Origin of the sequence: Agrococcus versicolor, from assembly GCF_039531815.1 — a bacterium.
In the GTDB taxonomy this organism is placed as follows: domain Bacteria; phylum Actinomycetota; class Actinomycetes; order Actinomycetales; family Microbacteriaceae; genus Agrococcus; species Agrococcus versicolor.
In genome coordinates this window covers 3,890-60,115 of record NZ_BAAAQT010000008.1, presented here as the reverse complement: position 1 = coordinate 60,115, position 56,226 = coordinate 3,890, and the positions used below count along the sequence as shown (strand labels likewise).

The 56,226-nt window shown below is 73.5% G+C and carries 53 protein-coding genes and 3 tRNA genes (1 of these 56 running past the window's edge); 42 read left to right on the top strand and 14 right to left on the bottom strand.

Annotated elements, in window-relative coordinates:
- Window positions 1-763 carry the 5' portion of a GlxA family transcriptional regulator gene (locus tag ABD249_RS12760; protein ID WP_344344154.1) on the bottom strand. The gene continues 245 nt to the left of window position 1, outside the view, so the window shows 763 of its 1,008 coding nt (coding positions 1-763); the start codon lies at window positions 761-763; its stop codon lies off the left edge, out of view.
- Window positions 764-816: 53 nt separating this feature from the next.
- Here ABD249_RS12760 and ABD249_RS12755 point away from each other — a divergent pair, with 53 nt between their 5' ends.
- Window positions 817-1,095, top strand: a complete 279-nt coding sequence (locus tag ABD249_RS12755; RefSeq protein ID WP_344344152.1) for a hypothetical protein — start codon at window positions 817-819, stop codon at window positions 1,093-1,095.
- Between the two features lie 86 nt (window positions 1,096-1,181).
- Window positions 1,182-2,168 carry an EamA family transporter gene (locus ABD249_RS12750; protein WP_344344150.1) on the top strand — a complete coding sequence of 329 codons (987 nt, stop codon included), beginning with the start codon at window positions 1,182-1,184 and terminating at the stop codon, window positions 2,166-2,168.
- Window positions 2,169-2,184: 16 nt separating this feature from the next.
- Here the strand turns inward: ABD249_RS12750 and ABD249_RS12745 are convergent, their stop codons facing one another.
- Complete coding sequence (locus ABD249_RS12745; protein WP_344344148.1) at window positions 2,185-3,540, bottom strand: outer membrane protein assembly factor BamB family protein; 1,356 nt, start codon at window positions 3,538-3,540, stop codon at window positions 2,185-2,187.
- 96 nt (window positions 3,541-3,636) lie between these two features.
- Between ABD249_RS12745 and ABD249_RS12740 the strand changes: the two genes are divergently transcribed.
- Window positions 3,637-5,052, top strand: coding sequence for an amidohydrolase (locus ABD249_RS12740; protein ID WP_344344146.1), 1,416 nt, complete (start codon window positions 3,637-3,639; stop codon window positions 5,050-5,052).
- Between the two features lie 10 nt (window positions 5,053-5,062).
- Here the strand turns inward: ABD249_RS12740 and ABD249_RS12735 are convergent, their stop codons facing one another.
- Window positions 5,063-5,503: a hypothetical protein gene (locus tag ABD249_RS12735; RefSeq protein ID WP_344344144.1), complete on the bottom strand. Its 441-nt coding sequence runs from the start codon at window positions 5,501-5,503 to the stop codon at window positions 5,063-5,065.
- A 375-nt stretch (window positions 5,504-5,878) separates the two neighbouring features.
- Between ABD249_RS12735 and ABD249_RS12730 the strand changes: the two genes are divergently transcribed.
- From ABD249_RS12730 to ABD249_RS12715, 4 genes are all read left to right on the top strand, one after another.
- On the top strand, window positions 5,879-7,966 hold the full coding sequence (locus ABD249_RS12730; RefSeq protein ID WP_344344142.1) for an acyl-CoA dehydrogenase family protein: 2,088 nt from the start codon (window positions 5,879-5,881) through the stop codon (window positions 7,964-7,966).
- A gap of 112 nt (window positions 7,967-8,078) precedes the next feature.
- Window positions 8,079-8,672: a cyclodeaminase/cyclohydrolase family protein gene (locus tag ABD249_RS12725; RefSeq protein WP_344344140.1), complete on the top strand. Its 594-nt coding sequence runs from the start codon at window positions 8,079-8,081 to the stop codon at window positions 8,670-8,672.
- Window positions 8,673-8,685: 13 nt separating this feature from the next.
- Window positions 8,686-9,600, top strand: coding sequence for a bifunctional methylenetetrahydrofolate dehydrogenase/methenyltetrahydrofolate cyclohydrolase (locus ABD249_RS12720; protein ID WP_344344138.1), 915 nt, complete (start codon window positions 8,686-8,688; stop codon window positions 9,598-9,600).
- Between the two features lie 38 nt (window positions 9,601-9,638).
- The gene (locus tag ABD249_RS12715; RefSeq protein ID WP_344344136.1) at window positions 9,639-10,175 is read left to right on the top strand and encodes a hypothetical protein; all 537 of its coding nucleotides are present in this window, start codon (window positions 9,639-9,641) and stop codon (window positions 10,173-10,175) included.
- 7 nt (window positions 10,176-10,182) lie between these two features.
- Here the strand turns inward: ABD249_RS12715 and ABD249_RS12710 are convergent, their stop codons facing one another.
- Complete coding sequence (locus tag ABD249_RS12710) at window positions 10,183-10,548, bottom strand: hypothetical protein (protein ID WP_344344134.1); 366 nt, start codon at window positions 10,546-10,548, stop codon at window positions 10,183-10,185.
- A 41-nt stretch (window positions 10,549-10,589) separates the two neighbouring features.
- Window positions 10,590-11,603, bottom strand: a complete 1,014-nt coding sequence (locus ABD249_RS12705) for an isopenicillin N synthase family dioxygenase (RefSeq protein WP_344344132.1) — start codon at window positions 11,601-11,603, stop codon at window positions 10,590-10,592.
- Window positions 11,604-12,230: 627 nt separating this feature from the next.
- On the opposite strand from ABD249_RS12705, the gene ABD249_RS12700 reads away from it, so the two are divergent.
- The 3 genes from ABD249_RS12700 (at window position 12,231) to ABD249_RS12690 (ending at window position 14,512) form a co-directional block, all read left to right on the top strand.
- Window positions 12,231-13,403, top strand: a complete 1,173-nt coding sequence (locus ABD249_RS12700) for a sensor histidine kinase (RefSeq protein ID WP_344344130.1) — start codon at window positions 12,231-12,233, stop codon at window positions 13,401-13,403.
- Window positions 13,400-14,065, top strand: a complete 666-nt coding sequence (locus ABD249_RS12695; protein ID WP_344344128.1) for a response regulator — start codon at window positions 13,400-13,402, stop codon at window positions 14,063-14,065. The genes ABD249_RS12700 and ABD249_RS12695 overlap by 4 nt, the downstream gene beginning before the upstream one ends.
- A gap of 132 nt (window positions 14,066-14,197) precedes the next feature.
- The gene (locus tag ABD249_RS12690; protein ID WP_344344126.1) at window positions 14,198-14,512 is read left to right on the top strand and encodes an SHOCT domain-containing protein; all 315 of its coding nucleotides are present in this window, start codon (window positions 14,198-14,200) and stop codon (window positions 14,510-14,512) included.
- Here ABD249_RS12690 and ABD249_RS12685 read toward each other — a convergent pair.
- Window positions 14,509-14,964: a hypothetical protein gene (locus ABD249_RS12685; RefSeq protein WP_344344124.1), complete on the bottom strand. Its 456-nt coding sequence runs from the start codon at window positions 14,962-14,964 to the stop codon at window positions 14,509-14,511. The two genes, ABD249_RS12690 and ABD249_RS12685, sit on opposite strands and share 4 nt — an antisense overlap.
- Before the next feature lie 109 nt (window positions 14,965-15,073).
- Between ABD249_RS12685 and ABD249_RS12680 the strand changes: the two genes are divergently transcribed.
- Complete coding sequence (locus ABD249_RS12680; RefSeq protein ID WP_344344122.1) at window positions 15,074-15,673, top strand: 1-acyl-sn-glycerol-3-phosphate acyltransferase; 600 nt, start codon at window positions 15,074-15,076, stop codon at window positions 15,671-15,673.
- 4 nt (window positions 15,674-15,677) lie between these two features.
- Here ABD249_RS12680 and ABD249_RS12675 read toward each other — a convergent pair whose 3' ends face one another.
- The 4 genes from ABD249_RS12675 to ABD249_RS12660 all read right to left on the bottom strand — a co-directional run bounded on the left by ABD249_RS12675 (window position 15,678) and on the right by ABD249_RS12660 (window position 16,324).
- Window positions 15,678-15,899, bottom strand: coding sequence for a DUF1653 domain-containing protein (locus ABD249_RS12675; protein WP_344344120.1), 222 nt, complete (start codon window positions 15,897-15,899; stop codon window positions 15,678-15,680).
- A gap of 120 nt (window positions 15,900-16,019) precedes the next feature.
- Window positions 16,020-16,092 (bottom strand) — tRNA-Phe (locus tag ABD249_RS12670).
- Between the two features lie 66 nt (window positions 16,093-16,158).
- Window positions 16,159-16,233 (bottom strand) — tRNA-Asp (locus ABD249_RS12665).
- Window positions 16,234-16,251: 18 nt separating this feature from the next.
- Window positions 16,252-16,324: transfer RNA gene (locus ABD249_RS12660), tRNA-Glu, on the bottom strand.
- A gap of 207 nt (window positions 16,325-16,531) precedes the next feature.
- On the opposite strand from ABD249_RS12660, the gene ABD249_RS12655 reads away from it, so the two are divergent.
- A complete protein-coding gene (locus ABD249_RS12655; RefSeq protein ID WP_344344118.1) occupies window positions 16,532-17,932 on the top strand; it encodes a peptidoglycan DD-metalloendopeptidase family protein in 1,401 nt (466 codons plus the stop codon).
- Window positions 17,933-18,005: 73 nt separating this feature from the next.
- Here the strand turns inward: ABD249_RS12655 and ABD249_RS12650 are convergent, their stop codons facing one another.
- Window positions 18,006-18,545, bottom strand: a complete 540-nt coding sequence (locus tag ABD249_RS12650; protein ID WP_344344116.1) for an inorganic diphosphatase — start codon at window positions 18,543-18,545, stop codon at window positions 18,006-18,008.
- 45 nt (window positions 18,546-18,590) lie between these two features.
- Between ABD249_RS12650 and tilS the strand changes: the two genes are divergently transcribed.
- The 23 genes from tilS (at window position 18,591) to ABD249_RS12535 (ending at window position 40,681) form a co-directional block, all read left to right on the top strand.
- Window positions 18,591-19,586: a tRNA lysidine(34) synthetase TilS gene (gene tilS / locus ABD249_RS12645; RefSeq protein WP_344344114.1), complete on the top strand. Its 996-nt coding sequence runs from the start codon at window positions 18,591-18,593 to the stop codon at window positions 19,584-19,586.
- Between the two features lie 215 nt (window positions 19,587-19,801).
- Complete coding sequence (locus ABD249_RS12640; RefSeq protein ID WP_344344112.1) at window positions 19,802-20,527, top strand: hypothetical protein; 726 nt, start codon at window positions 19,802-19,804, stop codon at window positions 20,525-20,527.
- Window positions 20,528-20,577: 50 nt separating this feature from the next.
- Window positions 20,578-21,300 carry a hypothetical protein gene (locus tag ABD249_RS12635; RefSeq protein ID WP_344344110.1) on the top strand — a complete coding sequence of 241 codons (723 nt, stop codon included), beginning with the start codon at window positions 20,578-20,580 and terminating at the stop codon, window positions 21,298-21,300.
- A gap of 23 nt (window positions 21,301-21,323) precedes the next feature.
- Window positions 21,324-22,070 carry a hypothetical protein gene (locus ABD249_RS12630; protein ID WP_344344108.1) on the top strand — a complete coding sequence of 249 codons (747 nt, stop codon included), beginning with the start codon at window positions 21,324-21,326 and terminating at the stop codon, window positions 22,068-22,070.
- A 52-nt stretch (window positions 22,071-22,122) separates the two neighbouring features.
- A complete protein-coding gene (locus tag ABD249_RS12625) occupies window positions 22,123-22,317 on the top strand; it encodes a hypothetical protein (RefSeq protein WP_344344106.1) in 195 nt (64 codons plus the stop codon).
- 43 nt (window positions 22,318-22,360) lie between these two features.
- Complete coding sequence (gene hpt / locus ABD249_RS12620; protein WP_344344104.1) at window positions 22,361-22,924, top strand: hypoxanthine phosphoribosyltransferase; 564 nt, start codon at window positions 22,361-22,363, stop codon at window positions 22,922-22,924.
- A gap of 60 nt (window positions 22,925-22,984) precedes the next feature.
- Entirely contained in the window at window positions 22,985-23,518 is a 534-nt protein-coding gene (locus ABD249_RS12615) for a hypothetical protein (RefSeq protein ID WP_344344102.1), read from the top strand.
- A 99-nt stretch (window positions 23,519-23,617) separates the two neighbouring features.
- A complete protein-coding gene (gene ftsH, locus ABD249_RS12610) occupies window positions 23,618-25,591 on the top strand; it encodes an ATP-dependent zinc metalloprotease FtsH (RefSeq protein WP_344344100.1) in 1,974 nt (657 codons plus the stop codon).
- A 2-nt stretch (window positions 25,592-25,593) separates the two neighbouring features.
- Window positions 25,594-26,163, top strand: a complete 570-nt coding sequence (folE, locus tag ABD249_RS12605) for a GTP cyclohydrolase I FolE (RefSeq protein ID WP_344344097.1) — start codon at window positions 25,594-25,596, stop codon at window positions 26,161-26,163.
- Window positions 26,160-27,347 carry a dihydropteroate synthase gene (folP, locus tag ABD249_RS12600; RefSeq protein ID WP_344344095.1) on the top strand — a complete coding sequence of 396 codons (1,188 nt, stop codon included), beginning with the start codon at window positions 26,160-26,162 and terminating at the stop codon, window positions 27,345-27,347. Before folE ends, folP begins: the two co-directional genes overlap by 4 nt.
- Window positions 27,347-27,853: a 2-amino-4-hydroxy-6-hydroxymethyldihydropteridine diphosphokinase gene (gene folK, locus ABD249_RS12595; protein ID WP_344344093.1), complete on the top strand. Its 507-nt coding sequence runs from the start codon at window positions 27,347-27,349 to the stop codon at window positions 27,851-27,853. The genes folP and folK overlap by 1 nt, the downstream gene beginning before the upstream one ends.
- Complete coding sequence (locus tag ABD249_RS12590) at window positions 27,850-28,302, top strand: DUF3180 domain-containing protein (protein WP_344344091.1); 453 nt, start codon at window positions 27,850-27,852, stop codon at window positions 28,300-28,302. The genes folK and ABD249_RS12590 overlap by 4 nt, the downstream gene beginning before the upstream one ends.
- A 79-nt stretch (window positions 28,303-28,381) precedes the next feature.
- Window positions 28,382-28,870 carry a PH domain-containing protein gene (locus ABD249_RS12585; protein ID WP_344344089.1) on the top strand — a complete coding sequence of 163 codons (489 nt, stop codon included), beginning with the start codon at window positions 28,382-28,384 and terminating at the stop codon, window positions 28,868-28,870.
- Entirely contained in the window at window positions 28,867-31,254 is a 2,388-nt protein-coding gene (locus tag ABD249_RS12580) for a PH domain-containing protein (protein WP_344344087.1), read from the top strand. The genes ABD249_RS12585 and ABD249_RS12580 overlap by 4 nt, the downstream gene beginning before the upstream one ends.
- Entirely contained in the window at window positions 31,251-31,973 is a 723-nt protein-coding gene (locus ABD249_RS12575; protein WP_344344085.1) for a DUF2520 domain-containing protein, read from the top strand. The genes ABD249_RS12580 and ABD249_RS12575 overlap by 4 nt, the downstream gene beginning before the upstream one ends.
- Window positions 31,961-32,809 carry a pantoate--beta-alanine ligase gene (gene panC, locus ABD249_RS12570; RefSeq protein WP_425546338.1) on the top strand — a complete coding sequence of 283 codons (849 nt, stop codon included), beginning with the start codon at window positions 31,961-31,963 and terminating at the stop codon, window positions 32,807-32,809. Before ABD249_RS12575 ends, panC begins: the two co-directional genes overlap by 13 nt.
- A 103-nt stretch (window positions 32,810-32,912) precedes the next feature.
- Window positions 32,913-33,497 (top strand): RNA polymerase sigma factor, encoded by a 585-nt coding sequence (locus ABD249_RS12565; protein WP_344344083.1) that lies wholly within the window; start codon window positions 32,913-32,915, stop codon window positions 33,495-33,497.
- On the top strand, window positions 33,494-34,357 hold the full coding sequence (locus ABD249_RS12560) for a hypothetical protein (RefSeq protein ID WP_344344081.1): 864 nt from the start codon (window positions 33,494-33,496) through the stop codon (window positions 34,355-34,357). The genes ABD249_RS12565 and ABD249_RS12560 overlap by 4 nt, the downstream gene beginning before the upstream one ends.
- Before the next feature lie 161 nt (window positions 34,358-34,518).
- A complete protein-coding gene (locus ABD249_RS12555; RefSeq protein WP_344344079.1) occupies window positions 34,519-36,081 on the top strand; it encodes an SGNH/GDSL hydrolase family protein in 1,563 nt (520 codons plus the stop codon).
- Entirely contained in the window at window positions 36,081-36,869 is a 789-nt protein-coding gene (locus ABD249_RS12550; protein ID WP_344344077.1) for a hypothetical protein, read from the top strand. The genes ABD249_RS12555 and ABD249_RS12550 overlap by 1 nt, the downstream gene beginning before the upstream one ends.
- A 153-nt stretch (window positions 36,870-37,022) precedes the next feature.
- Entirely contained in the window at window positions 37,023-38,243 is a 1,221-nt protein-coding gene (locus ABD249_RS12545; protein WP_344344075.1) for a hypothetical protein, read from the top strand.
- Window positions 38,244-38,296: 53 nt separating this feature from the next.
- Complete coding sequence (locus tag ABD249_RS12540) at window positions 38,297-40,027, top strand: lysine--tRNA ligase (RefSeq protein ID WP_344344073.1); 1,731 nt, start codon at window positions 38,297-38,299, stop codon at window positions 40,025-40,027.
- Window positions 40,028-40,504: 477 nt separating this feature from the next.
- Window positions 40,505-40,681: a hypothetical protein gene (locus tag ABD249_RS12535; protein WP_344344071.1), complete on the top strand. Its 177-nt coding sequence runs from the start codon at window positions 40,505-40,507 to the stop codon at window positions 40,679-40,681.
- A gap of 37 nt (window positions 40,682-40,718) precedes the next feature.
- Here ABD249_RS12535 and ABD249_RS12530 read toward each other — a convergent pair whose 3' ends face one another.
- Window positions 40,719-42,473 carry a CPBP family glutamic-type intramembrane protease gene (locus tag ABD249_RS12530; protein ID WP_344344069.1) on the bottom strand — a complete coding sequence of 585 codons (1,755 nt, stop codon included), beginning with the start codon at window positions 42,471-42,473 and terminating at the stop codon, window positions 40,719-40,721.
- Between the two features lie 134 nt (window positions 42,474-42,607).
- Between ABD249_RS12530 and ABD249_RS12525 the strand changes: the two genes are divergently transcribed.
- Complete coding sequence (locus ABD249_RS12525; RefSeq protein WP_344344067.1) at window positions 42,608-45,091, top strand: ATP-dependent Clp protease ATP-binding subunit; 2,484 nt, start codon at window positions 42,608-42,610, stop codon at window positions 45,089-45,091.
- Between the two features lie 81 nt (window positions 45,092-45,172).
- On the opposite strand, the gene ABD249_RS12520 is transcribed toward ABD249_RS12525, so the two are convergent.
- Both ABD249_RS12520 and eccCa read right to left on the bottom strand, forming a co-directional pair.
- Window positions 45,173-46,423 carry a S8 family serine peptidase gene (locus ABD249_RS12520; RefSeq protein ID WP_344344065.1) on the bottom strand — a complete coding sequence of 417 codons (1,251 nt, stop codon included), beginning with the start codon at window positions 46,421-46,423 and terminating at the stop codon, window positions 45,173-45,175.
- Entirely contained in the window at window positions 46,420-50,400 is a 3,981-nt protein-coding gene (gene eccCa / locus ABD249_RS12515) for a type VII secretion protein EccCa (RefSeq protein ID WP_344344063.1), read from the bottom strand. The genes ABD249_RS12520 and eccCa overlap by 4 nt, the downstream gene beginning before the upstream one ends.
- A 334-nt stretch (window positions 50,401-50,734) precedes the next feature.
- Here eccCa and eccD point away from each other — a divergent pair, with 334 nt between their 5' ends.
- The 6 genes from eccD to ABD249_RS12485 all read left to right on the top strand — a co-directional run.
- Window positions 50,735-52,177, top strand: coding sequence for a type VII secretion integral membrane protein EccD (gene eccD, locus ABD249_RS12510; RefSeq protein WP_344344061.1), 1,443 nt, complete (start codon window positions 50,735-50,737; stop codon window positions 52,175-52,177).
- Window positions 52,178-52,232: 55 nt separating this feature from the next.
- Window positions 52,233-53,507, top strand: a complete 1,275-nt coding sequence (gene eccB / locus ABD249_RS12505; RefSeq protein ID WP_344344059.1) for a type VII secretion protein EccB — start codon at window positions 52,233-52,235, stop codon at window positions 53,505-53,507.
- Window positions 53,508-53,596: 89 nt separating this feature from the next.
- Window positions 53,597-53,890 carry a hypothetical protein gene (locus tag ABD249_RS12500; protein ID WP_344344057.1) on the top strand — a complete coding sequence of 98 codons (294 nt, stop codon included), beginning with the start codon at window positions 53,597-53,599 and terminating at the stop codon, window positions 53,888-53,890.
- A 25-nt stretch (window positions 53,891-53,915) separates the two neighbouring features.
- Complete coding sequence (locus ABD249_RS12495) at window positions 53,916-54,200, top strand: hypothetical protein (protein WP_344344055.1); 285 nt, start codon at window positions 53,916-53,918, stop codon at window positions 54,198-54,200.
- A gap of 59 nt (window positions 54,201-54,259) precedes the next feature.
- Window positions 54,260-54,604, top strand: coding sequence for a hypothetical protein (locus tag ABD249_RS12490; protein WP_344344053.1), 345 nt, complete (start codon window positions 54,260-54,262; stop codon window positions 54,602-54,604).
- A 42-nt stretch (window positions 54,605-54,646) separates the two neighbouring features.
- Window positions 54,647-56,226: hypothetical protein (locus ABD249_RS12485; RefSeq protein ID WP_344344051.1), on the top strand; the 1,580-nt coding region annotated here is incomplete at its 3' end.

The following is a 56,226-nucleotide window of genomic DNA, read 5'->3' as shown; positions in this document are numbered from 1 at the left end:
AGGTGCGCTCGGACATGTGGGCGCGTGCGGCGAGCGATCCGACGGTGTGCTGCACGTCGAGGTGGCCGGCCATCCACTCGACGAGCGGCGCGAGCGTCTCGGCGTGCCGCTCGACGACGGGGCCCGTGGCGTACTGGCTCTGGCCGCCGTCGCGCTGCGGCGGCATGACCATGGCGCGGGCGATGGTGGCCGCGGCCTGCGCGCCAGCGACGAGCGTCACGAGGTGCAGCGCGGCGTCGATCGCGCCGGCGGTGCCCGCGCTCGTGATGACGCGTCCGTGCTGCACGTACAGCGCGTCGCACGCGACCTCGAGGGTGGGGAACTCCTCCTGCATGCGGTCGGCGTGGCGCCAGTGCGTCGTGGCGCGGCCGCCGTCGAGCACGCCGGCGCGGGCGGCGACGAACGCACCCGTGCAGAGCGTGAGCACCCAGGCGCCGCGGCGATGCGCGCGACGGATGGCGTCGAGCACCTCGACGCCGCAGGCCTCCTCGCCGCAGTCGCGGAAGGCGGGGACGATGACGACGTCGGCCTCGTCGGCGAAGGCGAGGTCGTGCTCGACGTGCAGGGCGAAGCCGCCCGCGGAGTCGACCGTGACGCGGCCGGGCGTCGGCGCCACGAGGCGGAAGTCGAAGCGGGGCACGCCGCGATCCGTGCGGTCGTCGCCGAACACCTCGCTCGCGACGCCGATCTCGAACGGGCTGACGCCGTCGTCGACGATGCACGCGACCGAGAGCGTCGGCACGGTGGCGGGATCTTGCTGCATGCCGTCCATCCTGCCACTGGTGGCAGGATCTGACAAGGAGTGCAATTGCTGCCATGAGCACCTTCCTCGTCCTCCTGTCCCTCCTCGCCCTCGCCGCCGTCGTCGGCACGATCCGCGACCTCCGCACCGACGGCCTGCGCGCCCGCGCCGTCGATCCCGAGCTGCGCAGCCGGCTGCTCGATCCCGAGGCGATGCGCCGCGCCGCAGCCGACGCTCGTGCGGCGCTCGCGGCCGCTCGCACGGCGCCCGTGCCACCGCGCCTCGCCGAGTACCGCTCGGCCGCTGCCGCCGCGCCCAGGCCGGCGCTCCGCGTGCAGCGCAGCCTGCGGTGAGCGGGCTCGGCGCGGCCGTCGCCGTCGCTCCACGAGTCGGCCACTGGCCGGCGGTGGAGCGGGCCGCGACCGGCGAGGATGGACGCATGCCTCCCCGCCACGTCGCCCTCGCCCTGCTCGTGGTGCTGCTGTGGGGCTCGAACTTCGTGGTCATCGACATCGGCCTCGAGGAGCTGCCGCCCTTCCTGCTGCTCGCGCTGCGGTTCACCGTCGTGCTGGTGCCGGCCATCTTCCTCGTGCCGAAGCCCGACCTGCCCTGGTCGACGATCCTCGCCGTGGGAGCGACGATGTCGCTCGGCCAGTTCGCCCTCCTCTACCTGGGGCTGTCGCTCGGGATGCCGCCCGGGCTCGCCTCGCTCGTGCTGCAGGTGCAGGTGATCGTGACGATCGCGGCGTCGGCGCTCGTGCTCGGCGAGCGACCGGGCCGCGTGCAGCTGCTCGGCATCGGGATCGCCGTCGTCGGCGTCGCGATCGTCGCGCTCGGCCGATCGGGCGACGTGCCGCTCATCGCCCTCGCGCTCGTCATCGTGTCCGCCGCGACGTGGGCGGTCGGCAACGTGATCACGCGCAAGGCGGGCGCCGCGAGCGGACTCGGCCTCACGGTGTGGTCGGCGATCGTGGTGCCCGTGCCCATGGCCGCGCTCTCGTTCGCCGTCGACGGCCCCGAGCGCATCGTCGACGCGCTCGCGAACGTCAGCCCGCTCGGCATCGGCTCCATCGTCTACACCGCGGTCGTCGCGAGCCTCGTCGGCTACGGCATCTGGAACTCGCTGCTCGCGCGCCATCCCGCATCGAGCGTCGTGCCGTTCGCCATGCTCGTGCCGGTCATCGGCATCGCGACGAGCGTGCTCGTGCGCGGCGAGCGCCCGGCGCCGGCCGAGCTCGTCGGCGGCGCGGTGCTGCTCGTCGGCATCGCCATCGCCAACGGCGTCGCGGCACGCATCGCCGACGTCGCCCGCGGCCGTCGCCGCGCACCCGATCCCGTGACGGCCCCCATCACGATCGCGAGCGTCGTCGAGGATCCGCCGGCCGAGCGCGACGTCGACCCCGCCGCGCGCCCGGGCACCGCCTGATCCGCGACCGCTCGCGTCAGGCGACCTCGTAGAGGTCGAAGCCGACGGAGGACTCGACGAGCAGTCGCCCCGCGCCGATGCCGCGCATGGTGCCGAGCACGCGCTCGGACCGCGCGGCGCCCGACCGGTCGCAGGCGACGACGGCGGTGGAGCCCGCCGAGTGCCACGCGTAGCCGGCGTCGATCCTCGAGAGCAGGAGGATCTCCTGCGAGCGCTCGATGCCGGGGCGAGCCTCGTCGCCCGCCCACGACCACTGCCGCCACGACGGGTCGTCGACGTCGACGTCGAGCATCTCCCTGCCCCAGGCGGCCAGCGGCCCGCCGTCGACGTCGGTGCCGATGCGCACGTCCGTGGTCAGCGCGGCATCGCCGGGTGCGCCCTCCGACACCGTCGCGAGCTCCTCGCCCGTCGTGGAGTCGACGAGCAGCACGCGCCCGGCCTCCTGGTCGCCGATGGCCAGGATGCCCGCGCCGGCCTCGAGGACGCGGAGGCCGGACTCCACCTGCCAGAGCTCCTCGCCCGTGTCGGGGTCGAGCACGACGTCGACGACGACGCCGGCCTCGCGCCGCATCGCGACCACGACGTCGGTCACGCTCGAGACGACGAGCCCCGGGCGCTCCCACAGCACGCTCCCGTCGGCGGCAGCGAGGCCGATGGTGCGTGCCTGCTCCTCGCGCTCGGGAGCCTCGCCCCCCGGCAGCACGACGAGCCCGGCGAGGCCCGCCCGGACGACGACCACGGTCTCGGTGCCGCCGATGGGCTCGACGGCCGAGTCGTTCGCGAGCGTCGAGGCTGGATCGCTGCGGTCGAGCGACGGCACGACGATCGCGTGCCAGCGGATGCCGCCACCCGCCAGGTCGACCGCCACGACCCCGAGCCCCGCGGTGGCCTCGGTCGAGGCGTTCGAGCAGATCGCCGCACCGCCCGGGCACGGGTTCTGATAGGTCGTGGAGAGGAGCACGGCGTCCCCGTCGGCGCCCGCGGTCACGAGCGTCGAGGGTGCGAACGACGTCGCCCCGATGCCGAGCGCCACGACGGCGGGCTCGACGTCGGCGAACGACCATGCCGTCGCGCCGGTCGTCGCGTCGAGCGCGAGCAGCCGTCCCTCGATCGTGTCCGTGTCGTCGTAGACGATGACGCGATCGCCGGCGAGCGCCATGGAGTAGAACGCGGTCGACGGCGTGACCTTCTGGCCGAACAGACGCGTGAGCGTCAGGTCCGGCAGGGCGTCGTCGATCGGGTCGGGCCCGCTGGCCGATGGCGACGGCGACGCCGCCGGGTCGCCGGACGCGCATCCGGCGAGCGTCAGGAGCCCGAGCCCCAGGAGGCCGGCGGAGCCCGTCAGCAGGGTGCGGCGATCGAGGGCGTGCATGGCGGTCACGCTAGGCGCGCCGCCTGGATGCGCGCTGTCGCGGCTCGGCGGTCTCGCGTGCGTCTCGCGGGCGCGCGGCGCGGGTAGCGTGTCGCCGTGAGGATCACGCGCGCTCGCCTGCTCGACGGATCCGTCGTCGACCTCGACGTCCGCGACGGCCGCATCGCCACCATCGCCGCATCGACCCCGGGCACCGGCGCCGGGCATGGCGACGTCGACCTCGACGGCCGCACGCTCCTGCCCGGGCTGTGGGACGAGCATGTGCATCTGTCGACGTGGGCGGCCCATCGACGACGCGTCTCGCTCTCCGACGTCGGCAGCGCGGCCGAGGCCGCCGCGCGCATCCGCGACGCCCTGCGCATGCTTCCCGGCGACGAGCCGCTCGTGGCTGTCGGCATGCGCGAGGGGCTGTGGTCGGATGCGCCCACGCGCGCCCTGCTCGACGCCGTCGCCGGCGACCGCCCCGTGACCGCCATCGGTGCCGACCTGCACGCGACGTGGTCGAGCTCGGCGATGGGGCGCATGCTCGACGTCGACCTGCCGGACGACGGCATGCTGCGCGAGGGTGCGAGCTTCTCGGCGCTCGCGCGGCTCGAGGCCACGGCCGACGACGTCCTGCGTCGCCGGTGGATCGGCGACGCCCTCGCCGACGCGACGCGGCGCGGGGTCGTCGGCATCACGGACCTCGACCTCGACGACGCCGTGGGGGCGTGGGCCGCGCGCACGCCGCCGCCCGTGCGCGTCGAGGTGGGCGTCTACCCGCACGACCTCGACGTGGCCGAGGCGCGCGGCGACCGCACGGGCAGGCGCATCCTCGAGCGCGTGCACGTCGGCCCGCTCAAGGTCATCACCGACGGCTCGCTCGGCACCCGCACCGCCTTCTGCCACGACCCCTACCCCGACGGCGGGCGCGGGGTCATGGAGGTGCCGCCCGCGACGCTCGCCCACGTGCTCGAGCGCGGCAGGCGGATGGGGCTGACGAACGCCGTGCACGCGATCGGCGACGCCGCGCTCGGCGCCGTCCTCGACGTCTTCGAGTCCGTCGGCGTCACGGGCCGCATCGAGCACGCGCAGCTCGCGACCGACGCCGACGTCGTGCGGATGGCGAGCCTCGGCGTCGTCGCGTCGCTGCAGCCCGAGCACATGCTCGACGACCGCGAGCTCGTCGCCCTCTACTGGGCTGGCCGCGAGCGCTTCGCGTACCGCATCCGCTCGCTGCTCGACGCGGGCGTGCGCGTCATCCTCGGCTCCGACGCGCCCGTGACCCCGCTCGATCCGTGGATCGCGATGTCTGCGGCCGTGACGCGCACGCGCGACGGGGATGCGCCGTGGCAGCCGCAGGAGGGCATCGACGTCGCGACCGCGATCGACGCGTCGTCGCGCACGCGCATCGCGGTGGGCGAGCCCGCCGACCTCGTCGCGATCGGCGCGGACCTCGCCCCCGAGGCGCTGCGCACCATGCCCGTCGACCTCACGGTCGTCGGCGGCGAGGTCGTGCACGCGGCGCTGTGATCGAGGGTCGCTAGCGGGGCACGTCCTGCATGACGGTGATGCGCGAGGTCCGCTCGTCGGCGAACCGGAAGAGGACGTAGCCACCCTCGACGCGGTAGCGGTCCCAACGTGGCGCCGAGGCCTCGGGGGCTCCCAGCGCATCACGGACCTCCTGGCGCGTGGCGGTGGCGGAGAGCCCGTCGATCAGGGCGTGCGGTCGGGGATGCGTGCCGTAGCCCTCCTCGGGCTGGGTGCGGATGAGGACCGACGCCAGCGCGCCGTCGATCCATCGCAGCTCGGTGCCGACCGAGCGCAGCACGAGGTAGTCGGCCGTGGTGCCGTCGTCGCGCAGGAAGCCGTCGACCTCACCGGGACGACCCGCGAGCGCGATGGCGTCGAGGACGTCGCCGTGACCCTGAGGGAGCCCGAGGACGCGCAGCATCGCCGCGATCTCGCCGCGGAGGCGGATCACGGCCGGGCCTCGATCGGCGACGCAGGGTGGTCGAGGGGACGCGTCGCGTGCTCGGCGGCCCGACGGGGCATGCGCTCCGGGGGGCGAGCACGGCTGCGCCCGGCGTCCGCGTGGTCGTGCGAGGCGATCGCGGGGGTGGTCGGCATGGTGCGACGGTACCGAGCGCCCACCCTCCGGGCCTGCGCCCGACCGCATCGCTGCGCAGGCTTGTCGGGTCGGCACCACGGATACCCCGATGCGCAGGAGGTATCCCACAATGCGCGTCGGGGCGTGCGGGGTCGGACCTGTCGCCCACGACAACGCTGCCCACGAACCATCGGCGCAGGCGTAGCGTCGCCGACACCAGCATCCGACGAGGGAATCCAGGAGGATCCGGTGGTCGACACCCTGTCCGCATCCGAGCCGCTCGAGGCCGACGAGGCGCACGCGCCCCTCGACCTCGCGCCCACCCCGCGCACCGGCACGATCGACGTCGACTGGCTCGGCCGCGATCTGCTCGGGCAGTGGGCCGATCGTCGCCTCGCCGCGCGTGCGAAGGCTGCGAACCCCGACTACCAGCGCATCGCGAACCTCACGATGGAGGACCACCGCGCCCGCGTCCTCGGGCAGATGCGCCTGCTCGCCGACGACGGCGCCGTGCTCGTCGCCTTCCCCGCCTCCATCGGCGGCGAGGACGACCACGGCGGCAACATCGCGGGCTTCGAGGAGCTCGTGCTCGCCGACCCGTCGCTGCAGATCAAGTCGGGCGTGCAGTACGGCCTGTTCGGCGCCGCGGTGCTGCACCTCGGCACGACGCGGCACCACGAGACCCTGCTGCCGCCCATCATGCGCTTCGACGTGCCGGGCGCCTTCGCCATGACCGAGACGGGGCACGGCTCCGACGTCGCGTCGATCGGCACGACCGCGACGTACGACGAGGCGACGGAGGAGTTCGTCCTCCACACCCCGTTCCGCGGCGCCTGGAAGGACTACCTCGGCAACGCCGCGAACGACGGCCTCGCCGCCGTCGTGTTCGCGAAGCTCGTGACGAAGGGCGTCGACCACGGCGTGCACGCCTTCTACGTCGACATCCGCGACCCGGAGACGGGTGCGTTCCTGCCCGGCATCGGCGGCGAGGACGACGGCTTCAAGGGCGGCCTCAACGGCATCGACAACGGTCGGCTGCACTTCGACGCCGTGCGCGTGCCCCGCCTCAACCTGCTGAACCGCTACGGCGACGTCGCGGCCGACGGCACCTACTCGTCGCCGATCGAGAGCCCGGGACGCCGCTTCTTCACGATGCTCGGCACCCTCGTGCAGGGCCGCGTGTCGCTCGACGGCGCCTCCGTCGTCGCCTCGAAGGCCGCGCTCGCCATCGCGATCCGCTACGGCGCCGAGCGCCGGCAGTTCACGGCATCGAGCGACGTCGAGGAGGAGGTGCTGCTCGACTATCGCAGGCACCAGAAGCGCCTCTTCACGCGCCTCGCCGAGACGTACGCCATGTCCTACGCGCACGACCGCCTGCTCACCGAGTTCGACGGCGTCTTCTCGGGCCGCACCGACACCCCCGAGCACCGCGAGGACCTCGAGACCCTCGCCGCCGGCCTCAAGGCCATGTCGACGTGGGCGGCGCTCGACACGCTGCAGGAGTCCCGCGAGGCGTGCGGCGGCGCCGGCTTCCTCGCCGAGAACCGCATCACGTCGCTGCGTCAGGACCTCGACATCTACGCGACGTTCGAGGGCGACAACACCGTCATGCTGCAGCTCGTCGGCAAGCGCCTCCTCGGCGACTTCGCGAAGCAGTTCAAGGGTGCGTCGGCGACGCAGCTCGCGCAGTTCGCGGCGAAGGAGTTCGCCGGCCGGGCCGCCGCGCAGGTCGGCCTGCACCAGGTGGCGCAGGACGTGCGCGACCTCGGCAAGCCGGCCACGGCATCCCGCGCCCTGCGCCAGACGGCCGTGCAGCGCGAGCTGCTCACCGACCGCGTGGAGACGATGGTCGCCGAGATCGCCGGACGGCTGCGTCACGTGCCGCGCGGCGACCAGGCGAAGTCGTCGAAGGCGTTCAACAACGTGCAGAACGAGCTCATCGAGGCCGCGCAGGCCTGGACCGAGCTGCAGCAGTGGAAGGCGCTGACGGAGGCCGTCGAGCGCATGTCGGGCGAGACCGCACGCGTCATGACGTGGGTGCGCGACCTCTTCGCCCTCACGCTGCTCGAGCGCCACCTCGCCTGGTACCTCGCCAACGGCCGCCTGTCCGGCGCCCGTGCGAAGGTCGTCCGCTCGACGATCGAGCGGCTGCTCGTGAAGATCCGCCCGCACGCGCTCGACCTCGTGGACGCCTTCGGGCTCGGCGACGAGCACCTGCGCGCCGCGATCGCGACGGGCGCCGAGGGCGACCGTCAGGCCGAGGCGCAGGCGTACTACGAGGCGCAGCGGGCCGCAGGCACCCTGCCGACGCCCGAGCGGAGCCCCCGCCGCCGCTGAGCGAGCCGTGCACGACGGGCGGGCGCATCCGACGGATGCGCTCGCCCGCCGCACGTCCGCGGCGGACGCACGGGGCGCGGCGGGTGCGCTCGGCCCGGTATCGTCGCAGCACGTGAGCGAGAGTCTGTGGGATGCGACCGGCGACGAGCTGCTGCGGCGCACGGCGTCCTCCGATCCGACGCCCGGCGGCGGCTCCATCTCCGGCGTCTCCGCGTCGCTCGGCACCGCGCTCGTGCTCATGGCGATCGACGTGACGCTCGCGTCGCCGAGGACCGACGAGGACACGGCCGCGACGCTGCGCGAGGCGCGTGAGCGCGGCGAGGCCATCCTCGGCACGCTGCGCACCGCGGTCGACGCCGACGTCGAGGTCTTCGAGGCGCTCATGGCCGCGTATCGCATGCCGCGCGACGACGACGCGGAGCGCGCGGATCGCTCGGCCGCCATCCGCGTCGAGACGGTCGTCGCGACCGTCGCGCCGCTCGACGTCGCCGATGCCGCGCTCGAGGCCGTCGCGTTCTCGGTCGCGGTCGAGCCGCTCGTGAAGGCCGACGTGCGCAGCGACGTGCTCGCCGGCCGCGACCTGCTGCTGGGTGCCGCGCGCGCCGCCCTGCGCACCGCCGACGTCAACCTCGCGGGCCTCGACGGCGAGCCCGCGCTCCACGAGCGCAGGCAGCGCGCGTGGGACGCGATCCTCACCGCTCTGTGATCCAGGAGACCCCATGACCGCGACCGTCGTCGACCCCACCGAGGTCGCGCGCGCCTACCGCGACGAGGTGCGCGCCTCCGTCTCGGCGCTCGCCGAGCGCGGCCGCTCGCTGCGCATCGTCGGCATCCTCAGCCAGCAGGACGGCCCGGCCGCCACCTACGCCCGCCACGCGTCGCGTGCGTGCGAGGCCGTCGGCATCGCCATGGACGTGCAGCGCGTCGAGCCGAGCGGGGTCGAGGCGGCGATCGCGGCAGCGAACGCCGACGCCTCGGTCGACGGCATCTTCCTCTACTACCCGCTCCTCGGGTCCGCCCAGGACCGCTGGCTGCGCGAGCTCGTCGACCCGCGCAAGGACATCGAGGGCATGCACTCCTTCTGGAGCCGCCTGCTGTACGAGAACCGGCGCTTCGTCGACGACGCCGGCGCGCAGCGGGCGATCCTGCCGTGCACGCCGCTCGCGATCCTCAAGCTGCTGCAGCACGCCGGCATGCGCGGCGAGGGCTCGGAGGCGCCGCTCGAGGGCATCACGGCGTGCGTCGTGAACCGCTCGGACATCGTCGGCAGGCCGCTCGCGGCGATGCTCGCGAACGACGGCGCCCGCGTGCACTCGCTCGACGTGCACGGCTCGCTGCTGCTCGAGCCCGCGATCGGCCGCCACACGCACGACGTGCGCGACTCGACCGCGACGCGCGCCCAGGCGCTCGCCGAGGCGGACGTCGTGGTCTCGGCGGTGCCGTCGGCGTCGTTCGAGCCCATCACGGGCGCCGAGCTGAAGCCGGGCGCGCTGCTCGTCGACGTCGCGGAGCGCCGGAACTTCGACGACTCTGCGCTCGAGGTGGCCTCGGCGTTCGTGCCGCGCGTGGGCCCCCTCACCGTCACGATGGCGACGCGCAACCTCGTGCGGCTCGTCGAGACGCTGCGGGACTGACGCCCGCGCCGCAGGGCGGCACGTCGTACGGTGACCGGATGGACGATGCGCACCCGCAGCCCCCTGCCGCCGACGGAGGGCGACGACGCCCGGATGCGACGCAGCGCGCCGAGGCGCTGAAGGAGCGCATCTACGTCACGTTCACGTCGCTCGCCGTCGTGATCGCCGTCGAGCGGTCCGGCACGCACGCGAGCGTCGGCGGCGCCGCGACGACGCTCGTGCTCACCGTCCTCGGCACGCTGCTGGCCGTGCTCGTCTCGGACCTCCTCGCGCACATGGTGCGGGAGGAGGCGCTGCCCGACCGCGCCGAGATCCGCCACCTGCTGTGGGTGAGCCTCGGCTCGCTGAGCGTCGTGGTCCTGCCGCTCGTGCTGCTCGGCGCCGCGGCCCTCGGCCTCCTCGGGCTCGACGTCGCCCTGCGGACGATCTCGGTGGTGCTCGTCCTGACCCTCGTCCTCGTCACGCTGCTCGCGGTCCGCAGGCTGCGCGTCCGGCTTGGCGTGAAGGTGGGCGCCCTCGTCGGCATCGCCCTGCTCGGCGTCGCGGTGCTCGTCGTCGAGCTCGCGGTGCACTGAGCCCGCGTCAGGCGGGGCTGTCGACCAGTCCGACGAAGCGCACGCCGATGCCGTCGATCTCGGCGCGCACCGTGCCGGCGGCCGGGCGCGGCGCCTCGGACGGGTCGTGGCGGTCGCAGACGACGGCCATGAGCTCGGGCCACCACTTCTTGGGGCGCTCCCACTCGACGAGCCCGCACACGACGCACTCGAGGCGCACCCACACCGGGCGCCCGCCCGCGGGCCGGTTGGCGCGCGACTGCACGAGCCACGCGGGCGGATCCGTCTCGAGCGCTGCGACGGCATCCTCGGCGATGGAGGAGGGGATGCCGTGCCGCTGCGCCATCTCGAGCGGGATGTCGAGCCGGATGGCGGCCTGGCGTCGCGTGAGCATCCCTCCAGCGTAGGCGGGTGGGCAGCCGAGTCGCGCCCTGGCTAGGCGGCCGCCGCGGCTCGTGCCGCGACGAGGTCGGGGTGGTGGATCGCGGCGACGTCGGGGTGCGCGCGCAGCCGCGACTTGAGGGCGTTCTCGCCGTAGGTGGCGTGGATGCGGTTGCCCGGGTCGTCGGAGACGCCGCGCGCATCGGCGGCGAGCTCGGGCGGCAGCTCGAGCACGGGGATGCGCGCGTCGAGGGCCGGGTTCAGGAAGAAGGGGATCGAGATGCGGTCGCTGCCGGAGCGCGGCGAGACGACCCTGTGCCGCGTCGCGTGCAGGTAGCCGCCCGTCGCGTGCTCGAGCAGCTCGCCGACGTTCACGACGAACGCGCCCTCGATGGGCGGCGCATCCACCCACTCGCCGTCGATCTCGACCTGCAGGCCGTCCTTGCCGGGCTCGACCCACAGCAGCGTGAGCACGCCGGAGTCCTTGTGGGCGCCGACGCCGTGGCCCTTCCTGCTGGCGGAGGTGCCGGGGTATCGCACGATCTTGATGAGCGTCGAGGGCTCGGCGAACGCGGCGTCGAACACGTCGGCGGGTGCGCCGAGCGACTCGGCCCAGGCGGCGAGCAGTCGCTGCCCGACCTCGGTGAGCCGGTCGTGCCACTCGCGCACGACGATCTCGAGCTCCGGCAGCGCCGAGGGCCACAGGTTCGGCCCCTGGAGGCGCCAGTAGTCGGCGTCGTCGCGGTCGACGGCGGGCCGCTCGGGGCCGATGTCGATCTGCTCGCGCCAGTCGACGGCGCCCTCGGTGCGCTCGCCGCCGACGCGCGTGTAGCCGCGGAAGTGCGGGCTGCCGACGTTCTCGATCGCGAGCTTGTCGGCCTCGGGCAGCGCGAAGAACGCCCGGGCGAGCCCGTGGACGCGGCTCTGCAGGTCGGGATCGATGCCGTGGCCGACGAGGTACAGGAAGCCCTGGTCGCGCGTCGCCTCGCGCAGCCGGGTGCGAAAGGACGCGGCGGATGCCTCGCCGCGATCGAGGTCGGAGAGGTCGAGGACGGGGAGGTTCGCCATGGCAGGCACGGTAGCCCCGGCCGCCGACGCGGCGCGAGGCGGCGTCGTCACATGACGCGGCGTGCGTCCTCGTGTGACGCGGGGCGGGTGGTTCGGGGGTGATCGACCGGTCGCGTCCTGCGTGCGGTGGTGGTCGATCGGTCGCGTCCTGCGTGCGGTGGTGGTCGACCGGTCACGTTCTGCGTGCGGTGGTGGTCGACCGGTCACGTTCTGCGTGCGGTGGCGGTCGATCGGTCACGTTCTGCGGCCGACGCTCGCCGAATGGTCCAGATCTGGACCACTCGACCGTCGAGCGGTCCAGATCTGGACCGTTCGGCCGCACGTCGTGACCCCTCGGCGCAGATCGTGACCATTCGGCCACCGGGACGTCCGAGGACGCGGAGGATGGCTGCCCCACCCCGTGAGCGGTCGCATCCTGCGTCGAGAGGTCGCGTTCTGCGGCCCACGCCCGTCGAGCGGTCCAGATGTGGACCGATCGATCGCACTTCGTGACCGGTCGGCGCAGGACGTGACCGGTCGGCGCGGAACGTGACCAGTCGGCGCAGGCCGCACCTCCTCCCGCGGGAGGCACCGAACGCCTCCCGCAGGCGGACGCCGACCGGCGCATCGCTGGCCTACGCTGACGCCATGCCCGCGCGCCCGACGAGACTCGCGATCCTCGGCGCGGTCGCCGCGCTCGCGATCCCGGGCGCCATCGCCATCTGGCGCGCCACCGCGTCGGCGTGGCATCCCGGCGCCGCGTGGGCGCGCGAGCTCGGCGTCGCACCCGCGGGGTGGACGCTCGCGATCGGCCTCGCGGCGACGGTGCTCGGCGCCCTCGCCGTGCTCGCCGCCGATCGCTGGCCGCGCGCCGGCACCCTCGTCGCCGCAGTCGTGACGACGGCGGCGTGGATGCTCGTGTTCGTGCCGCTGCCGCCCGCCACGCTGCCGCTCGCCGTCGTCGTCGTGCTCGCAGCGCGCGCCGGCCGCGCCGGATGGGCGGCGGCGGGCATCGCCCTCTTCCTGGGCGCGGGCGTCACGGCCGTCGCCGTGCTCGAGGGCACGCGCGGCATGCTCGTCGCGACCGTCATGACGTCGATCGCCCTCGCGGCCGTGCTCGTCGTCGCCGTCGCCCGTCGCGCCCGCCGCGAGCAGGCTCGGCGTGCGCGCGAGCAGGCGGAGGAGCTGGCGCGCACGCGGCATGCGCGCGAGCGCGAGGACATGGCGCGCGAGCTGCACGACGTGCTCGCCCATTCGCTGTCGTCGATCTCGGTGCAGGCCGGCGTCGCCCTCCACCTCGCCGATCGGGAGCCCGCACGGGCGACGGAGGCGCTCGCGACCATCCGCGACACGAGCAGGCAGGCGCTCGACGACGTGCGGCACATGCTCGGCGTCCTCCGCGGCGAGGCGGAGGGTCCGCTCGTGCCCGAGGCGAGCCTCGACGCCCTGCCCGCGCTCGTCGAGGGCGCCGCCGGCATGGGCATCCATCCCGCCCTCGTCGACCGGCTCCATCCGCGGCCGTCGACCGCCATCCAGTCGGCGATCGTGCGCATCGTGCGCGAGGCGCTCACGAACGCCGCACGCCACGCGCCCGGCGCGCACGTCGCGATCGACGTCGAGCGGCAGCCCGAGGGCGTGACCGTCCGGGTCGTCGACGACGGCGCCGGCGCACGAACCCCCGCGCAGCCCACGGCACCGGCGGGCGCTGGCACGGGCATCGTCGGCATGCGCGAGCGGGTCGCGCTGCTCGGCGGCACGCTCGAGGCCGGCCCGACCGAGCGCGGCTTCGCCATCGTCGCGACGTTCCCGGAGGCATCGTGATCACCGTCGCCGTCGTCGACGACCAGGCCCTCATCCGCGCCGGCCTCCATGCCCTCGTCGACTCGGAGGACGACATGCGGGTCGTCGGCGAGGCGGCGACGGGGGAGGAGGCGGTCGCGCTCGTGCACGCCGAGCGGCCGGACGTCGTGCTCATGGACGTGCGCATGCCGGGCCGCGACGGGCTGTGGGCGACGCGGACGATCGTCGCCGACCCGGAGCTCGCCGGCACGCGCATCGTCGTCGTCACGACGTTCGAGCTCGACGAGCTCGTGGGGGAGGCGATCGTCGCCGGGGCGAGCGGCTTCGTCGTGAAGGATGCCGACCCCGTCGACCTGCTGCGCGCCGTCCGCGTCGTCGCCGCCGGCGACGCCCTCCTGAGCCCCGGCGTCACCCGGCGGCTGCTCGAGCGGGTCGCCCGCGGCATCCGCCCCGTCGACGACGCACCGCTCGCCGGGCTCACCGAGCGCGAGCGGGAGGTGCTCGCGCTCGTCGGCGAGGGGCTGTCGAACGAGGAGATCGCGCAGCGGCTCGTGCTGAGCCCCCTCACGACCAAGACGCACGTGTCGCGCATGATGGGCAAGCTCGGGGCCCGCGACCGCGTGCGGCTCGTCGTCCTCGCCTACGAGTCGGGGCTCGTGCGGCCCGGGTGGGCGCAGGGCTGACGCGAGCCTCCGCGGGGCCGACGCGAGCCTCCCGAGGGAGGCGGCGGATGCATCCCGCGGCCGGACGCGCTGGCGGCCTGCTCGGCGGGAGCCTTGCATCGCGGCCACGGTGGTCGCATCGAGGAGGACACCATGCTCACCACCATCACCCAGGTCGCGGCGTCGCTGCCGCAGGTCGGCCCGGCGGTCGCCGACGTCGCGACGCGCTTCGGCCCCGGCGGCCCCGGCGGCCTCTGGCCGTTCGCGATCCTCGGCCCCATCCTGTCGATCGCGCTCATCGTCACGCTCGTGCTGCTCTTCCGCCGCTCGATGCAGCGTCGACCGTTCGTGCACGCGGCGGCGGCGGGGGAGTCGGCGCTCGCGACCCGCTTCGCGAACGGCGACATCGACGAGACCGAGTACCGCGCGCGCCTGTCGGTGCTGCGCTCCGAGCGGGCCGCGCGCTAGGTCGAGACGGAGGCGGAGGTCGCGGCTGCTCGTGCGACGGCCCGTCGCACGAACCACAGCACGAACGCCGCCTCCGCCGGCGGCATGGCGTCGGGAGCCTCGAGCACGGGCACGAAGCGCCAGAAGGCGTCGTTCTCGATCGTCCCGACGGCGGCGCCGCCCACGCGCAGCTCGAAGGTGGTCGCGAGGAACGTCGACGTGCGGTGCACCTCGAAGACGCCGCTGGGCGCCCGCACCTCCCATCGCATGCGCCACATCGACAGGCTCGACGCGACGATGCGGTCGTCCCCGTCGAGGGAGGCCGCCCAGCCGCCGCCGAGCCCGTCCTTGCGGAACCGCCACGTCTGCCCCTCGAGGCGGACGTCGGCCCGGTCGCGCAGCCACTCCTGGTCGAACGTCGCGACGAGCCGTCCGTCCGCCGTCACGCCGTCGCCGGTCCACGCGAATCGCATGGCCGGACGCTACGCCGCCCGGCTGGACGCGAGCGGGGCGCGCTCGTCGCGGCATGCGCCGCCGCGTACCCTCGGGGGAGCGGATGGGGGATCGATGACGCAGCCACGCATGCCGGTTCGACGGGCGATCGCTCGCCTCTACTTCCGGGGCAGCCGGTGGACGCTCGTGCGCGAGGACCCCGCCGTCACGGGCTCCCGCATCATCCTCGGCGCCCCGCACACGTCGAACTGGGACTTCGTCCTCATGCTCGCCATCGCGTGGTCGCACGGCATCTCGCCGCGGTTCCTCGGCAAGCACCAGCTCTTCCAGGGACCGGGCGGATGGATCATGCGCAGGCTCGGCGGCATCCCCGTCGACCGCAGCGATCCGTCGCGCATCGTCGACGAGGTGATCGCGCTCATCGCGAGCGGCGAGGAGATCCAGCTCGTCGTGACGCCGGAGGGCACGCGAGGCGCAGGGACGCACTGGCGCAGCGGCTTCCACCGCATCGCCGTCGCGACCGGCCTGCCGGTCACGCTCGGCTACCCCGACATCACGACCGAGACGGCGGGCCTCGGCCCGACCCTGCGCATGACGGGCGACGTCACGACCGACATGGATGCCATCCGCGCGTTCTACGCCGACAAGGCGGGCGTGCGCCCCGAGCTGCGCACCGAGCCGCGCTTCCGCAGCGAGGACGACGACGTCGAGGACCGCCGAGCGGCCTGACGCGTCACGCGTCGGCGACGCGCGCGAACCTCGGCACGGCGACGCCGTCGCGCTCGACGGTCTCGGCGAACATCGCGAGCGGTCGCACCCAATGCGAGCGGTCGCCGTACAGCTGCCGGTAGACGACGAGCCACTCCTCGGTCTCGGAGTGCCGAGCGAGCGCGAGCACCTCGTAGCGGGCACCCTTGTGGTGCTCGTAGATGCCGGGCGTGACGTCGTCGCTCATGGCTCGCATCCTGTCGATCCTGCGACGAGGGCGAAGGCGCGGGCGTCGCGGCGGGCATGGAAGAACCCCCGCGATGTAGAAGCTACGCGGGGGTTCAGCAGCGGTGTAATCTCCGCTGCGTGGCTCCGACGGGCGTCGATCCCGTGACCTCACGATTTTCAGTCGTGCGCTCTACCAACTGAGCTACAGAGCCCTAGGTCGGGCGGTGAGACCGGCCGTACCTAGCGTGAACCCCTCGCTCTCGCGAGGGGCCGCACCGCGACCCTGACGGGACTTGAACCCGCGACCTCCGCCGTGACAGGGCGGCGCGCTAACCAAACTGCGCTACAGGGCCTTGCATCATCGACCAGCGTGACCCCAACGGGATTCGAACCCGTGCTGTCGCCGTGAAAGGGCGATGTCCTAGGCCGCTAAACGATGGGGCCATGGGTTGATGACTCATGGCTACCGAGGGATGACTCTACCCACACCGAGCGGGCGGGTGCAAACCGAGCGGCGGATGCCCGTCGTGTGGCGTGTCGCGGCCGTGCCCCGCCGCGCCGCCCGCCGGCGCGGATCCTTGACTCTCAAGTGATGGTTGATAGTCTGCTGCAGCCCGCACCATCCCCCATCCCCGTGGCGAGGTCCCCCACATGCACAGCACCACGCAGTCGAGGCGTGGCCGCACGCGACTGAGGCTCGCCCTCGTCGCAGGCGCGACGCTCGCCGCGCTCGCCGCGACGATCGTCACGCCCGGCAGCCCGGCGCAGGCCGAGGATGCATGGGGCTTCCCGACGTGGAGCGAGGTCGAGGCCGCTCGTGGCGACGTCGCCGCGCAGCAGTCGCAGATCGCCGAGATCCGCGACCTCATCTCGCGGCTCGAGACCGAGCAGGCCGCCGCGGAGGAGGTCGCGAACCAGCGGGCGCAGGAGGCCGCGGCCGCCCAGGAGCGCTTCGACGAGGCCGCCTTCACCGCCACGCAGCTCGAGGAGCAGGCGGGCGCCGCGCTGCGCGTCGCCGACCAGTCGCAGCGCGCCGCATCGCAGCTCGCGGCCCAGCTCGCCCGCACGGGCGGCGCCGGCGACCTGAGCGTCGAGCTGTTCGCGAACCCGGGCAGCGCCGACGAGTGGCTCTACCGCCTGAGCCTGCTCGACACGGCCGCGTCCTCCGCCGACACGCTCTACACGCAGGCGCAGCAGGATGCGAACACCGCGCAGTCGCTGCAGGACCAGGCCGCGGTCGCCCGCGACGAGCGCGCGCGCCTCAGCGAGGAGGCGAGCGCCGCGCTCGACGCGGCGACGGAGGCCGCCGCGGAGGCCGCTGCAGCCGTCGATCGCACGAACGCGCACAAGGCCGAGCTCGAGGCGCAGCTGAGCGTGCTCGAGGAGAACCGCGCCGCGACCGAGGCCGACTACAACGCGGGCCAGGAGTGGTACGCCTACCTCGCCGAGCAGGAGCGCCTGCGCCAGGAGGAGGAGGCCCGCCAGCGTGCGGCTGCGGCCGAGGCCGCAGCGGCCCAGGCGGCTGCCGCTGCGGCGGCGGCTGCGGCTGCGGCACCCCAGGGCGGTGGCGGCGGCGGCGGTGGCGGCGCCAGCAGCGGCGGCGGTGGCGGCAGCGGCGGCTACGCCGGCCCGGGCGTCTCCGGCAGCGGCTGGACCTCGCCCCACTACGGCCGCATCTCGTCGGGCTTCGGCTGGCGCACCGACCCCGTGACCGGGTCGTTCTCGAAGCTCCACGCGGGGCTCGACATCGTCGCCGGCTGCGGCACCCCGATCTACGCCGCGGCAGGCGGCACGGTCGCCGTGCGCGGTCAGGACACCTACGGCGCCAACATGATCTGGATCGACCACGGCGGCGGCGTGCAGACGCGGTACTACCACATGGCCGCGCCGTCCCCGCTGGGCTACGGCCAGTCCGTCGCCGCCGGCCAGGTCGTCGGCTACGAGGGCTCTACCGGCTGGTCGACCGGCTGCCACCTGCACTTCGAGATCCGCGTCGGCGGCGTCGCGCAGGATCCCCTCGCCTTCCTGCGGGCCAGGGGCGCGAACCTCTAGCGCCACCCCTGCGGACGCGAGGAGGGCGGCGCATCCGATGGATGCGCCGCCCTCCCGGCGTTCGTGGGTCGCGTCAGTCGACGTCGCGGCCCGGCTGCGGGGCGTCGACCGAGCCGTCGCCCTTCGCGTGGTCGGACGACTCGAAGGCCTCGAAGCCTGCGCGCACGGTGGCCTCGGCCGCCTCGGCGCCCTCCCAGCCGCCGAGCTTCGCCCACTTGCCGGGCTCGAGGTCCTTGTAGTGCGTGAAGAAGTGCTCGATCTCGTTCCGCAGCTGCTCGGGCACGTCGTCGATGTCCTGGATGTGGGCCCAGCGCGGGTCCTTGTCGAGGACGCAGATGACCTTGGTGTCGATGCCGCCGTCGTCCTCCATGTTCAGCTGGCCGACGGGGCGGACCTTGACGAACACCCCCGGCGGCACCGGGTACTCGAGCAGCACGAGCGCGTCGACGGGGTCGCCGTCGAGGCCGAGCGTGGCGTCGAAGAAGCCGTAGTCGGTGGGGTAGACGAAGGTCGTGAAGAGCACGCGATCGAGGTAGACGCGCCCCGACTCGTGGTCGACCTCGTACTTGTTGCGGCTCCCCTTGGGGATCTCGATGACGACGTCGTAGGCCACCCGTGCTCCTGTCTCGTGTGTTGCGATCGGCAATAGGATCATGGCATGCCCACTCCCGACGACCGCCGTCCCAGGCTCACGCCCGCGGTCGCCGACACGCGGCGTGCGGTGCGCGAGTCGCTCGCCGGCATCGACGAGGGATCGCTCGTGCTCGTGGCGCTCTCGGGCGGGCCCGACTCGCTCGCGCTCGCCGCGGCGACGGCGTTCGAGGGGCCCCGTGCGGGCCTGCGCGTCGGCGGGGTCGTCGTCGACCACGGGCTGCAGGATGCGTCGGCGGAGGTCGCAGAGGCCGCGGCGCAGCAGGGGCGCGACCTCGGGCTCGATCCCGTGCTCGTGCGCCGCGTCACGGTCGACGGCCACGGCGGGCCGGAGGCGGCGGCCCGGCAGGCGCGGTACGCGGCGCTGCTGAAGGCGCGGGCCGAGCTGGATGCGGCGGCGGTGCTCCTCGGCCACACGCTCGACGACCAGGCCGAGACGGTGCTCATCGGCCTCGCCCGCGGCTCGGGCCCCGAGAGCCTGTGGGGCATGCACCCCGCGATCGGCTTCCTGCGCCGCCCGTTCCTCTCGGTCCGCCGCGCGGACACGAAGGCCGCGTGCGACGACCAGGGCCTCGACGCCTGGAGCGACCCGCACAACCACGACGACCGCTTCCTGCGTGCACGCGTCCGCGACCGCGTGCTGCCGATCCTCGACCAGGAGCTCGGCGGCGGCGTCGTCGAGGCGCTCACGCGCACGGCCGACCAGCTGCGCGAGGACGCGGAGGCGCTCGCGCACTTCGCGCAGGAGCAGATCCACGACCTCGCGGAGCACGCGGAGGGCGGGCTGTCGCTGCATGCCGGCGCGCTCGCGGCGAATCCGCCGGCGCTGCGCCAGCGCATCATCCGCCTCGCGGTGCAGAGCGAGTTCCACGTGTCGCTCTCGCGCCAGCAGACCCTCGAGGTGTCGCGGCTCGTCACCGACTGGCACGGCCAGGGGCCCATCCACCTGCCCGGCATCCGCGTCGCGCGCGACGGCTCGCTGCTGCTCTTCACGGCGGCCTGACGCCATCGCGAGCCCACTGCTCGCGACGTCGTAACGCTTCCATCACGACTCGGCACGGATGGAGCGCGCGTCCAGCCCGCCGCCGCATCGTGGAGGTGCGGCCGCACGGGCCGCACGGGCACCCCGACCGCACGTGCGACCACGGGGCGATGCCGGACATGACGGGGTGGGTGGCACGCCGCGCACCCGCTCCGCCGACGACGACAGGACCTCGCATGACCCGCCCCGCATCCGCCATCGGCGCACCCGCCGCGGTCGCCGTCGCGCTCCTGCTGCTGACCGGCTGCGCCGCGGGCGATGCGGGCTCCGAGGCCTCGAGCTCGAGCGCCCCGTCGGCGTCCCCGAGCCCGTCTGCCTCCTCGAGCGACGAGCCGGCCGCGGTCGACACGAGCGACTGGCTCGAGTACGCGACGCACGACGGCGACATGACCTACCGGTACCCGGCCGACTGGACGCTCGAGAGCGAGTCGGAGCTCTTCGAGCCCGACGGCTCGTACTCGCGATGGATGGACTCGGCGACCCTGACGGCACCGAACGGCCAGACGCTGCTGCGCTCGAGCGACTTCGTCGACATCGGCGGCATGTGCGAGGGCCCCTCGACCGGAGAGGTCCTCGGCAGCGAGCCGATCGACGTCGCGCCCCTCGTCGAGGGCGAGGGAGAGGACGAGCAGGTGATCGCCACCGTCGCCCTCGATGGCGATCCCATGGTCCTCTCGATCGGCATCACCGCAGCGGCGAACCTGGGCGACGGCGAGCTCGCGTGCCCGTTCTACAACGTCTTCGGCACGAGCGACGGCGGCGTCTCGATGGGCACGCACCTGCAGGTCTCGAACGACGACCCGCTCTGGAACGTCGACTCGGTCGACGACGCCCGCGCCTACATGGAGACCGACGAGTACGCGACGATCCTCGAGATCCTCCGATCGGTGCGGACCTCGTGAACGCCGGTCGCGCAGGTGGCCGCACGAGGCGCGCAGCAGCCCTGCGCGGCATGGTGGTCGCCGCGGCCGCGACGGCCGCGCTCGCCGGGTGCGGCCCCGCGGCCGAGCCCGCCTCCTCCAGCCCCGCGCCGAGCGCGGAGCCGAGCCCGAGCGCGTCCCCGAGCGCACCGAGCATCGAGCCGTCCGCCGAGCCGTCGGCCGAGCCGTCGCAGCCCGCCGATCCCACGGCCGACTGGTCTCGCGAGGACCTCGGCTGGGCGAGCATCCCGCTGCCGGATGGGTGGACGCTCGAGCCGCGCGACGACGCCGAGTGGATGGTCGTCAGCGACCGCGGTCTCGACATGGTGTCGGTCTTCCGCGTCCCCGAGGGGCAGTACGCGCAGGACTTCACCTGCCAGCCCGAGGACCTCCCGACGTTCGAGGCGGCGGAGGTCCTGCCGTACGCGGGGGCCGAGGGCGCCACCGCCGAGGCGTGGACGGCAGCGGGCGAGCAGGTCGTCGTCGCCACGACCATCCGGTTCGAGGACCGCGTCGACGTGCCGGACGCCTTCGTCGTCGGCATGGGCGTCACGCTCGCCGCGCTCGCCTCGGCCGAGTCGTGCGAGCCGTTCTTCGCCGTCTACCCCGCCGACGACGTGCCGACGGGCATCCTCGTCGTCGCGGATCCGGTGGGCGGGCTCGACTTCGGCTCCCGCGAGCAGGCCCTCGCGTACCTCGACACCGACGAGCACCAGACCCTCACGGACCTGCTGCTCGGCATCCGCATCCGCTGACCCCCACGCCTCGAGAGGCCATCATGCTGCGCATCCGCCCGGTCGCGATCCCGCTGCTCGTCGTCGCGTCCCTGGCGCTCGCGGCCTGCGCCACCGGCACGACCGAGGCCGACTCGGCAGCGAGTCCGTCGCCGAGCGCATCCCCCGAGTCCTCGCCCTCGCCCTCCGCCTCGACCGAGCCGACCCCCTCGCCCTCGTCGGAGCCCTGGCAGCGCGTCGAGGCGCCCGACGGCGCGACCTGGACGATGCCGAGCGACTGGACGGCCACCGACACGACCAGCGAGAACGAGGTCGGGACCGTCGTGGGCATGGACGTGCAGGACGAGACCGGTGCGACGGTGCTCTCGTACTTCCACGACCTCGGGGGCCTCGGCGGCATCGGCGGCGCGTGCAGCACGCAGCACCCGCAGGAGGTGCTGGCGGCGACGCCCTCCGACGCCGGGCTCTCGTCGCCCGACGGCGTGGGGTTCTCGGACGCCGCCTACGCCATCGAGCAGCCGGCCGGCGGCGTCGTGCTGACCATCGGCGTCCTCCCCGACTCGGCGCTCGACGCGCAGCCCAACTGCCTCGTCTACAACGTCGGCTCACACCCGGACGGGGGCATGACGTCGTTCGCGACGGCGTTCTCGAGCGGCGTGCCCGCGGAGGGCGGCGACCAGCAGGGGACTGCCTGGTCGTTCCCGACGTTCGACGACGCGCAGGCGTACGTCGACTCCGACGAGGGCCAGACACTCCTGCTCGTGGCCGCCTCGCTCAGCCTCGTCGGCTGACGCGACCGCCCCGCATCCGTCGGGCGTGACGCCGAGCGCCTACGGTGGGCGCATGACTCGCATCCTCGGCGTCGTGCTCGGCGTGATCCTCATCGCGGCCGGCAGCCTCTTCTTCCTCCAGGGGATCGGCCTCGTCGCCGGCTCCTCCATGACCGGCACGACCACCTGGACGGTGCTCGGGCCGCTCATCGCGATCCTCGGTCTCGTGGTGCTGCTCGTGACGCTTCGCCGCACGCGCCGCAGGTAGGTTGGAGGCCCGAGTCGAACCACGAGCGCCAGGAGCGACGCACATGGACCTCAAGGACATCGAGCAGGACCTCGCAGGCGTCCTCCACACCGAGGAGGAGCTGCACGCGCGCCTCGAGGAGCTCGCACGTGAGATCGAGCGCGACTACGAGGGGCGGTCGATCCTGCTCGTCGGCGTGCTGCGCGGTGCCGTCATGGTCATGGCCGACCTCTCGCGAGCGCTCCGACGCGACGTGGAGATGGACTGGATGGCCGTGTCGTCGTACGGCTCGGGCACGACCTCGAGCGGCGTCGTCCGCATCCTCAAGGACCTCGACACCGACCTGACGGATCGCGACGTGCTCATCGTCGAGGACATCATCGACTCGGGCCTCACCCTGTCGTGGCTGCAGGCGAACCTCCGCTCGCGCGGTGCGGCATCCGTCGAGATCTGCACGATGCTGCGCAAGCCCGACGCACTCAAGGTCGAGGTCGACGTGCGCTACTGCGGCTTCGACATCCCCAACGACTTCGTCATCGGCTACGGCCTCGACTACGCGGAGCGCTACCGCAACCTGCGCGGCGTCGCGGTGCTCGCGCCGCACGTGTACGCGTCCGCCGACGACTGATCGGCTCCCGGAGGGCACGCAGGCGGCGGGCGTAGCCTCGGCGGCGACGCGAGGAGGCGCATGCTCACCGATCACCTGCGCGACGGGCTGTTCGAGCTCGGATGGTTCGGGCTGATGACGTTCGTGTGGCTCGGCTGGGCCCAGGAGGCGCCGCCCAGGCGCGCTCGTCCCTGGCTCGGCATCGGCAGCGGGCTCGGCATGCTCGTCTCGGTCGCGGGCTTCGTGCTCTTCGTCGCGAACCGGGATGCGCCGACGGCGCTCGAGGGCCGCTACGCCTGGTTCGGCGTGCTCGTCGGCACGGAGGTCGTCGCGGCGGGCGTCGCATGCCTCGTGCTGTGGCGGCTCGGTCGCGTCCGCTGGTTCGCCGTCGCGGTCGCCGCCGTCGTCGCCGCCCACTTCGTGCCGCTCGCGGTCATGCTCGAGGATGCGGGGCTCGCGGTGCTCGGCGTCGTGCAGCTCGGCGCGATCGCCGTCGCCGGCGTGCTCGCGCATCGCCGCGGGTGGGCCCCGAGCCTCCCCGTCGGCGTCGCGATGGGATCGACGCTGCTCATCGGGGCCCTCGTCGCCGGCATCGGCGCCCTGGCACGCCTCTGAGGGCCCCCGCCATCCATCGCCCGCCCACAGCGAACAGTGCAGGGAGGCCCTGCGGCGCGCCGGTAGCCTGATGGGCACCGTCGCGACGCAAGGACTCCGTTGAACCTCAAGAAGCTCGTACGCGGCCCCATCCCGTGGGTCGTGCTCGCACTCGTCATCGGCGTCATCGCCTTCCAGCTGATCGCGGTGCCGACGTTCCGCGAGATCCGCACCGACCAGGGGCTCGATCTCATCGAGTCCGGCGCGGTGCAGGAGGCCGAGATCATCGACGGCGAGCAGCGCGTCACGCTCGTGCTCTCCGACGTCGACGACGACCTCGGCACCGATCGCGTGCAGTTCTACTACGTCGCGCAGCGCGGCGAGTCGGTCGTGCAGGCCATCACCGAGGCGGCGCCGTCCGACGGCTTCGACGACCAGGTGCCGCAGAGCAGCTGGCTCGTCGGCCTGCTGAGCATCCTGCTGCCCGTGCTGCTGCTCGGCGTGCTCTTCTACTTCATCATGACGCGCATGGCCGGCGGTGGCCGCGGCGTCATGCAGTTCGGCAAGTCGAAGGCCCAGATGGTCTCGAAGGACATGCCGCAGGTGAAGTTCACCGACGTCGCCGGCGCCGACGAGGCCGTCGAGGAGCTCAGCGAGATCAAGGAGTTCCTCGAGGAGCCCGCGAAGTTCCAGGCCGTCGGCGCCAAGATCCCGAAGGGCGTGCTGCTGTACGGCCCTCCCGGCACGGGCAAGACCCTGCTGGCGCGGGCCGTCGCGGGCGAGGCCGGCGTGCCGTTCTACTCGATCTCCGGCTCCGACTTCGTCGAGATGTTCGTCGGCGTCGGCGCGAGCCGCGTGCGCGACCTCTTCGAGCAGGCCAAGCAGAACGCCCCGGCGATCATCTTCATCGACGAGATCGACGCCGTCGGGCGGCACCGCGGCGCCGGCATGGGTGGCGGGCACGACGAGCGCGAGCAGACGCTCAACCAGATGCTCGTCGAGATGGACGGCTTCGACGTCAAGGCGAACGTCATCCTCATCGCCGCGACGAACCGTCCGGACATCCTCGACCCCGCGCTGCTGCGCCCCGGTCGCTTCGACCGGCAGATCGGCGTCGACGCCCCCGACATGCGCGGTCGCGAGACCATCCTGCGCGTGCACGCCAAGGGCAAGCCGATGGCCGACGACGTCGACCTGATGGTGCTCGCGCGCAAGACGCCCGGCTTCACGGGTGCCGACCTCGCGAACGTGCTCAACGAGGCGGCGCTGCTCACCGCCCGCACGAACCAGAAGCACCTCACGAACGAGTCGCTCGACGAGGCCGTGGACCGCGTCATGGCCGGCCCGCAGCGGCGCACCCGCGTCATGAACGACAAGGAGCGCCTCATCACGGCGTACCACGAGGGCGGCCACGCCCTCGCGGCGGCGGCGATGAACCACTCCGATCCCGTCACGAAGGTGACGATCCTGCCGCGCGGCCGCGCCCTCGGCTACACGATGGTCATGCCGATCAACGACAAGTACTCCGTGACGCGCAACGAGCTCCTCGACCAGCTCACGTACGCCATGGGCGGCCGCGTCGCCGAGGAGATCGTCTTCCACGACCCCACGACGGGTGCGTCGAACGACATCGAGAAGGCCACGGGCATCGCGCGCAAGATGGTCACCGAGTACGGCATGACGGCGTCGCTCGGCGCCGTGAAGCTGGGCGCCGGCAGCGGCGAGGTCTTCATGGGCCGCGACATGGGCCACGGGCGCGACTACTCGGAGGACGTCGCCCGCGAGGTCGACGGCGCCGTGCGCGCGCTCATCGAGCAGGCCCACGACGAGGCGTGGACGGTGCTGAACGCCAACCGCGTCGTGCTCGACCGACTCGCGACCGACCTCATGGAGAAGGAGACGCTCGACCACCTCCAGCTGGCCGAGATCTTCGCCGACGTGCAGAAGCTCACGCCGCGCAGCCAGTGGCTCTCGAGCGACGCCCGCCCCGTGAGCGACCAGCCGCCCATCTCGCTGCCCGTCTCGCAGCAGGTCGACGAGGCGGTCGACGTCGACGTCGAGACGCCCACCCCGGAAGGCGCGAGCGGAGCCTGACGATGGCGGTGGATCGAGCACGCGTCGCGGCGGCGGTCGGCGAGCTGCTCGCCGCGATCGGCGAGGATCCGGCGCGCGCCGGCCTCCTCGACACCCCGAGGCGGGTCGCCGACGCGTACGAGGAGTACTTCTCGGGCGTCGGCGTCGACGCGGCCGAGCACCTGCTCGACACCACGAGCCTCGAGGGCGAGACGGGCGAGCTCGTGCTCGTGCGCGGCATCGAGCTGCGGTCGATCTGCGAGCATCACCTCCTGCCGTTCACCGGCACGGCGCACATCGCCTACCTGCCGAGCGACCGCATCGTGGGGCTCGGGCGCATCCCCGCGGTCGTCGACGCCGTCGCGGCGCGGCCGCAGATCCAGGAGCGCCTCACCGACGAGATCGCCGACGCGTTCGTGCGCGGCCTCGCTCCCCGCGGCGTGCTCGTCGTCGTCGAGGCGACGCATGGCTGCGTGACGGCGCGCGGCGCCCGGCAGGTGCGCTCCTCGACCGTGACGATGGCGAGCCGTGGCGTGCTCGCGCAGCCGCTCGAGCGCGCCGAGATCATGGTGCTGATCGGATCGCCGCGATGACGCGCATCCTCGGCGTGCTCAACGTCACCCCCGACTCCTTCAGCGACGGCGGCCGCTTCGTCGACGTCGACGACGCGATCGCCCATGCGCGCAGCATGCGGCTCGAGGGGGCCGACGTCGTCGACGTCGGCGGGGAGTCGACCCGGCCGGGTGCGACGCCCGTGGCCGCGGCCGACGAGCTCGCGCGCATCCTCCCCGTCGTCGAGGGCCTCGCACGCGACGACGTCGCGGTGTCGATCGACACGATGCACGCCGACACGGCGCGGGCGGCGGTCGAGGCTGGCGCGACGATCGTCAACGACGTGTCGGGCGGGCTCGCCGACGCACGCATGGCCTCCGTGGTCGCCGAGCTCGGCGTGACCTACGTCGTCATGCACTGGCGCGGGCACGACCTGTCGCGCGGCACGACCTACCGCGACGTCGTCGCCGAGGTGCGCGACGAGCTCTCGGCCCGCGTCGACGCCGTCGTCGCGGCCGGCGTCGACGCCACCCGCATCGTCCTCGACCCCGGGCTCGGCTTCTCGAAGGGCGCCGACGACAACTGGCGCCTGCTCGCCGGCCTCGACCGCATCGTCGACCTCGGCCTGCCCGTGCTCGTCGGCGGCAGCCGCAAGCGCTTCCTCGGCGCGCTGCTGCCGGAGGGTGCGCCCATGGAGCATCGAGACCCCGGCTCGGCCGCCGTCTCCCTGCTCGCTGCGCAGGCGGGCGCGTGGGGCGTGCGCGTGCATGACGTCGCCGCGACGCGTCGCGTGCTCGACGTGCTCGGCGCGGTCGACGGCGCCGCCGCGACGCTGCCGACCGTGCTCGCGCCCGTCGCCGGCGAGCCGGATCGCATCGCGCTGCGGGGGCTGGTCGCCTTCGCGCATCACGGCGTCTTCGACCACGAGCGGCGCGACGGCCAGCGCTTCGTCGTCGACCTCGACGCGACGGTCGACCTGCGGGCGGCGGCGCGCGGCGACGAGCTCGCCCGCACGGTGCACTACGGCGAGCTCGCCGACGCCGTCGTCGCCGCGGTCGAGCGCGATCCGGTCGACCTCATCGAGACGGTCGCCGAGCGCGTCGCGGCCGTCGCCCTCGGGTTCGCGGGCGTCGATCGGGTGCGCGTCACCATCCACAAGCCGCAGGCGCCCATCGCGGTGCCGTTCGACGACGTCGCCGTCGTCATCGAGCGCAGGCGCGCGTGATGCTGCGCGAGGCGGAGGCCGTGCTGTCGATCGGCGCGAACCTCGGCGATCGCGCCGCGCTCGTGCGGCAGGCGCTCGCGCTGCTCGACCGCGCGCCCGGCATGCGCGTCGTCGCGAGCTCGAGCCTGTGGGAGTCGCCGGCGTGGAAGCCGGACGGCGCCGACGGCGCACCCGACTACGTCAATGCCGTCGCCATCGTCCGCACGGTGCTCGAGCCGCGCGACCTGCTCGACGCGGTCCACGCGATCGAGGACGCGCTCGGCCGCGTGCGCCTCGAGCGCTTCGGCGACCGCACGATGGACGTCGACGTCGTGACGATCGACGGCATCGTCGACGACGACCCCCACCTGACGCTGCCGCATCCCCGCGCGCACGAGCGCCAGTTCGTGCTGCAGCCCTGGCTCGAGGTGCAGCCGGAGGCCGAGCTGCCCGGCCACGGCGGCATCGCCGAGCTCGCCGAGTACGCCCACGGCGACGTGTGGCCGTTCCGCGAGGGGCGCGCATGACGCGCACGGCACCCGTGACCCTCGTGCTCACGTGGCTCGTCGCAGCGGCGCTCGGCTACGTCGCCGACGCGCTGCTCGTGGGCGCCGGTCGGCCCGTGCTGCCGCTGCCGGCGTCGATCGGCGCCGTGCTGGCCGCGATCGCCGTGCTGCTGCTCGTCCTCGCGTGGCCGGTGCGGCAGATGGTGCGCGGCGGGCGACGCGTCGGCTTCCGCCATGCGACCGGCGCGCTCGCGATGGCGAAGGCCTCGGGCATCGTCGCCTGCGTCGTCGGCGGCTGGGCGAGCGGCGCGCTCGTCTTCCTGCTCACGCGCGCCGTGATCTCGGGCGACGCCGTGACGATGGCGATCGCGACGACCGGCGGCGGCATCGTGCTGCTCGTCGCGGCGCTGCTCGCCGAGTCGTGGTGCATGCTCCCGCCCGAGGACGACGGCGGCGCCTCGCCCGCATGACCCGCGGCGGCCGCCTCATCCCCTCGGCGTCCGTCGTCGGGCGGACGACGCGTCCAGCGCCCGGCCCTAGCCTGGAGGCATGGAGCGCATCGATCTCGCAGGCGACTGGCGGCGCGTGAGCCCGCGCTACGCGTGGGCGGAGCTCTGGACGACGGCGATCTGGGGCGTCATCATGGCGGCCGCGCTCGCCGCGCTGCTGTGGTTCGTCGTCGGCCTCGCATGGTGGCTCGTCGCGCTCTGCGCGGGCGGTCTCCTCGTGCTCATGCTCCTCAGCGGCATCTTCGGCTTCCTGCGCGTGCGCACCATCGGCTTCGCGATGCGCGACGACGACCTGCTCGTGCGCCGCGGCATGCTGTACCGCCGCTTCGTGAGCGTGCCGTACGGCCGCATGCAGGTGGTCGACATCACGCAGGGACCCGTCGAGCGCATGCTCGACCTCAAGACGCTCAAGTTCGTCACGGCCGCCGCGACGAGCGCCGTCACGATCCCGGGGCTGCCGGGCACCGACGCCGAGATGCTGCGCGACGAGCTCGTCGCCGTCGCCGAGTCGCGCCGGGCGGGGCTGTGACCGACCCGCGCGCTCCGCTGCCCGCGGGCGACGCCCTCGTGCCGCCCGGCGCGCAGCCGGAGGCCGTGCAGGAGCGCGCCCGCTCGCTCGTCGACGGCGAGTGGCACCGCCTGCATCCGGCGACCCCGCTGCTGCGCGGCGGCCTCGCCGTCATCGTCGCCGGCGCCATCCTCGTGAACTCGCTGCGCGACCGCGTCGTCGCGCTCTTCGTGCCCGAGGCGGGCGACTACGACGGCGGCGCCCCGGATGCGGTCGGGGCCGTGGAGGAGCTCGCGCGCAGCGGCACGCTCATCTGGGTGCTCCTGGGCCTCCTGGGCGTGCTGGCGCTCTTCGTCCTCGCGTTCTTCCTCGCCTGGCGCGTGCACCGCTTCCGCGTCACGGGCGACGTCGTCGAGGTGCGGCAGGGCATCCTGTTCCGCTCGCATCGGCGAGCGCCGCTCGCGCGCATCCAGGGCGTCAACATCGAGAAGCCCTGGTTCGCGCGACTCTTCGGCGCCTGCAAGCTGTCGATCCAGTCGGCCGGCGCCGACGCGAACGTCGAGCTCGCCTACCTGGCGACGCCGCTCGCCGACGCGCTGCGCTTCGAGATCCTCGCCCGCGCCGCGGGGCGCACGACCTCCGGCGCCGAGCAGGGCGCCTCCGGCTCGCACGCGCAGCGGGTCGTCGACGACTTCCTGCGGCCGGACGCCGAGCTCGACGGCGTCGCACCGACGTCGCTCGTGCGCCTCAAGCCCGGCACGGTGCTGCTGTCGTCGCTGCTCGACCTCGGCCTCATCCTCGGCGTCGTGTTCTCGATCGCCGCCGTCGTGGTCGTGTTCGTGCTCGACGTGCCGTGGCTGCTGTTCACCCTCATCCCGGCGCTCATCTCGATCGTGAGCATCACGGTGCGCACGCTGTCGCAGAAGCTGCGCTACTCGATCGCGCAGACGCGCGACGGCATCCGACTCGCCTACGGCCTGCTGTCGACGACGACCGAGGTGCTGCCGGCCGGTCGCATCTTCTCGATCACCGTCAGCCAGCCGCTGCTGTGGCGGCCGATGGGCTGGTGGAAGGTCGCGTTCACGCGCGCGTCGAAGACGACGGACGCCTCGTCGGGCCAGCAGCGGCAGTACGCGAACATGCTGCTGCCCGTGGGCTCGCGCGCCGACGTCGACCTCGTGATCGGCCTCGTGCTGCCCGGCCTGCGCGGCACGGCCCTGCTGCACGACGGGCTCGTCGGCCGTGGTGGGTCGGCGGCCGACGGCGCGACGGATGCGGACGGCATCGTGGACGGCGCCGTGACGCGGTCGGGCGTCGCGGAGGCGGGGGCGGTGCCGATGGCTGGAGCGCCCATGGCGGCGGCTCCGTCCGGCACGGCGCCGGATGCTCCTGCGAGCGCATCCCTCGAGCGCTCGCCCGAGCACGGCCTGCCCGAGCACGGCCTGCCCGAGCGCGGCCTGCCCGAGCACGGCCTGCCCGAGCACGGCCTGCCCGAGCGCGGCCTGCCCGAGCCGTCGGCGGTGGACGCGTACGTGACGACGCCCCGGTCGGCCCGGCTGCTGCGGCCGCTGGCATGGCGTCGCAACGGCGTCGCGATCGCCGATGACGCCGTGCTGCTGCGGAAGGGCCGCATCTGGCGGTCGCTGGGCGTCGTGCCCCTCGCGAGGACGCAGTCGTTCGCGATGCACCAGGGCCCGATCGAGGGTGCGCTCGGCGTCGCGCACCTCGTCGTGCACGTCGTGGGGGCGGCGCTGTCCCCGACCATCGGCGCGCTCGCCGTCGACGACGTGCAGCGCGTCTACGACCGGGCCCGCACGCTCGTCCCCGCGGCGATCGGCGCCGACACGACCGAGACGTGGCACGTGCGCACGGCCGAGGGCTCGGGGCCGAGTGGTCCAGATGTGGACCGTTCGACGGCCGAGTGGTCCAGATCTGGACCATTCGGCGGCGCGGTACCGCAGGACGCGACCGATCGACCGGCCGGGGCGTCGCCTGCGCTGCCGCCGCCGACGGGCACCCCCGACTGGTCGCGTCCTGCGCCGACCGGTCACGATTCGCGGCCGAGTGGTCCAGATGTGGACCGTTCGACGGCCGAGTGGTCCAGATCTGGACCATTCGACGACGCGGCTCCGCAGAACGCGACCGATCGACCGGCCGGGGCGTCGCCTGCGCTGCCGCCACCGACGGGCACCCCTGACTGGTCGCGTCCTGCGCCGACCGGTCACGATCCGCGGCCGAGTGGTCCAGATGTGGACCGTTCGACGGCCGAGTGGTCCAGATCTGGACCGATCGACGACGAGGGAACGCAGAACGTGACCGATCGAACCGTCCACCCGGACGCAGACCAGCCCCGCACCGACCAACCCCGCACCGACCAGCCCCGCACCGACGAGCCGCGCTCGTGAGGCCCGCGCGTCTGGGCGTCGGCATCGTCGGCGCCGGCAACGTCGGGCCCGTGCTCGCCGCGGCGCTCGCCGGCGCCGGCCACGCCCTCGTGGGCATCTCCGGAGGCGGCGACCGCGTCGAGGTCATGCTGCCGGACCTGCCGGTGCTCGACGTGCCCACCATCGTCGAGCGCGCCGAGCTCGTGCTGCTCGCCGTGCCCACCGACCAGCTCGCCGGCCTCGTCGAGGGCCTCGCCGCCACCGGCGCCTGGCAGCCGGGACAGCTCGTCGTGCACACCGCCGCCGAGCTCGGCGTCGAGGTGCTCGAGCCCGCGCGAGCCGCGGGCGCCATCCCGCTCGCGATCCACCCCGCGATGGCCTTCACCGGCACGTCGCTCGACCTGACGAGGCTGCGCGATGCCGTCTGCGCCGTCACGGCGCCCGCGCCCGTGCTGCCGATCGCGCAGGCCCTCGTCGTCGAGATCGGCGCCGAGCCCGTCGTCGTCGCCGAGGCCGACCGCGCCGACTACGCCGAGGCCGTCGCGCTCGCGACCGAGCTGGGGGAGCGCGTCGTGGGCGACGCCCTCGCGCGCCTCGCCGCCATCGGCGTCGAGCGACCCGTGCGGCTGCTCGGACCCATCGTGCGCTCGAGCGTCGAGCGCGCGCTCTCGCGTGCGCCGTCGCATCCCGAGGCGGATACGATCGGCGACGACCTGGAGGACCGCACGTGGACACCCTGACGACGATCGCCGAGGTCCGAGCGACCGTCCGTGCGGCACGGGCCGCGGGGGACCGCATCGCGCTCGTGCCCACGATGGGCGCCCTGCACGACGGTCACCTCGCGCTCGTCGACGCCGCGATGGAGCACGCCGACACCGTCATCGTGTCGATCTTCGTCAACCCGATGCAGTTCGGCCCTCGCGAGGACCTCTCGACGTACCCGCGCGACCTCGACGCCGATCGCGCGCGCCTCGAGGAGGCAGGGGTCGCCGCGGTCTTCGCACCCACGGTCGAGCAGATGTACCCGTCGGGCACGACGTCCCCGACAGTCGTCACCGCGGGGCACCTGGGCATGACGCTCGAGGGCCGCATCCGCCCGGGCCACTACGACGGCGTCCTCACCGTCGTGTCGAAGCTGCTGCACATCGTCGACCCCGACGTGGCGGTCTTCGGCCAGAAGGACGCGCAGCAGCTCTTCCTCGTGCGGCGCATGACGCAGGACCTCGACATGCCCGTCGAGGTCGTCGGCGTGCCGACGGTGCGCGACGCCGACGGGCTCGCGCTCTCGAGCCGCAACCGCTTCCTCTCGGACCACGACCGCCGGACGGCGCTGCGGCTCGCGCGAGCGCTCGAGGCCGCGGGTTCGTCGGCCGACCGCGGCGTCGAGACGATGATCGCCGCCGCGCAGGGCGTGCTGCAGTCCGACTCGGGCGTGCAGCTCGACTACCTGGCGATCGTCGACCCGAGGACCTTCGCGCTCGTCGGCGACGACCACCGCGGTCCGGTGCAGGTGCTCATCGCCGCGCGCGTCGGCGCCGTGCGCCTCATCGACAATGCGACGTACGCCATCCCCTGATCCGCAGGCGTCAGGTCCGACGGGCGGGATGCCGACGCTCGCCCGTGACACGCCCGGGATGCGTCCAGCGTGACCGCAGGCGCAGTGCTGGACAATCCAGGGCGTGGACGCCGAGCAGACCGACGCGCAGCTGTGGGCTGCCGTCGTGCGCGGCGATGGCATCGCCTTCGCGGCGATGTTCGATCGTCACGGCGATCGCGTGTGGCGCCACGTGTGGAGGATCATGCAGCACCGACAGGACACCGAGGACGTCGTCTCGGCGACGTTCGCGGAGGCGTGGCGCAAGCGCGCACGGGTGCGCATCGTCGACGACTCGATCCTGCCGTGGCTGCTCGTGACGGCGACGAACTGCAGCCGCAATGCGAGCCGCGGTCGTCGGCGCCTCGATCGGCTCATCGCCCACATCCCTCGAGGTGGCGACGCGCCCGACGCCGCCGACGTCGTCGGCGACCGCCAGGCCGCGGACGACGCGAAGGTCGCGGTGTCGCGTGCCTTGCGCGCGCTCCCTCCGGCCGACGCATCCCTCATCGCCCTCGTCATGCTCGAGGAGGTGCCGCTCGCCGATGCCGCGCGGGCGCTCGGCATGGGCTACGGCGCGGCGAAGACCCGCATCCACCGAGCTCGAGGGCGCATGCGGGTGCAGCTCGAGGCGGCAGGCGTCGCCCCGGCGCTGGAGGAGGTGCCATGAGCCGGCCGAACGGTCCCGAGATGGACCCGGAGTTCGCGCAGCGCATGCGACGCGGCCTCGCCTCGATGGCACCCCGCGAGGTCGCGCGCACTCGCCGCATCCGTCGTCGCGTCGCGGGCGGTGCCCTCGGCGCGCTCGCCATCGCGGTCGTGACCGTGCTGGGCGTGCAGACGCTCGGCGCCGGCGACGGCGCGGGCGTCGAGGCAGGACCGACGCCGTCTCCGTCGGTCGTGCCGACGCCGACGCCCTCGCCGGAGCCCACGCCCGAGCCCACGCCGAGCCCGCCGACGACGCCCGAGCCCGAGCCGGCTCCGACGCCGCCACCCGGGTTCGAGGGCGTGGCGGCTGGCGTGCCCGTGGTGACGGAGGTGGGTCGAGGAGGCCGAGGCGACACCGGCGCCGCCGGCGGCGGACCCGTCGACGTCTACGACATCTACGTCCTCTGCGACGGTGCGGGCTCGGTCCAGACGCCCCTCGAACCCGTCGACTGCACGCAGGAGGCGCAGTCGACGGTCGTCGCGCAGATGCGGGTCGCGACCGATGCCGGCAGCGGATCCCAGGTCGTGCTGAGCGACGACTTCACCGGCGTCGTCCGCGTCGTCGCCGCCGGTGGTGCGCCGAGCGGCATCGGCGTCGGCGGCGTCGCGTCCGTCACGGCCGAGTGCCCGAACGTCACGGCGGTGGGTGGCATCCCGTTCGACTGCTCGTGGGGCGGGGTGGACGCCGACGGCGACTACTACGCGCTCGAGCTCTCGGCGTGGGGCATCCCCTACGGGCCCGACCGACTCGTCCCCTCCGTCGAGCTCTTCGGATACGACATGTCGACCACGCTGCGCTTCGTCCTCGACCCCTCGCGCTGACGCCGCGCCCTCCGACGACGCGAGCGGCGGCAGTCCTCTCGAGCGCGTCTCTATCGCGACACCGTGACCCGATCGTGACCCGATCCCTGTGACCCCACCCCCACCCCGGACATCCCTGTTCGAGACGGCGCGCACGGCGCCGCGAGCGGAAGGGGACCGGGATGGTCGTGCGTGGTCTGCGGATGGGGTTGGCGATGGTGGTGGCGGCGCTCGCCGTGCTGGTGGGGGTCGTCGCACCCTCGCAGTCGGCGGCGCAGGCGGCGCCCGCGGTGGTGCAGTGCTACGGCGACAGCATCCTCGCGTCGGTATGCGGCAGCGGCTCGACGTGGCTGCAGCGGGAGCTGCCAGGGACGCAGGTCGTCCCGTACGCCCAGGGTGGCCACTCCTCGGGAGGGATCGCGACGAAGATCGGCGCCTACGTGCTGCGCCTGTCCGCGCCCGTCGCGATCGCCGAGTCGGGGTCGACCTGGGTGGGCAGGCCCGCCTGGCTGCCGTCGTCGGACCACGAGTTCGGGCCGCTCAACATGCAGGCGTCGATCGCCGGCGTGGCGGGGCGGATCTACCACGACCCTGCCAACGGCATCCCGTGGCGCTTCGACCGTGCCGCACCGGGAGCCGTGACATGGGCGCCGGCGGGGACGCCGATCGTGTCGCTCGAGGCGCCGCGGCCCGGCTCGGCGTCGATCATCTGGGCGGGGACGAACAACCTCCTGTCCGTCGATCAGGTCCTCGCCGACGTCGACGCCATGGTGCGGCACCACCGCGCGACCTCCCAAGGCCCGTTCTGGGTGGTCTCGGTGACCCCCGCGTGGGGCAACGCCGGATCGGTCTACGGACAGGCGCGCACCCGCATCAACGCGACGCTGCAGGCCCGCTACGCCTCGTACGTGCCGCTCGACCTCTACCTCGCCAACGGGGCGATCACGGATGCGGGCCTCGTGCCGACGGCGGCGGACCGCGAGTGGATCGCGGCCGGCGCGAACCCGCCGGCGTTCTGGGCGAGCGACTGGGTGCACTTCGACGCCCGCGGCCAGCAGCGGATCGCGGCGTTCCTCGCGCGATTCGTCGGCGGTGGGCTCACGGCGTCGCAGGCCATCGCGGAGATGGCGCCGCAGTCGGCGATGTCGGCGACCGCATCCGGGCTCACGGCGACCGTGCGCGGCTGGGCGTTCGACCGCTCCGACCTCTACGCGCCGCTCGCGATCGGCGTGACGGTCGACGGGCGGTGGATGGGCACGACGCTCGCGAGCCGCTCGTCGCCGGAGCTCGGCAGGTACGGCGTGCCGGGCGGGCACGGCTTCGAGATGCCCGTCGCGATCCCGGCCGGCACGAGCACCGTGTGCGTCGTCGCCGTCGGCATCGGTGCGGGCGGCAACCACACGCCACCGTGCGTGCAGGTGACGGGTACCGCGCCCGCCCCGCAGGGGGACATGACGGTCGTGCCCGTGCAGGGCAGGACGGTCGCGATCGTGGGCTGGGCCTTCGACCACGCCGACCTGTACGCGCAGATCCCCGTCGGCATCATCATCGACGGCCGCTGGCACGTGGGGCTCACGGCGAACCAGCCGAGCGACTACCTGCGTCCGTACGGCGTCCCTGGCGCACACGCATTCTTCGCCGGCGCCACGCTGTCGCCCGGTGGGCACACGGCATGCGCGGTCGCGGTCTCGCCGCGCACGGGTCTGCAGACCACCGTCGGCTGCCAGACGTTCACGGTCCGCTGATGCGCGCTCCAGGCACGGATCCCGGCCGCGGCGCGTCGCGGATCGCGAGATCCACGATGCTGGCCGTCGTGCTCGCCACGCTGCTGGCGGGATGCGCCACCGACGGCTCCGACGGCGCATCGATGCCGGTCGAGACCGTCGCGGCACCATCGAGCGCGGCACCGTCGAGCCCATCGGCGCCGGTCGCGCCGCGTGCGTCCGCGTCGCCCAGCCCGTCGCCCCCAGCGGTGCCGATGCCGGCGCCTGCGCACGCGCTCGTGCACCACGAGCCTCTGGCCGGCGCGATCGCGTTCGACGCCCCGGTCGGCTGGACGGTCGAGGAGAGCCTCGAACCTCCGAACGCGGGCGTCGTGCTGCGCACCCCGGAGGGCCTGAACGCCTTCAGCCTCTCCCTGCACGCACCCTCGCCAGATCTGCTGGTGCCCTCCGGCTGCCAGACGGATCCGTCTGCCGCGGGCTCGATCGGAGTGCTCTCGTCCGAGCCCCTCGCGCCCTTCGCGGACGACCTCGCGAGCGCGGCCCCCGAGCTCGCGCTCGTGACGGTCGAGCATCCGCACGGCGTGCGGGCCGTCATGCTCCTCACGGCGCAGGACGCTGCCATCGGTTGCCTCGGATACGTCATCCCCGTCGCGGGCGGCTCGATCTTCGCGTCGTCGCACTTCGACACCGACGATCCGACCGCGCTGTCGCTGCGATTCCGCGACGGGGAGGAGTTCGTCGGCTCACCGGAGTACGTCGCGGTGCTCGACGTGCTGCGCTCGGTGGAGATCCGGCGTCTCGTCGTCTGACCGTCCGGCACCGCGAGGGAGGCCGACCCGCCGAGACCGCTCGGCGGGTCGGCGAGCGCTCGGTGACGTGCCCTCTCCATGGCACCTGTGACCTGCAGCCCGTGCCGGACATGACGAGGTGAGCGGCAGGGGGCCGCAGGACGGGGACGAGCCATGACAGGTCGCACGCACGGGGCGATCGCCGCCGCGATCCTGACGGTCGTGCTCGCCGGATGCGCCGCGCCGGCGCAGGAGGTCGAGCAGGAGCAGGTGGGGTCGTCGCCGAGCGCGGCGCCGTCGGCGGCGCCGTCGGTCGAGCCCGCCCTCGAGCCGACGACGTTCACGACGAGGAACGGCACGGCGTGGTTCCTGCTGCCCGACGGCTGGACGGTCGAGGACACGAGCATGCTCGATCCGCTGAGCGACCGCGGCGGGCCCGTGTGGCAGAACCAGATCGTCCTGCGCGACGCGGAGGGTGCGGAGCGAGCGGCGTACGCCGATGGCTACGCCGACGACGTCGGCGCGGCGATGGAGGTGGACGTCGTGCGGTCGATCCCCATGGCGGACGGCCTGCATGCCGCCGCCTGGTGGTCGACGACGGGCGAGGGCGACGTCTGGCATGTGCACGCGACGGTCGTGCAGGATCTCGCGCAGCCGGGATCGACCGTGCGGCCAGAGGGCTTCGATCGCCTGCACTCGTTCTCCGCGGGGCTCGCGAGCGTGCCGGCGTGCGCCGCGGTCGTCGACGAGGCGACCGCGATCACGTGTCTGGAGTCGCCGGGCGCGACCGATGCGCTCGAGCTGCTCGCCACGCTCGACCTCGCGGCGCTGCCGTGGGATGCGATGCCCGACGACGTCGACCCGCAGGCCGACGTGCCGTGGATCGAGTTCGTCTCGGCCGACGGCGCGATCGCGTTCTCGCATCCCGCGAGCTGGACCGTGCGCGACCAGCCGTGGTCGGAGCATCCGTTCCTCACCCTCGTGACGCCCGACGGCTCCGAGGCGCTCGACGTGCGGCTGGACCCGGGTGCGGCACCGCATGCGGCGTCCTGCGAGCAGCCCGAGTGGGCTGCCGAGATGCGGTTCACCCTGCTCTCCGCCGAGGCCGTCGAACCGGCAGCCGATGCCGCGCCGCTCGAGCTCGCGACCTTCCGCCTCGGCTCGGGCGACATCGGCGTCGCGATCATGACGGCCGACCGCGTCGCGCAGGGTTGCCTCGAGCCCGAGATCGTCCTCGGACAGGCGATCCTCCAGGTGACGACGCCCTACGCCACCGACGCACCCGGGATGATCCTCGAGCGCTTCCCCGGCGGCGCCGGGTTCGTGGGCTCGTACGAGCACGCCGTCATGCTCGACGTCGCCCGGTCGGTCGAGGTCCGCGTCATCCCGGGGTGAGGCGCCCGCGCGGATGCTGCCCGCGCCCACCCCTCGCCGTAGGATCGGTGTCCGTGAGCGACGCGACCCAGACCCCTGCCGACGTCCGTGACGACTGGGTCTCGAGGCTCGCCGACGAGGTCGTCGCCGAGGCCGCCCGCCGGGGCACGACGCCCGTCGTGGCATCGGGCCTGTCGCCGTCGGGCGTCATCCACCTGGGCAACTTCCGCGAGGTCATGAGCCCGCACCTCGTCGGCGACGAGATCCGCCGTCGCGGCCTCGAGGTCGAGCACATCATCTCGTGGGATGACTACGACCGGTTCCGCAAGGTGCCCGCGGGCATCGACGGCGTGGATGCGTCGTGGGCCGAGCACATCGGCAAGCCGCTCACCGCCGTCCCCGCCCCGCCCGGATCGCCGCACGACTCGTGGGCGGCGCACTTCCGCGCGCAGGCGGAGGAGGGCTTCGCCGCCCTCGGCATCCGCTACCGCGGCATCTCGCAGACCGAGCAGTACCGCTCGGGCGCGTACACGGAGCAGATCCTCGACGCGATGCGCAGACGGCGCGAGATCGACGCGATCCTCGCGCAGTTCCGCACGCTGCCCGCAGCGAAGGACGAGGACGAGGAGCTGCAGCGCGCGCTCGACGCGGGCTCGGGCGCCGCGACGGAGGACGACGGCTCCGGCGGCGCCGAGTACTACCCGTACAAGCCGTACTGCACGGCGTGCGGCACCGACCTCACGACCATCACCGCCTACGACGACGACACGACCGAGCTGTCGTACACGTGCGCGTGCGGCCATGCCGAGACGGTGCTGCTGCGCGAGTTCCGCTCGGGCAAGCTCGTCTGGAAGGTCGACTGGCCGATGCGCTGGGCGTTCGAGCGCGTCGTGTTCGAGCCCTCGGGCGTCGACCACCAGTCGCCCGGCTCGTCGTTCCAGGTGGGCCTCGAGCTCGCGCCGCTCTTCGGCTGGGAGCGGCCGTACGGCCCCATGTACGCCTTCGTCGGCTTCGGCGGCGCGGCGAAGATGTCGTCGTCGCGCGGCGGCGCCCCCGCCCCGATCGACGCGCTGCAGGTGATGGAGGGGCCCGTGCTGCGCTGGCAGTACGCGCGCCGTCGCATGAACCAGTCGTTCGACGTCGCGTTCGGCAGCGAGCTGCAGCGCCTCTACGACGAGTGGGACGCGCTCGCCCGCAAGCTCGAGGCCGGCACGGCGGGAGCGGCGGAGGTCGCGGCGCACGCGCGGGCGACGGCCACGGCCGACGAGACGCTCGAGTCGACGCCGCATCGTGTCGCGTTCCGCACGCTCGCATCCCTCGTCGACCTGTCGACGGGCGACTCGGAGCAGCTCGTGCGCCTCGTGCGGCAGGTCGACTCGTCGATCGACGACCTCGGCGACCTGCAGCCGCGGCTCGGCCGCGTCGAGACGTGGGTCGCGACGCAGATGCCCGCCGAGGAGCGCACGACGGTGCGCACGGAGCCCGACACGGAGGCGCTCGCCGCGCTCGACGCGACGCAGCGCGACGCGATCGCCCTGCTGCTGCGCGGCGGCGGCGGCCTGCCCGCCATCGGCGACGCCTGGACGATCGACGGCCTCACGAACCAGGTCTACGGCGTCGTGAAGGTGCAGCGCGGCCTCGAGCCGACGGCGATCGTCAAGGGCGACAAGGAGATCGCGGCCGAGCAGCGCGCGTTCTTCACGCTGCTCTACCGCCTGCTCGTCGACCGCGAGGCCGGCCCGCGCCTCCCGACGCTGCTGCTCGCCACCGGCGAGGAGCGCCTGAGGATGCTGCTGGGCGAGTGAGCCCGCGAGTCGCGGGGGCGGGGGCCGTCTCTGCGCTGACTGGTCGCCTTCTGCGCCGACTGGTCACGGTCGCACCTGCACTGGTCGCGCTCGCACCCTGACCGGTCACGGTTGCACCCGGACTGGTCACGCCGACGCGCTGACTGGTCGCCTTCTGCGTCGACTGGTCACGGTTGCACCCGGACTGGTCGTCGTTGCACCTGGACTGGTCACGGTCGCACCCAGACTGGTCGCTGTTGCACCTCCGAGGGGCCAATTCAGGTGCAACAGTGACCAGTCGACGCAGAAGGTGACCGGTCGGCGCAGAAGGTGACCAGTTAACGCAGGAGGTGACCGGTCGGCGCAGAAGGTGACCAGTTAACGCAGAAGGTGACCGGTCGGCGCGGATCGTGACCGATCGGACGGCGCCGTGCCTGCCTGCGAGGGGCATCCGGGACGGACGCGGCGGGTCGCGCTCGGCGGCGGTACGATGGGAGCATGCCGACGGACTTCTGGGGGAACGCGATCTTCTCGCTGATCCCGACGATCCTGATCTGCATCGTCTTCTGGTTCGTGCTGCGCTCGATCTTCCGCGCCGACCGGACGGCCCGCCGCGTCTACGACCGGATCGAGGCCGAGGAGCGCGAGAAGGCCGGGCTTCCGCCCAAGGTCTGACCCGCCGGGCGTCGAGTCGACGCCCGACGAGCCGGAGTCAGCGCTCCCCGCGCGGTGCCTCGTCGCCGTCGGAGGCCGGCGAGGGCTCGCCGGGCTCGGCCGTGGGCTCGTCGCTCGGCGCGATCGACTCGCCCCAGCCGTGCGGCGCGGACGCCTGGGCGTCGGCCGCACGCTGCTGCGGCATCTCGGATCCCGTCGCGCCGTATCCCTGCTGGTCGTAGCCCTGCTGGGCGGGCATCCCGGACCCGGGTGCTCCGTAGCCCTGCTGCTGAGGCATGCCGTATCCGGAAGCCCCGTAGCCCTGCTGAGGCATGCCGTATCCGGGAGCCCCGTAGCCCTGCTGCTGGGGCATCCCGTATCCGGGTGCTCCGTAGCCCTGCTGCTGCGGCATCCCGTAGCCGGGTGCTCCGTAGCCCTGCTGCGGCATCCCGTACCCGGGTGCCCCGTAGCCCTGCTGCGCCGGCATCCCGTACCCGGGTGCCCCGTAGCCCTGCTGCGGCACCCCGTACGGCTGCGGCATCCCGGAGCCCGGCCCCATGCCCGCCGCGACGAGCTGCGGCTGCGGCTTCGGCAGGAGCAGCAACTCGGCGCCGGCGGCACCCTCGGTGCGCCGCTGCCAGCGCTTGGACAGGAGGTGCACCGCGAGGTACGAGAGACCGAGCGCCGCGATGCAGGCGGCGAAGGCGACGAGCTGGATCCAGAACGGACCCTCCTCGCCCGTCGACGTCGAGAAGGGCGAGACGCCCATGAGCGCGAGCGGCAGCATGATGAAGACGTTGTTCGCCGTGTGCACGACGCACGCCGCCTCGAGGCCACCCGTGCGGAACGTGAGCATGGCGCACGTGAAGCCGACGAGCGAGACCTGCAGGATCGCGAGCGGCGGGTAGCCGATGTGCGCGGCGCCGAAGACGAGGCCGATGAGACCACCCGTCACGAGCGACGACACCCACGGGTTGCGCATCCACGAGCCGAGCTGCTGCGTGACGATGCCGCGGAAGGCGAACTCCTCGCCCGACGACTGCAGCGGCGTCGTCAGCACGACGATCGCGACGAGCAGCCAGTCGGGCTGGAAGCGCCACTCGATCGACGGGTCGATGAGGAACGTGATGCCGACGTAGATCGCGAAGATCGGCGCGACCACCATGGCCGAGCGGCCCACGGCGCCCCAGCGCCAGCGGCCCGCGACCGAGAACGCGAAGCCCATGGCCTTGTCGCCGTAGGCGGCGAGCGCGACGACGGCGCCCGGGATCATCGCCGCCCACGACAGGTTGACGCCGAGGAACGCCATCGGCGACCCCATGAGCGTGCCCATGAGCGCCTCGGGATCCGTCGCCGCGGCCGGGTTCGAGAAGATCTCGACGATGCCGGGCATCATCAGCACGAGCGCGATCGCCTGGCCGAGGGCGAAGAAGCCGATCGCGATGGCCCAGGCGAGGAACCAGCGACCCACGCGACGGGGGAGGGGGCGCAGCACCTGCGCGTAGACCTGGCCCTCGAGCGGCAGCGCCGCGGGCACGCGGGCGCGCGACGGCGCGGGCTGCTGCTGCTGCCACGGCTGCTGCCCCCATGGCTGCGGCTGCTGCCCCCACGGCTGCGCGGGCTGCGCCGGCTGCCCCCACTGCTCGTGGAAGATGGCGTCCTCGCCGCGGCTGAAGCCCGTCGGCACGACGCGCTCGGGCGGGCGCGCGGCGCTCGTCACCGGGTTCTCGACCGCGGCGGCGGGCTCTGCGGGCTGCGGGGTCCGCCCGATCGGGGCGGGGGCGCCGATGCGACGCGGGTCGTCCAGGCTCACGAGACCTCCATGGCTGGCAGGGTAGCCGCGCAGCATCGGTCGCACCTGTGCGGGCACGCCATGCCGACAGCGAACAGGCCGCCGTGGCCGCCGTGCACGGTCTAGCCTCGAATCCAGACGTCAGGAGGCATGCGATGTTCGAACGGTTCACGGATCGCGCCCGCCGGGTTGTCGTCCTCGCCCAAGAAGAGGCGAAGATGCTCAACCACAACTACATCGGCACGGAGCACATCCTGCTCGGCCTCATCCACGAGGGCGAGGGGATCGCCGCGAAGGCGCTCGAGCAGCTCGGGATCTCGCTGGATGCGGTGCGCGAGCAGGTGCAGGACATCATCGGCACCGGTGCGCAGCAGTCGAGCGGGCACATCCCGTTCACGCCGCGTGCGAAGAAGGTGCTCGAGCTCAGCCTCCGCGAGGCGCTGCAGCTCGGCCACAACTACATCGGCACGGAGCACGTGCTGCTCGGCCTCATCCGCGAGGGCGAGGGCGTCGCAGCCCAGGTGCTCGTGAAGCTGGGCGCCGACCTCAACCGCGTGCGCCAGACGGTCAACCAGCTGCTCTCGGGCACGCAGTCGCGCGAGTCGACGACCGTCGGTGGCGAGACGCAGCAGCAGGGCGGCGACCAGAAGGGGTCGCAGATCCTCGACCAGTTCGGGCGCAACCTCACGCAGGCTGCACGCGACGGCCGGCTCGACCCCGTCATCGGGCGCGAGAAGGAGATCGAGCGGGTCATGCAGATCCTCTCGCGTCGCGGCAAGAACAACCCCGTCCTCATCGGCGAGCCCGGCGTCGGCAAGACGGCCGTCGTCGAGGGCCTCGCGCAGGCCATCGTCAAGGGCGAGGTGCCCGAGACGCTGAAGGACAAGCAGGTCTACACGCTCGACCTCGGCTCGCTCATCGCCGGCTCGCGCTACCGCGGAGACTTCGAGGAGCGCCTCAAGAAGGTGACGAAGGAGATCCGCACCCGCGGCGACATCATCACCTTCATCGACGAGATCCACACGCTCGTCGGCGCAGGTGCTGCCGAGGGCGCGATCGACGCCGCCAACATCCTCAAGCCGCTGCTGGCGCGAGGCGAGCTGCAGACGATCGGCGCGACGACGCTCGACGAGTATCGCAAGCACTTCGAGAAGGATGCGGCGCTCGAGCGACGCTTCCAGCCGATCCAGGTCGCCGAGCCCTCCGTGGCGCACACGATCAACATCCTCAAGGGCCTGCGCGACCGCTACGAGTCGCACCACAAGGTCACGATCACCGACGGCGCCATCGTCGCGGCGGCGAACCTCGCCGACCGCTACGTGCAGGACCGCTTCCTGCCGGACAAGGCCATCGACCTGATCGACGAGGGCGGCGCACGCCTGCGACTGTCGATCCTGTCGGCCCCGCCGGAGCTGCGCGAGTTCGACGAGAAGATCGCCGACGTGCGCACCCGCAAGGAGCGCGCGATCGAGGACCAGGACTTCGAGGGCGCCGCACGGCTGCGCGACGAGGAGAAGAACCTCCTCGGCGAGCGCCTGCGCCTCGAGAAGCAGTGGCGTCACGGCGACGGCGGCCCCACGGGCACCCTCGACGAGGGCATCATCGCCGAGGTGCTCGCGAACGCGACCGGCATCCCCGTCTTCAAGCTCACCGAGGAGGAGTCCGCTCGCCTCGTGTTCATGGAGAAGGCACTCCACCAGCGCGTCATCGGGCAGGACGAGGCGATCGGCGTGCTGTCGAGGACCATCCGTCGTCAGCGCGCGGGCCTCAAGGACCCGCGTCGCCCGGGCGGATCGTTCATCTTCGCCGGCCCCACGGGCGTCGGCAAGACCGAGCTCGCCAAGGCGCTCGCCGAGTTCCTGTTCGACGACGAGGACGCGCTCATCGCGCTCGACATGTCGGAGTACAGCGAGAAGCACACCGTCTCGCGTCTCTTCGGCGCCCCTCCCGGATTCGTCGGCTACGACGAGGGCGGCCAGCTCACCGAGAAGGTGCGCCGCAAGCCGTTCTCCGTCGTCCTGTTCGACGAGATCGAGAAGGCGCACCCGGACATCTTCAACTCGCTCCTGCAGATCCTCGAGGAGGGTCGTCTCACCGACGGCCAGGGTCGCGTGGTCGACTTCAAGAACACGGTCATCATCATGACGACGAACCTCGGTGCGAAGGACATCGCCGGCGGCCCCGTCGGCTTCGTCCTCGAGGGCTCGACGGCGAACGACTACGAGCGCATGCGCTCGAAGGTCAACGAGGAGCTGAAGAAGAGCTTCCGCCCCGAGTTCCTGAACCGCGTCGACGAGACGATCGTGTTCCCGCAGCTCACCCCGGAGGAGCTGCTGCAGATCGTCGACCTGTTCATCAAGCGCCTCGCGGATCGCATGCTGGACCGCGACCTCACGCTCGAGCTGAAGGAGTCGGCCAAGCGCCAGCTCATCAACCTCGGCTACGACCCCGCGCTCGGCGCTCGCCCGCTGCGGCGTGCGGTGCAGCACGAGATCGAGGACATCCTCAGCGAGAAGATCCTGCACGGCGAGCTCGACGCGGGCGCGCACGTGACCGTCGAGTTCGATGGCGACCAGTTCGTCTTCACGACGGAGGATCGCTCGGCGCCCATGGAGGCCATCGAGGCCGCCGCGGGCTGACGCCCGGCACGCACGACGCCCCCGCATCCATCGGATGCGGGGGCGTCGTCGCGTCGGCCGCTCGCGATCGAGCAGGGCGGCTCAGGAGGCCAAGGTCTCGGCTCTTCTGCGTCGCACCGCGACGATGCCGAGGATCGGCCCGATCGACGCCGCAGTCACGGCGAGCAGGGCGATGCCGATCGCGAGCGCGAGGTCGCCGGGGCGCTCGTCGGGCTCGGGCGGGATGTCGAGCGTGGGCGTCTCGCCCGACGCGGTCGCGACCGCCTCGGGGTCGAGTCGCGACACGGCGGCGACGGGGTCGACCACGCCATGGCCGATCGACGGATCGACGGTCACGCCCTCCGCGAGGGGCATCGTCGACGCGTCGGCGGTCGCCATGAGGCGCTCGCCCACCTCGGCGGCCGTGAGCTCGGGTCGCTCCGCGCGCACGAGCGCCGCGGCGCCCGCGGCGTAGGCGACGGCGAGATCGCCCTCGTCGCCCGTCACGTGGCCGCCGCCGTCGGGCACGGCGCCCACGAGCCCGCCCGAGGGTGCGGCGAGGTCCGGCTCGGCGCCGAGCGCCGTCGGCTCCGCCCCGCCGTCCTCGTCGAGCGGCGCGACGGCGAGGACGCCGTCGAGGCTCGCCGGGTAGGCGAGGGCGTCCATCGTCGGTGCGCTCGCCGCGGCGACGACGACCACGTCGGCCGCGATCGCCGCCTGCACGGCGGCCTCGAGCTCCGCCGAGCTCGACGACGCCGTGATCGGGATCGCGATGACGCGGGCGCCGCCCTGCACGGCCGCCGTGATGCCGCCTGCGAGGAGTCGCGGGAGGTCGCCGGTGAAGGCGACGTCGTCGGGGTCGCTCGTGACGCGCACCGGCAGGATCGTCGCCCCGGGGGCGATGCCGACGAACTCGGTGCCCTCCACGGGGCGACCGGCGATGAGCGAGCCGACGAACGTGCCGCGCCCGAAGCAGTCGACGTCGCCCGTGCCACCGGAGAGATCCGTGCCCGGCAGCACGGCACCCTGCAAGGAGGCCGAGGTCGCGCTCACGCCCGTGTCGAGCACCGCGACGACGACGTCGCCCGTCGTGCGCGGCCACGCGCGCTCGGCGCCCATGCGCTGCTGCCCCCACGACGCGCCCTCGATCACCGGCGAGCCCGCGGATGCCGCGCACGACTCGGCGAGCGCCGACGTCGCGTTCGCACCGGGCAGGAGGATGCTCGCGGCGACCGCGAGCACCGAGGCCGATGCGAGGACGCCGCCGCGACCCGTCCGGAGGCCGAGGCGCGGGCGTCCGACGGTCCCGGCTGCGGGAGCCCTCCGCATCCCACGCTCGAGCGAGCCGCTCATGCCGGCGGCTCCGTCCAGCCGATCTGCAGCGCGGCGCCGCCGCGGCGCGTGAGGAGAGACGCCCGGCCGGCCGGCAGCGGCCTGCCGCGCCCGGGCGTGAACGTCAGCGGCTCGGAGGCGGGCAGCGAGAGCGTGAGCTCCGGCGTGTTCGACTCGTGCAGCCTGCGGATCACGGCATCCATCGCCGTGCGGCTCGAGCCCGCCCCGGCCCTCGCGACCACGAGGTGCAGCCCGATGTCGCCGGCCTGCGGGATGAGCTCGACGAGCGGTGCGAGCGGCCCGCCCATCGTGCCGAGCAGCAGGTCGTAGTCGTCGACGAGCACGAAGAGCTCCGGCCCGCTCCACCAGTCCCGCCTGCGCAGCTGCGAGGGCGTGATGTCCGCGCTCGGCACGCGCTCCCGAAGCTCGGCGACGAGCCGCGCGACGACCTGCTCGGTCGCCGCCGTGGAGAAGGCCGTCGCGAACTGGTACTCCTCCGGCACCGACTCGACGACGCCGCGCCGCGGGTCGATGATCGCGATCCGCACGTCCTCGGGCGAGAGCGCCGCGACGACGCCGTTCGCGATGAGCCGCAGGGCGCCGGTCTTGCCGCTCGCCGAGTCGCCCACGATGCTGAGGTGCGGCTTGGCGGCGAAGTCGTGCCACACGGGCTCGAGGTCCTGCTCGCCGTGCCCGAGGGCGATGCGCGGGCCGGGCACCGTCGGCTGCGGCAGCAGCGCGGCGTCGAGCACGGCGGGCAGCATGCGCACCTGCGGCGCCGCCTGCCCGCTCCACGCCTCGTCGACGGCCTCGGCGAGGTCGCGGGATGCCGCGGCGAGCGCGTCGACCGTCGTGCGTCCGTCGATCCTCGGCACGCCCGCGAGGAAGTGCATGCCGTCGGAGGTGATGCCGCGGCCGGGCAGCTGCGGCACGGTCGCCGCCTTGCGCATGCCGTGCACCGAGTCGATCGGGTCGCCGAGCTTCAGCTCGACGCGCGTGCCGAGCTGGTCGCGCAGCGAGCTGTGCACGTCGGTCCAGCGGTTGGTGGAGATCATGACGTGCACGCCGTAGGCGAGGCCCTGGCGTGCGATCTCCCGCAGCGCCATGTCGTGCTGCTCGAACTCCGCGCGCAGCGCGGCCCAGCCGTCGACCACAAGGAACACGTCGCCGAACTGCTGCTCGGCGAACTCGCCCGCCGCACGACGCGCACGGTACTCGGCCATGCCCTCGAGCGATGCGTCGGTGAAGAACTGCTCGCGATCGCGCAGCAGCGTGCTCACCTCGGCGATCGTCCGCGCCACCTGCTCGGTCTGCCTCCTGGTGGCGACGCTGCCCACGTGCGGCAGCCCCTCGAGGGTCACGAGCCCTCCGCCGCCGAAGTCGATGCAGTAGCACTGCACCTCGGCGGGCGTGTGCGTGAGGGCGAGCGCGCTCACCATCGTGCGCAGCAGCGTCGTCTTGCCCGACTGCGGCCCGCCGGCGATGCCGACGTTGCCGCCGGCGCCCGCGAGGTCGATCTCGTACAGCTCGCGCGTCTGCTCGTACGGCTTGTCGACGACGCCGATCGGCACCGTGAGGTGCCCCGTGCCCGTCCAGCCGATGGCGTGGAGGCCGCGATCGGGATCGGGGAGCAGCGGTGGCAGCAGCTGGTCGAGCGTGGGCGGGTCGGCGAGCGGCGGCAGCCACACCTGGTGCGCGGGCGGGCCGAAGCCGACGAGCCGGTCGACGATCATCGACATGACGCTCTCGTCGCCCTCGGGCTCGACGGCCGCGGGTGGGAGGACGACGGCGTCCTCGATCGCGGGCGGCCGCGTCTCGTCGACCGCGGGCGGTGCGACGCGACCGGCGCGGAACACGACCACCTGCTGGCGCACCTCCTCCTGCCGCTGCTCGCGCGTGCGCCTCCGATACGTGCCCGACACGTACGCGGCCTTGAAGCGCGTGAGCGTCGCGACGTCGCTGCGCAGGAACCCGTTGCCGGGGGCGTTGGGCAGCTGGTGCGCGTCGGGCACGCCGATGACGCTGCGGCTCTCCATCGCCGAGAACGTGCGCAGCCCGATGCGGTACGACAGGTGGCTCTCGAGCTTCGTCATGCGACCGTCCTCGAGACGCTGGCTCGCGAGCAGCAGGTGCACGCCCAGCGACCGGCCGAGGCGGCCGATCATGACGAAGAGCTCGGCGAAGTCCGGGTTCGAGGCGAGCAGCTCGCTGAACTCGTCGACGATGACGAAGAGCGTCGGCATCGCCTCCAGCGGAGCGCCAGCGAGCCGAGCCTTCTCGTGCTCGAGCAGCGAGCTGTAGTTGCCGGCCGCGCGGAGGTACTCCTGACGCCGATTGAGCTCGCCGGCGAGGGCGTCCTGCATGCGCGTCACGAGCGTCGCCTCGTCGGCGAGGTTCGTGATGAGCGCGGAGACGTGCGGCAGCTCGTCGAGACCGAGGAAGGTCGCGCCGCCCTTGAAGTCGACGAGCACGAAGTTCAGCGTCTCCGACGAGTGCGTCATCGCCATCCCGAGCACGAGCGTGCGCAGCAGCTCGCTCTTGCCCGAGCCCGTCGCGCCGATGAGCAGCCCGTGCGGTCCCATGCCGCCCTGCGCCGCCTCCTTGATGTCGAGGTCGACGGGATGCCCGCGCTCGTCGACGCCGAGCGGGATGCGCAGTCGCGAGCGGTCGAGGTCCTCGCGCATCGAGCCCGCGGGGGACCAGAGGTCGACGTCGTCGATGCCGAGGAGCGTGGGCAGCTCGAAGTCGGAGACCATGGGCTCGCTCGCATCCGCCGAGCGGCTGCCCGCTCGGTACGGAGCGATGACGCGCGCCAGCGCCGTGGCCGCGGCGACGCTCATGGCGTCGGGCGCGCACAGGGCCGTGCGCTGCACGCCCTCGGTGCGGTCGCTGCGGAGCATGTGCACGACGTCTCGCTGCACGTCGAGCAGCAGGCCCGACGTGTCGGTCTCGTCGACCTCGATGCCGAGCGTGAGCGTGGTCGTGCAGCGGTAGCCGGCCGCCGCGAGGCGCGAGCCCACCGGCGGCGCGACGCCGTCGAGGATCACCAGGTGGTACGGCTCGTCGGCGGTGGGGGAGGCCCCGGGCTCGAAGCGCGACCGGCCGCTGAGCTCGGCTTCGAGGAGGTCGGCGAGCTCGCCGACGTCGTCGCCGAAGAGTCGCGTCGAGCCCGCGCCGTCCTGGCTGCTCGGGTGCTGCGCATGCGGCAGCCACTTCACCCAGTCCCAGTCGGCGGCGCGCTCGGGCGTCGTGCAGATCGCGAGCCGCAGCTCGTCGGGCGCGTGCGCGGTGACCGCCTGCGCGACGACCGCGCGCACCATCGCGCGCGCCGCATCCTCGTCGCCCATGAGGCGGATGTCGGCGAGACGTCGCAGGAAGAGCGACACCGGCAGCTCGGGCACCGAGCCGTGCACGGCGATGAACCGTCGCAGCGCCCTCGCCGACAGCGGCTCGAGGTCGGCGATCGGCTTCGTCGACAGCGGCGTGATGCGCTGGCTCAGGTTGTGCGATCCCGTGCCGATGCGCAGCTCGCCGAAGTCGCCGTGGCTGCCCCGGCGCTCCCACAGCCGCGCCGTCATGGCGAGGTTCGACAGCGAGGCCGGATCGGGGTGCCGCCAGGTGAGGGAGGCGCGCTGCTGGGCGGCGGCGCTGCGGACCTTGCCGCGCACCTGCCCGAGGTAGCGCATGAAGTCGCGTCGGTCGCCGCGCACGGTCGTGCGGCGCTCGGCGGCGGCGCGCGTGAGCTGCACGAGCACCATGAGCACCGCGAGGCCGAGCATGCCGAGGAACAGCCCGACGGCGAGCGCCGGATTGCGCTGCCCGAGGAAGACGAGCATCATCACGCCGCTGATGAGCATCATCGGCACCATCATGAGCATCGCGAGCGGATCCTTCGGCTGCAGCTCGGGCAGCGAGGGCGGCTCCTGCAGCTCGATGTCGCCCGAGGGCAGCTCGGGCGGCTTCTCGCGCTGCTGCCTGCGGAATGGGATCGTGCTCATCTCGGCTCTCCTCGATGCGAGTGCGTCATCCAGCCCACGGCTCCGACCCCCTCGGGCGGTTCATCCTCGCGGCGGATCCGGGGTGGGCTAGGCGCGGCGCCTGGTCGTGGCGCGCGGGTGGGGGTCGTCGAGAGGTCCAGATCTGGACCGTTCGACGGCCCGGTGGTCCAGATCTGGACCATTCGGCCGCGGATCGTGACCGGTCGGCGCGGATCGTGACCTCCCGGCGCGGATCGTGACCGGTCGGCGCAGGTCGTGACCGGTCGGCGAGCAGAGGGCCGACGGATCGAGGCGCTCGATGAACCCGCCACGCACCACCGCGCGTGTGCCTGGCATGACCACGCTCGAACAGCGCATGGAGACCAGCCCGACCCCCGCGGCGGCGACGGAGCCCTCCGTCGCGGCGGCCGGCGCCGGGGACATGTGCCGGCTGAGCGTCGTCGGGCCGACCTCTCGCGTCGAGCTCGCCGTGCCCTCGCACATCCCCATCGCCGAGCTGCTGCCGACCATCGTCGGGCACCTCGACCCCATGCTCGCCACGCGCGGCCTCGACCACGGCGGGTGGGTGCTGCAGCGGCTCGGCCATCCTCCGCTCGACGAGGATCGCGGCACCGCGGCAGCCGGGCTGCTCGACGGCGACGTCCTCTACCTGCGGCCACGATCCAGCGCGCTCGCGCAGGCGCAGTACGACGACCTCGTCGACGGCGTGCAGACCGTGCTCGACGCACGCGAGGACGCCTGGACCGCCGCGTGGACGCGGAGGGCCGCGCTCGCCGCCGCCGCCATCGCCTGCGCCGCCGCGATCGCGGTCGCCGGCGCGACCGGCTCGGCGACGCCCATCGTCGCGGGCGCCCTCGCGCTGCTGCTGCTCGCATCCGGCGCCCTCGTCGGCAGGCTGTGGGACGACGGGATCGGCTCGGTCCTCATCGGCAGCGGCGTGGTCGCCGCGGCGCTCGCCGGAGCCGCCCTGCCCGCTGCGCTCTTCCCCACGGCGGCCGCGACGCCCCTCGCGGCAGCGGCCGTCGCCGCAGCGACCACCGGGGTCTCGGCCGGCGCCGCCGCCTACGCGCGCGGCGGCATCCGCCCCGTGCTGCTCGCCACCGCAGGCGCCGCGATCGTCGTGGTCGTCGGCCTCGCCGTGCCGCTCGCGCTGCGGCTCGACCTCGTCGCGGGCGCCGCGATCGTCGTGCTCCTCGCCCTCGCCGTCGCCCGTGCGATGCCCGGCCTCGCCGCATGGATCGGCGGGCTCGGCGTCGACCCCGTGCCGCTGTCGTCGAAGGAGTTCCAGACGGGCCTCGACGCCGTGCCCGCCGCCGAGGTGCAGCGGTCGGCCACCATCGCGCACGAGACCGCCACCGCCATGTGGGCGGCATGGTCGACGGTGCTGTGCGCCGCGATCTGCGTGCTCGCCCTCGACGCCGACTGGGCGAGCATCGCCCTCGCCGTCGCCGCGAGCCTCGCCGTGCTGCTGCAGGCACGCGAGCTCCACGCCATGCTGCAGCGCGGCGCGGCGCTCGTGGCCGCGACCCTGCCGCTCGTCGCGCTCGCCATCGCGCAGGCCCTCCGGCTCGACATGCCCTGGCAGATCCTCGTGGCCGCGGGCCTCGTCGTCGTCGCTGCCCACGCGTGCGTCGCCGCGCTGCTGCTGCCGCGCAGGCGGCTCGCGCCGACGTGGGGGCGGGCGGGCGACGTCCTGCACTGGTGCTGCGCCATCGCCGTGCCCGCGCTCGTGCTCGCCGTCGCCGGGCTCTACGCCTGGATCGCCGATCTCGTGTGAACCCTCCACGGCAGTCTCGTCGTGGTCGAAGTGAGCCAAGGGAAGGAGGGACGACATGTACGGACGACGTGACCTCGTGGATGCGCACCTCTTCCTGCGCGGCCGCCTGTCGGCCGCCGTGCTCCGCTCCGACCCGGACGCCCCCGACCGCCCGCTGCGCCGCACCAGCACGGGCATGGGCATCGGCATCGCCGTCGCGGCCGCCGCGCTCGTGGTCGTCGTCGTGCTCAACATCTTCCTGTTCACGACGAACGACGCCTGGCGGGACGAGCCCGGGGCGCTCCTCGTGGACGAGGGGACGGGCAGCCGCTACGTCCTCGTCGACGGCACGCTGCATCCCGTCATGAACCTCGCCTCCGCCGCGCTCCTCGTCGGCGGCCCGCCCACCGTCATCCAGGTCTCGGGCGACGACCTCGCGTCGGTGCCGCGCGGCGAGGCGATCGGCGTGGAGGGCCTGCCCGACGAGCTGCCGACGCCGCAGGGCACGCAGCCGACCTGGACGGCGTGCGTCGCCGCCGACGGCACGGCGCTCGCGATCGGCGACGCCTCCGCCGCGACGCCCGTCGGGGACGACGAGGCCGTGCTCGTCACGGTCGCCGACGAGCTCTGGCTCGTGTGGGACGGCGTGCGATCGCTCGTCGCCGGCCCGTGGGCCGCGCGGGCGCTCGGCTTCGAGCCCACCTCGGCCGTGCCCGTCGAGGCGGCATGGCTCGACACCATCCCGAGCGGCCGGGACCTCGACCTGTCGGCGCTCACGCTCGGCGGCGCGGGTCCGGACGTCGCGGGCGAGCCGACGACGCTCGGCCAGGTCGTCGACGCCGAGGGCGACGGCACGCGCTACGTCGTGACCGCCGACGGCCTCATGCCCGTCACCGAGACCGTCGCCGCGCTGCTCACGGCCGAGCAGGACCACGACCTCCCCGACCCGCGCACCCTCGCGCCCCGCGACCTCGTCGCGACGCCCGTGACGGATGCCGCCGCCTGGCAGGCCGAGCTGCCGCAGACGACGCCGACGGCCATCGCCGCCGACGACGCCCCGTGCTCCGTGTGGGCCGAGGGCGAGACGACCATCGCGACGGTCGAGGCCGTCTCGGTCGCCGATGCCGCGGGCGCGGTCGCCGTGGAGCCGGGCTCCGGCCTCCTCGCCGCGACCGCCGCCGCACCGGGCGTCGGCGGTGCCGGCCTCTACCTCGTGGCCGACGACGGCATCCGGTACCCGGTGTCCGACGCCGCCACGGCCTCGGCCCTCGGGCTCGACGCCGACAGCTCCCCCGCGGTTCCCGCAGCGCTGCTCGCGCTGCTGCCGACGGGGCCGACGATCGCGACGTGAGAGGAGATCCCGACGACGCCCGCATCCGGACCCCAGACCATCCTGACCAGCACTCACCCCTGAGAACACCCACGAAGAAGGAGAACACCATGGCAGAGCTCACCGGCTTCGAAGCCAACACGCTTCGACAGATCATCAGCCGCACGATGGAGCAGGTCTCCGCGATGGAGGCCGCTCGCGGCCGCGTCGAGGACGCGACGCAGACCATCGCATCGGCAGCCCAGGCGCAGGCGGGCACCGTGCTGCGCACGCGCCTCACCGAGTGGCAGAGCGAGTACAGCGACATCAAGAACCGGCTCGACGTCCTCAACACGCAGGTGCAGTCGCTGCTGACCACCCGCTCGAGCACCGACGAGTCGACCGCGTCCAGCGCGGCGGCCTGACCCCACCACACGAAAGGAACACGACATGTCCTTCAACGTCGACCTCGTCCAGTTCGAGGTAGCCAACCAGTCGCTCCACAGCTCCTGCCAGGAGGTCGAGCAGATCCTGCAGAACATCTACGACACCATCCGACCGATGGGCGAGGCCCAGTGGGGCCGCTCGCTGCCGGTGTGGGGCGAGCTGCAGCAGCGCTGGAACAGCGAGTACCAGGAGGTGCAGCAGGCGGGCCTCAACATCAAGGACGCCGCGGTGCGCGTCCGCGAGGAGTTCTTCGACGGCGACGTGCGAGGCGCGGCCGTCTTCAGCTGAGCCCGTCGGGATGCCCGCCGCACGGCGGGCATCCCGCGGCTCCTCGAGAGGAGATCACCATGGCAGACGACGGCACGCGGGTCGCATTCGACCGCGAGCAGTACAAGAAGGTGCAGGCGCTCGTCGCGAACGTCGCGACGACGAACGACGACGCGCTGCACGGCGCCGACGGCTACTCGATCGGCTCCGACCTCCGGGCGCAGCCGACCGAGGCTCGGTGGGAGGTGGCCGTGCAGGTCGGCAACGACGTCTCGACCCTCGCGGGCGAGGTGCGCTCCTTCACCGAGACGTTCACCGAGAAGACGCTCCCCACCTTCCAGGACCAGCTGGAGAAGGCGGAGCAGCTCTTCGAGGAGACCGACGACCTCAGCACCGCCGACGCCTCGGGCACCGGCAAGCGCTGACGCACCCGCACGACACGAACCCCCTGCGAGAAGGAAGACACGATGGCGGACGACGAGACGACCGACGGCTCGGGCACGCACGGGTCGGACGGCGCAGGGGGTTCGGCGAGCGGCTCGACGGCCACGGGCGACATGGGCCTCGAGGCGCTGCTCGCGCTCGTGACGGGCGTCGAGGACAGCCGCGTCGCCACCGTGCTGACGCAGCTCGAGGACGGCAGGACGGGGTGGATCACGGGCACCCCGGGTGGCGACGACCGCGACGCGTGGTCGCCGAACATGCGGTACGGGTACTACCACTACAAGGACAACGTCCGCTCGTACGAGCTCATCAACAACCCGGAGCCGATGCAGCAGTTCGGCGACTCGATGGGCGCGCTCGGCAGGAACGTCGCGCGCGTGACGTCGGACAGCATGCCCGGCCTGAGCGCTCGGCGCGCCGAGACGGCATCCGCCCTCTTCGCGACCTTCACGCAGGTGACGGCCACGAATGCGCAGGACATCTCCGCGCTCGCGACGGCGCTCGGCGCCGACGACTCGTCGATCCGAGGATCCGCGGCGGCCGCGCTGCTCGCGCAGCTGACGGCGCAGCAGAAGTCGCTCGAGGCGATGCACCGCCAGCTCACCGACGACGGCGGCGTCGCCCCGAGGCTCCAGGTCGTCGCGGATGCCGTGCGCACCTTCATGGCCTCGGTCGGGAGCACGTGGGATGCCCACCGCGCGGAGATCGGCAACCGCGCGAGCCAGGCGAGGTCCGCGGTGATGGAGGACATCGTCCGCTACATCGAGGAGGCCGACCAGGCATGGCGCGCGGGCGGCCGGGGCAGGAACGGCATGACGGTCGAGCACGCGAAGGGCGTGTACGCCGCGTACACGTTCGCCGACCGCGCCGGGATGGCGCCCGCGGGCTTCGGCGGCGTCGGCGGCGACCTGCACAGCCAGTCGACGTACGGCACGATCAACCGCGCGATCTCGCAGACGGTGCGCGACGCGATGGCCACGGCCGCAGCCGAGGTGTTCGCGGCGCAGCAGACGCTCGAGACGGCGATGCGCTCGTCGCTGCGCACCTTCAAGGGCATGCAGGATCCGACCGCCCTCGTGGAGGACACCTCCGCCGACTACGCCGGCGGCGGTGGCGTGGGCGGCGATGGCGTCGGCGGCGATGGGCCCGGCGGTGGCGGGGACTTCGACTTCGGCGGCGGTGGCGGCGACGGTGCCGGCGGCGACGTCGGAGGCGGCGGTGGCGGTGCCGGCGGCGAGTTCGGGGGCGGCGGCGCGGGCGACCTCGGTGGCGGTGGCGGCGATGGTGGCGGCGCGGGCGACCTCGGTGGCGGCGCGGGCGACCTCGGTGGCGGCGGCGCAGGCGGCTTCGGCGGTGGCGACGGCGTGGGCGGCGACGTCGGTGGGGGCGCGGGCGGCGACCCTGCCGGTGGTGGCGCCGGAGTCGGTGGCGATGCGGGTGCTGTCGGCGACTTCGCCGGTGGCGCGGGTGCCGTCGGCGGCGGCGACGCCGGTGTCGGCTTCGGCGGCGGAGGCGCGCTCGGCGGTGGCGGCGCGGGCGGCGACCTCGGCGGCGGGGGAGCGGCGGGCGACTTCGGCGGCGGCGGTGGCGCGGGCTCGCTCGG

What these genes read in the sequence shown, in the direction of transcription:
- ABD249_RS12710 (WP_344344134.1), bottom strand. Translation starts at nt 10,548, where the DNA reads ATGCTCACGCGACGCCAGGCCGCCATCCGGCTCGACATCCCGCTCGAG.
- ABD249_RS12685 (WP_344344124.1), bottom strand. Translation starts at nt 14,964, where the DNA reads ATGCGATTCGCGTGGACCGGCGACGGCGTGACGGCGGACGGACGGCTC.
- ABD249_RS12690 (WP_344344126.1), top strand. Translation starts at nt 14,198, where the DNA reads ATGCTCACCACCATCACCCAGGTCGCGGCGTCGCTGCCGCAGGTCGGC.
- ABD249_RS12525 (WP_344344067.1), top strand. Translation starts at nt 42,608, where the DNA reads ATGTTCGAACGGTTCACGGATCGCGCCCGCCGGGTTGTCGTCCTCGCC.
- ABD249_RS12615 (WP_344344102.1), top strand. Translation starts at nt 22,985, where the DNA reads ATGCTCACCGATCACCTGCGCGACGGGCTGTTCGAGCTCGGATGGTTC.
- ABD249_RS12655 (WP_344344118.1), top strand. Translation starts at nt 16,532, where the DNA reads ATGCACAGCACCACGCAGTCGAGGCGTGGCCGCACGCGACTGAGGCTC.
- ABD249_RS12750 (WP_344344150.1), top strand. Translation starts at nt 1,182, where the DNA reads ATGCCTCCCCGCCACGTCGCCCTCGCCCTGCTCGTGGTGCTGCTGTGG.
- ABD249_RS12745 (WP_344344148.1), bottom strand. Translation starts at nt 3,540, where the DNA reads ATGCACGCCCTCGATCGCCGCACCCTGCTGACGGGCTCCGCCGGCCTC.
- ABD249_RS12495 (WP_344344055.1), top strand. Translation starts at nt 53,916, where the DNA reads ATGTCCTTCAACGTCGACCTCGTCCAGTTCGAGGTAGCCAACCAGTCG.
- ABD249_RS12520 (WP_344344065.1), bottom strand. Translation starts at nt 46,423, where the DNA reads ATGAGCGGCTCGCTCGAGCGTGGGATGCGGAGGGCTCCCGCAGCCGGG.
- ABD249_RS12585 (WP_344344089.1), top strand. Translation starts at nt 28,382, where the DNA reads ATGGAGCGCATCGATCTCGCAGGCGACTGGCGGCGCGTGAGCCCGCGC.
- ABD249_RS12550 (WP_344344077.1), top strand. Translation starts at nt 36,081, where the DNA reads ATGCGCGCTCCAGGCACGGATCCCGGCCGCGGCGCGTCGCGGATCGCG.
- ABD249_RS12625 (WP_344344106.1), top strand. Translation starts at nt 22,123, where the DNA reads ATGACTCGCATCCTCGGCGTCGTGCTCGGCGTGATCCTCATCGCGGCC.
- eccB (WP_344344059.1), top strand. Translation starts at nt 52,233, where the DNA reads ATGTACGGACGACGTGACCTCGTGGATGCGCACCTCTTCCTGCGCGGC.
- ABD249_RS12500 (WP_344344057.1), top strand. Translation starts at nt 53,597, where the DNA reads ATGGCAGAGCTCACCGGCTTCGAAGCCAACACGCTTCGACAGATCATC.
- ABD249_RS12680 (WP_344344122.1), top strand. Translation starts at nt 15,074, where the DNA reads ATGCCGGTTCGACGGGCGATCGCTCGCCTCTACTTCCGGGGCAGCCGG.
- folK (WP_344344093.1), top strand. Translation starts at nt 27,347, where the DNA reads ATGCTGCGCGAGGCGGAGGCCGTGCTGTCGATCGGCGCGAACCTCGGC.
- ABD249_RS12640 (WP_344344112.1), top strand. Translation starts at nt 19,802, where the DNA reads ATGACCCGCCCCGCATCCGCCATCGGCGCACCCGCCGCGGTCGCCGTC.
- ABD249_RS12555 (WP_344344079.1), top strand. Translation starts at nt 34,519, where the DNA reads ATGGTCGTGCGTGGTCTGCGGATGGGGTTGGCGATGGTGGTGGCGGCG.
- eccCa (WP_344344063.1), bottom strand. Translation starts at nt 50,400, where the DNA reads ATGAGCACGATCCCATTCCGCAGGCAGCAGCGCGAGAAGCCGCCCGAG.
- ABD249_RS12490 (WP_344344053.1), top strand. Translation starts at nt 54,260, where the DNA reads ATGGCAGACGACGGCACGCGGGTCGCATTCGACCGCGAGCAGTACAAG.
- ABD249_RS12715 (WP_344344136.1), top strand. Translation starts at nt 9,639, where the DNA reads ATGGACGATGCGCACCCGCAGCCCCCTGCCGCCGACGGAGGGCGACGA.
- folP (WP_344344095.1), top strand. Translation starts at nt 26,160, where the DNA reads ATGACGCGCATCCTCGGCGTGCTCAACGTCACCCCCGACTCCTTCAGC.
- ABD249_RS12700 (WP_344344130.1), top strand. Translation starts at nt 12,231, where the DNA reads ATGCCCGCGCGCCCGACGAGACTCGCGATCCTCGGCGCGGTCGCCGCG.
- ABD249_RS12545 (WP_344344075.1), top strand. Translation starts at nt 37,023, where the DNA reads ATGACAGGTCGCACGCACGGGGCGATCGCCGCCGCGATCCTGACGGTC.
- ABD249_RS12590 (WP_344344091.1), top strand. Translation starts at nt 27,850, where the DNA reads ATGACGCGCACGGCACCCGTGACCCTCGTGCTCACGTGGCTCGTCGCA.
- ABD249_RS12630 (WP_344344108.1), top strand. Translation starts at nt 21,324, where the DNA reads ATGCTGCGCATCCGCCCGGTCGCGATCCCGCTGCTCGTCGTCGCGTCC.
- hpt (WP_344344104.1), top strand. Translation starts at nt 22,361, where the DNA reads ATGGACCTCAAGGACATCGAGCAGGACCTCGCAGGCGTCCTCCACACC.
- ABD249_RS12635 (WP_344344110.1), top strand. Translation starts at nt 20,578, where the DNA reads ATGGTGGTCGCCGCGGCCGCGACGGCCGCGCTCGCCGGGTGCGGCCCC.
- ABD249_RS12675 (WP_344344120.1), bottom strand. Translation starts at nt 15,899, where the DNA reads ATGAGCGACGACGTCACGCCCGGCATCTACGAGCACCACAAGGGTGCC.
- tilS (WP_344344114.1), top strand. Translation starts at nt 18,591, where the DNA reads ATGCCCACTCCCGACGACCGCCGTCCCAGGCTCACGCCCGCGGTCGCC.
- ABD249_RS12535 (WP_344344071.1), top strand. Translation starts at nt 40,505, where the DNA reads ATGCCGACGGACTTCTGGGGGAACGCGATCTTCTCGCTGATCCCGACG.
- ABD249_RS12705 (WP_344344132.1), bottom strand. Translation starts at nt 11,603, where the DNA reads ATGGCGAACCTCCCCGTCCTCGACCTCTCCGACCTCGATCGCGGCGAG.
- ABD249_RS12560 (WP_344344081.1), top strand. Translation starts at nt 33,494, where the DNA reads ATGAGCCGGCCGAACGGTCCCGAGATGGACCCGGAGTTCGCGCAGCGC.
- ABD249_RS12720 (WP_344344138.1), top strand. Translation starts at nt 8,686, where the DNA reads ATGACCGCGACCGTCGTCGACCCCACCGAGGTCGCGCGCGCCTACCGC.
- folE (WP_344344097.1), top strand. Translation starts at nt 25,594, where the DNA reads ATGGCGGTGGATCGAGCACGCGTCGCGGCGGCGGTCGGCGAGCTGCTC.
- eccD (WP_344344061.1), top strand. Translation starts at nt 50,735, where the DNA reads ATGACCACGCTCGAACAGCGCATGGAGACCAGCCCGACCCCCGCGGCG.
- ABD249_RS12755 (WP_344344152.1), top strand. Translation starts at nt 817, where the DNA reads ATGAGCACCTTCCTCGTCCTCCTGTCCCTCCTCGCCCTCGCCGCCGTC.